Below are 56,385 nucleotides of genomic sequence, written 5' to 3'. Positions count from 1 at the left end.
GCACAGTGTTGATTTCGGCTAATATGCGGCGAGTTATGTCGAGATAGCACTATTTGTGCCGGACTGGAGGGGAACGAAGTATGTCCCAGCCCAGCAATGGTGGTAGTTGGTGGCGTCGCTTGGTCGGATGGTGGCTTCGACGGTCACTGAAGGCGAAGATCGGGATTGTCGTGGGCGTCGTTGCGCTGATCATCATCGGCAATCTGACCGAGCCGGAGGAGTCGGGCCCGGCCGCGGCCCGGCCCACGCCTGCGCCCGCGTCGCCTGCCGCGACGCATGACCCAGAACCGTCGACGAGTAAGCCGCCACGGTGCAACGGGTCCGGAGAACCGCCGGCGGCGCCGGAGGTTTCCGGCCCGGTTGAGCATGTCACGCTGGGGAAGCTGACGTGCCGGTTCGAGAGCAACGGCAAGTTAGACGAGGCCCAGGTGCCGGTGTTCATCCGTAACAAGGGCGAGAATGCAGCAGACTACGAAGTGACGGTGCATCTCCTCGACTCCTCAAACGGTGTGATCAAGACGGGTGAAGCGTCTGCGAGCATGCTGGAGCCGGGGGCAGAAGAGCAAACGAGCGCGCAGCTTGTGGGCTGGGGCGAGATCGAGACCGACGGCCGTGGCTACCGGGTACGGATCTCTGCGGTGGAACGTGAGGCGGAACAGGATCCGGAGCCGCTGCCCATCGATGACGTCAGTGATGCGATCGGCGGCAGCACAGGCAGCGATGTGGACAACGGCGACAACGGGGATATGAACGTGGGGGAAGTACACCCTGGCGGATTCTGTGGTACTCCTGGTGCGGTCGGCCGTGCGAATGGCCGAACGTACACCTGTCGGGACGGGCATTGGCGGCGCTGAACGGAACGGGCACGGCCCGATCAGGACACCCGGGCCGAACACCTCCCTAATCGAGGCCTTGCCCGATCGACTCCCGGACGGGCTGCTGATACTGGACACCCACGAACGTTGCAGGCCAGGCCGTGATCCCGGGTGCTGGTCGCGTCACAGGAGAAGATCCTGGACCGCGGCATGTACGACAACGCCACCAGCTTCGACATCAACGACCCCGACCCGACACCCCCCACCCTCCAGAAGACCCCGGTCACCACAGCGGCCTGACCGCCGCACACCACGCGGACGCCCGCCCCCCGCACCCGCGGGGCGCGGGCGTCCGCGTGTGCACCCGCGTCCCCCTGCGGCTCCTGGGCACGGCCGGTGTCGTGCGCGGTGCGCGTGGGGTTGGTCGCCCCGGAGGGGCGTGTCGGCTGATCGCGCGCGACCGGGGGGCCTGATACCCGCATGGGGCCAGACGCCACTCGGGCATCGGAGGAGGGGGTCACGTCGCCACGGGCGGCACAGGTGAGGGCTGCCGTGTGCCGGTCCGCCGGCCTGACCGGCACAGGCGCGGAGTTGATCCGCTTCGGCGAGAACGCCCTGGTTCGCCTGGCCTACGCCCAGGTTGTGTCTCGGCCGCGTCGCACGTTCCGGCGTGGTGCTCGGCGGCCTCTTCGTCGTCGCCCAGGTGATAAAGCCTCGGTCATCTCACGTCCCCTCGCGATTGACTGCCCTGGACGTCTGTCCGTCCTTGATGAGGCATGGAAAAGGCCCGCGATCCGAAAGGATCACGGGCCATTCCCTTTTTCGTCACGGGCCAGACCGAGCGGATCAAGTTGCCAGGGCCCATGTCCTCAGCCGGGCCTGCACGTCCTGGTCCGGAGGGTTTTCGTGCCCTCCGCACCAGGTGCAAGTGGTGCACGATGAGCTTGTCGTCGCTTCCCGGCCCCGCCGCTCCTTGTGAATGGTCCACCAGGTAATGGCGTAAGCAGGGCCGGACGTGATGAGCGCTACCGCGATCTCAACGATGGCCACGACCTCACCTCCAAGCTGGGTGCCCTGTGCACATCACGGTAGGTTGGAGAAGCCCCTGCGGGAAGCCCGATAGTTGCGGGCAGGAAGTTCGGTAACCGACCTGTGACGGTTTGAAGACTTGGCGAGGTCGTCAGACGAGCTCCGCGCCGACTAAAACAATCTCTGTCGAGTCGATCTGTTGTGCCCTTCTGCTGCCTCGGCCGGTGCTGTAGACCTCCACGTGGTCATGACCTCTGGCCGCGATCGTGCGGCAGGGCTGGAGGCGAGGACGTTGCCCTGTCCGGCCGCTGTTATCGCGGTGTCTTCCAGAACGATGTGCAGGTCGGTCACGAACCGGTTACCTGGTCCAGGCGCCGGTCCAGCTCGCTGTCGAGGCTCTGCTGCCCGGCCGCGGTGGGCGCGTATCCGTTCCGTGCCTTGAGCGCCTCGCGGGCCTTCTCCGCCCGTTCGGCGCGCTCGGCCGGGGTGAGCAGGCTCTCGGCGAGGCGGGCCAAGTAGGCGCGCAGGGAGATGCCTTCGGCCGCCGCGACGGCGGCGAGCCGGTCTGCCCGCACCCCGCGACCGCGGCGCGGGCGTCCGCTTATGCACCGCCGCCGGCCCCGCAGTTCGTGGGTACGGCAGGCGTCGTGCGCGGTGCGCGTGGGGTTGGTCGCCCCGCAGGCAGGCGCCGGCCCTCGCGCGTGACAAGAAGAGCTGGTGGCGGCCTGGAACAGCCGCTCTCGATCGATGGCCTCCCCGGTCACCTTCTGGCATCTGATCGAAGAGGGTGACCGCGGTCTGTTCACATGGTGAGGGCTAGCTTCCTCCCATGAGGATCCGCTGCAGTTCGGTTGCGTCTGCGGTCGTGATCTGGTCGGCGTCGGGAGGGGTGATCGCCACCGTGACGCCGAAGTCCCAAAAGTCGGTGACCCTCCAGATCTGACGATTGGCGGCGGCGTTCTGGATCGCGATCCGGCGCGCCAGGCCCGCGTCGTCGAGCCACACCTCTGCCGGCAGCTCGCGCAGGTGACGGAGTGGCCCTTCCGGTACTCCTATCCCCGCCGGCAGGAGTTCGTCCGCCGCCGCGATATCGATGGTGAGCCGATAGTGAGTGGTGAGGGCGTCACGGATGGTGTCCGTACCGGCCTCGATGATGTCTTCACCGGCACCGAACAGGGCATCCAGTGGCCAGAGCGGATTGTGGTGGCCGCGTGGGCCGTCCCGGTGACCGTCGGGGGAGGCGAACCATGAATCACCCGCACGTATCAACTCGGTCGCTCCGTCGTAGAGCATCTCGTGCGGTCTGGTGAGTGACTCTGGCGCGTTCTGCAGGTCATCCAGGACATGCGGGGGTAAGAGCAACTGGGACACCTGCGCCACGCGGGCCGTGAAATCGACCACGCCCTCACCGAGTTGCTCCCGCTCCTCGAGTGTTGGCCCACCGAGATGCAACCCATACGACAACCGCGCCGAACCGGCCGTCGAGGTACGCGCAGCAGCGGCCTGCACACGAGTAGTGACGTCCTCGGAGCTTCCTGTCATGATCCGATCTCCTCGTCACGGGTAACCCAAGCTACCCGGCTCGGAGTTCGCAGAAGAGCCTCGGCGCACGCCGGCCGTGACGCCCCTAGGTGAGCGCGCCGACCTATCCCGGCTCTCGGCGACGGCGGCGGCGTCACGCGCTCGTGGTCGCCGCAGCCGCACCCAACGCGACGCCCGGGCCGCGGCGTGGAGGCGTCTGTGTTTACGGCGAGGTGCGGGGGTTTCCCCGGTCGATGGTGAAGACCACACTGCTGCCCGACTGGAGCGGTGTCGTGAAGATGGCGTAGGCGGCGGCCTGGCGGAAGGTTGCGGGGTGGGTGCGGCCGTGCTGTGTCAGGCCGCCTGCCCCGATGCGGCTGATGCCGGCGGTCTGGGTATTGATGATCTCGGATCCGATGCCGGCGCCCACGGTGAGGCGGTACTCGGCATCGAGGATGGATCTGAACGTATAGGCTTGAACGCGGATTTCCCGGTCGGTGCCCAGGTATTTCTGGGCTGCCACGTAGAACTCGATGGAGTGCGTTCCGTGGTGGCGTTGGGAATCGAGCAACGGAAACCTGTACTCAACGGCCGGAGATTCCCTGATGACCGTCTGGCGGGGAGCTGCCAACGGGAGCTCCTCTCCGTCGACCTTCAGGCAGTCGATACGGAAGCACCGGGGATCCGACGGGTTCAGCCCTGCGTCGACCTGCCACCGGAAGATGTATCTGGGGTCATCGGTGAATGCGCTGAAGGGTTCGTCCGTGAGCGAGGAGACGCAGATCAGCCGCAGCTCTTTGGGGAGATTGGTGGTCTGGTAGGAAACGCGCATCGCCTGCACGGCAAATCCGTCCGGGCGGAGCCCGTCCAGGTGGCAGTCCCATCTGTAGCGGGCCAGGGCGCCGGCGAACAGATTCTCCCGAACCGGCTCCAGGACTTCCCGCAGTGCGTCATCGACGGCTTGTCTCACCTGGAGCGTCGTGTCGCGGATCGTGATCTGTCCGAAGATGAAGCTCACGATCGCCGCCGATGCCAGCGCGGTGCCGACCACCTCAAGTGAGGTGGTGAGCATCTCGCCGTCGGAGCGGTTCGCCGAGAAGAACAAGATGATCGCTCCGACGACGAGCACGAGCCAGTTGTACGTCAAGACCCGGCGCCGGACTTCGGCGATGACGTCCCGCTGGTCAGCCATGGAGTTGCCCGTCCCCGCCCGGTGGCCGCATGCGTGACGGAGGAGTGATTCTTCCCGGGTTCACCCAGCCTCCCGAGCCACCCGTCAACGTCAACTCAGCGTAGAGGCAGGCAGTTTGGAGCGTCCACCCGCCGTGAGTACCGCTTCGCGCTTCGCCGCCGCCGGACGTGGTGCGGGTGGGTTCTGGCAGAGTGCGGCGGTGATCGTCAGACTGGCGCAGGAGCGGGACTTCTCCGGTTTTCTCGGGCTTGCGGCCGGGGTTGAGCAGTGGTTCGGACCCATGGTCGAGGAGCCCGGGTTCCACGATGCCGTGCTGGGGCACATCCGGCGGGGGGTCGCGCTCGTCGCCGTCACCGGGGGCGGGGTGGTCGGGGGGTTGCTGTTCGGGGGTGAGGCGCCCGTTTTCCGGGTGCACTGGCTGGTGGTGTCCGCGGGGGCGCGGGGGCAGGGCGTCGGGCAGGCGCTCATGGCGGAGGCGGAGCGGCGGTTCGTACGGGGGCGGGGGGCCGGGTGTCTGGAGGTGGTGACGTTCGGGGCCGATCACCCGGGGGCCGTCGCCGGCGGGGCGCGGGTCTTCTACGAGCGGCTGGGGTTCAGGCCCGCCGAGGCGGCGCCGGACGGGCCCGAGGGGGGTTCGCGGCAGGTATTCCGGCGGACGGTGGGGGAGTGAGGGGCCGGGTTCGTACTCAGGCGGGGGTGAGTACGTGCGCCCTGGTGCGGGGTGCGAGGGGTCGTGAAGCTGGGGTGCATGCTTCGTGTGCTGCGGGTTCTGCTGGTCCGACTCCTCTCGTACGTTCTCCTGACCGGCGCCGCCGCCGGGGCCTGGGCCGCGTGGCTGGGGTGGGACCAGCGGCGCGACGAGACCGGGTATGACGACTCGCCGTACGAGGCGTGGCAGGTCGGCGGGTTGGTGCTGACGCTGCTGGTCGCCGTGGTCGTCGTCGCGTACGTACGGCACTTCGTGCCCGCCGTGCTCGGGTCCACCACCGGGATGACCTTCGCCTCGTACTACGACTGGTCGGACGACGCGAGCGGGCTCTTCGCCGTCGGGGTCGCGCTGATCCTGATGGGGACCTTCGTCGGCTCCGCCCTCGTCGCCGTCGCCGTCGGTGCCCTGCGCGGGGGGCCCGCGGAGCCGGGTGAGTGGCAGCGGGCCTTCACCGTGGTCCGCTGACGGCGGGGCCGGCACAGACGCCGACCCGGACACCGGCACAGACCCCGACCCGGACACCGACACAGACCCCGACGGCGCAAGCGGAACCGGGGTCGTCGGGTGCGGCGTCCTCTGGCGGGGTGGCCCGGCGTTCGCGAGAATGCGGCGTCCGTTGCCGCCCGGCGAGTCGTACGAAGCCGACGCGAACGTCACGGAGTCCCCCATGACGCATTCCGCACCACCGCAGCAGCACCCCCCGCCCCCTCCCCAGTCGCAGTACCTGAAGGAGATCAACTCCAGGCTCCGCCCCGGCACCGTCGTCCCCGCGCTGCTGCCGCCCACCGTCCGCGCCGACGCCCACGGAGTCCGTGAGGCGGTCGTACCGCCCGCCGCACCGCAGGCCCGGCAGGGCTCCCTCGCCGACATTCCCTTCGACAACGCCGCTCACGCCCCCGGCGACCCCGTGCTCGCCCGCCCGCGTGCCGACGGGACCTGGGAAGACGTCACCGCCGCCGAGTTCGCCGAGCACGTCCTCGCCGTCGCCAAGGGCCTCATCGTCCATGGGCTGCGCCCCGGCGACCGGATCGCGATCATGTCGCGTACGACGTACGAGTGGACGCTGCTGGACTTCGCCGCCTGGGCCGCGGGCCTGATCACCGTGCCCGTCTACCCCACGTCCTCCGCCATCCAGGCCCGCCACATCCTGCACGACTCCGGCTCGATCGCCTGCGCGGTCGAGAGCGTCGACCAGGCCCGGCTGATCAGCGGCCGGCGCCAGGACCTGCCGCACCTCGCCCACCTCTGGCAGCTCGACACCGGCATCCTCGGCCAGCTCGCCGCCGCCGGCCGGGACGTCCCCGACACCCTCGTGCGCCAGCGCCGCGCCGGCCTGGGCCCCGGCAGCGTCGCCACCGTCATCTACACCTCGGGCACCACCGGCCTGCCCAAGGGCTGCGTCCTCACCCACGGCAACTTCCTCGCCGAGGTCGACAACGCCATCGAGCTGCTCTATCCCCTCTTCACCGCCGTCATCGAAGACCCCCCGTCCACCCTCCTCTTCCTTCCCCTCTCCCACGTCCTCGGCCGTATGACCGCGATCGGCTGCCTCCGCGCCCGCGTCAAACTCGGGCACGCGCCCAGCATCAAGACCGAGGACCTGCTGCGCGACCTCGCCGGCTTTCGCCCGACGTTCTTCGTCGGCATCCCCTACGTCCTCGAAAAGGTCTACAACACCGGCCGCGCCACCGCCGAAGGCATCGGCCGCGCCGCCTCCTTCGACCGCGCCGCGAAGGTCGCCGTCCGCTACGCCGAGGCCCTGGAGGCCGAGCTGCACGGCGAGGGGCCGGGCCCCGGGGCCGGGCTGCGCGCCCTGCGCAAGCTGTACGACGCGCTCGTCTACCGCCGCATCCGGGCCGCCCTCGGCGGTCGCGTCAAGTACGCGATCTGCGGCGGCTCCCCGCTCGGCCGCCGCCTCGCCGCCTTCTACGCGGGCGCCGACGTCAAGGTCTTCGAGGGGTACGGGCTCACCGAGACCACCGCCGCCACCACCGTCACCCCGCCGCTGAAGCCCCGTTTCGGCACCGTCGGCTGGCCGCTGCCGGGCACCGGGATTCGCATCGCGCACGACGGCGAGGTGCTGGTGCGCGGCGGGAACCTCTTCTCCGGCTACTGGGACGCCGAGGCCGGCGTCACCCGGCTCGACACCGACGACGGCTGGTTCGCCACCGGCGACATCGGCGAGCTGGACGCCGACGGCTACCTGACGATCACCGGCCGCAAGAAGGACCTCATCGTCACGGCCTCCGGCAAGAACCTCGCGCCCGCGCCCCTGGAGGACCGGCTCCGGGCGCACCCGCTGATCAGCCAGTGCCTGGTCGTCGGCGACAACCGCCCGTACGTCGCGGCCCTCCTCACCCTCGACCCCGAGGGGCTGCAGCACTGGCGGATGATGCGCAAGCGCGAGTACGTACCGGCGCCGGACCTCGTGCGCGACCCGCTGCTCCGCGCGGATCTGCAGCGGGCGGTGGACTCGGCGAACGAGCTGGTCTCGCGCGCGGAGTCGATACGCCGGTTCGCGCTGCTGTCGGCGGACTTCACGGAGGAAGGCGGGTACCTGACGCCGTCGATGAAGCTGAGGCGGTCGGCGATCGTACGGGACTTCGGGCAGGTCATCGACGAGCTGTACACGGCCGAGGACTGACCGGGGGCGGGCGCCCGCCCGCCCCCGGGGAACGGGAGCGGGTACGGGCCGGGTGCCGGCGCGCGGGCCGGCACCGCGCGCTCCGGGTGCCGCCGGCCCGGGAGCCCGCCACGCAGCGGCCCGGCGTGCTACCGCCGTTCCGCTGCCGCCAGCAGCCGGCGCAGCGACGCCTTCGCCGGCGGGCCCCACGTCGCCTTGCCGCCCGCCCGGCCCTGTACGCCCGCCTCTCCGATGAGCAGCCCGGCCAGCGCCCGCACCACCGCTATGCCGCGGGCGCGGCGCAGCGTCGCCGCGTCGACGGACGGCCCGTACGCGGCGTAGAAGCGGTCTGCGGCGGCCTCGTCGGGGAGCAGGATCCACGTGGAGGCGAGGTCGAGGGCGGGGTCGCCGCGGCACAGGTCGCCGAAGTCGATGACGCCGCAGAGGGTGCCGTCGGCGGTGAGGACGTTCGCCGGGTGCAGGTCGCCGTGCAGCCACAGCGCCGGTCCCGCCCATGCCGGGGCGGCGACGGCGTCGTCCCAGACGGCCCGTACGGCATCCGCGTCGGCGACGAGCCCCAGCCCGGCCGCCTCGGCGAGCTGCTGCTCGAACCACCCGGTCGCCTCGGTCAGCGGCCCGCCGCGTCCCCGCCCGGCGGGGGCACCACCGGGGGCGGGCCGGTGCAGCGCGGTCAGGAACGCCGCCAGGGCGTCGGCCGCGGCCGGGCCGCGGGTGACCGGGGCGCGGTCGGCGGGCGTGCCGGGGACCCAGGTGGTGACGATCCAGGGGCGCCCGAAGCGCGCGGAGGGCTCGCCGAGGCGCTGCGGGACGGGCACGGGCAGCGGCAGGAGCGGGGCCAGGCCGGGGAGCCAGGTGTGCTCCTTGCGGAGCAGTTCGTCGGCGGACTCCGTCGCCCACGGGAGCCGTACGGCGAGGTCGTCGCCGAGCCGCCAGAGCTGGTTGTCCCAGCCGCGGGCGGCGAGGCCGAGGGGGCGGTCGGCGAGGTCGGGGTGCTGGTCGCGCAGCAGGTCGCGGATCAGCTCGGCGGTGATCTCGGGGTGGGCGGCGTCCGCCCCCGTCTCGTGCCCGGGCCCGGTGCCCGTCTCCGCGTCGCTCATACGGCGCCACCGTATCCGCCCCCGCCGGCACCCGGACATGAGAGAACCCCCGCCGGGAGGGCGGGGGTTCCTCAGGTCAGCCTGGGGCGTGCGTCACGACGGGGAGACGTTCGCCGCCTGCGGACCCTTCGGGCCCTGCTGCACGTCGAAGGTCACCTGCTGGTTCTCCTCGAGCGAGCGGAAGCCTTGGGCGTTGATAGCGGTGTAGTGGACGAAGACATCGGGACCGCCGCCGTCCTGGGCGATGAAGCCGAAGCCCTTTTCAGCGTTGAACCACTTGACGGTTCCGGTAGCCATGAGCCCTCCTTGGGCCAAAGGGTCGCCCTGCCCCAGAGCCTCGAAGAAGCCTGAAAACGACACATGCCCGCGGCGTCAGAATCTCCGCAGGCACGGTACTGCAAGGAAACCAAACTGCAACTTGCGCTTGAGCCTAGCACGCGCGAGCCCGCCCCGGTAGGGAAAGGATCACGCTCCGGTGAGCCCCCGCACCCGCGTGCGGTAAGGGCTGGGTCTAGCCTCGGACCCGTGACAGCACCACCTCCTGACGCGGGAGCTAGGCGCCGGCCACGAGTCGGCCACATCCAGTTCCTGAACTGCGTTCCCCTCTACTGGGGCCTCGCCCGTACGGGCAGCCTGCTCGACCTGGAGCTTTCGAAGGACACCCCGGAACGGCTCAGCGAGCAGCTCATCGACGGGGAGCTGGACATCGCCCCCGTCACCCTCGTGGAGTACCTGCGACACGCCGACGACCTCGTCGCCCTGTCCGACATCGCCGTCGGCTGCGACGGACCCGTGATGTCCTGCGTGATCGTCTCGCAGCGGCCGCTGGCGGATCTGGACCGGGAGCGCGTGGCGCTCGGTTCCACCTCCCGCACCTCCGTGCGCCTGGCCGAGCTCCTGATCGACGAGCAGTACGCCATCGCGCCCGACTACTACTCGTGCCCGCCCGATCTCTCCCTGATGATGCGCGAGGCGCAGGCCGGCGTGCTCATCGGGGACGCCGCCCTGCGCGCCTCGCTGCACGACGCCCCGCGGCTGGGGCTGCACGTCCACGACCTCGGGCAGATGTGGAAGGAGTGGACCGGGCTGCCGTTCGTCTTCGCCGTGTGGGCCGTACGCCGCGACTTCCTGGCGCGCGAGCCCGAGCTGGTGGCGAACGTGCACCGCGCGTTCCTCGACTCCCGCGACCTGTCGCTGGCGGAGGTCGACAAGGTCGCGGAGCAGGCGGCGCGGTGGGAGTCGTTCGACCCGCCGCTGCTCGAACGGTACTTCCGCACCCTGGACTTCAGGCTGGGCGACCGGCAGTTGGAGGGCATCGACGAGTTCGCCCGCCGGGCCGGCTTCCCGGACGAGGCGCGGGTGCGGCTGCTGCCGGCGGCAGGGCCGTCCCCGGCCGGGTCCGCCTAAGCTGGGGTTCGCTCCAGGGGGCGTACGAGAGAACCGCAGGCGAGGCGGGTCCGGGGGGAGTCCATGCAGCCAGTTCAGAGCGGTGATCCCGAGGCCGTCGGGCCGTACCGGGTGCTCGGCAGGCTCGGCTCCGGCGGCATGGGCCGGGTCTTCCTGGGCCGCAGCCCGGGCGGCGCCACCGTGGCCGTCAAGGTCGTCCACCCGCACTTCGCGCACGACGACGAGTTCCGCACCCGGTTCCGCCGCGAGGTCGAGGCCGCGCGCCGCGTCGGCGGCGCGTGGACCGCGCCGGTGCTCGACGCCGGTCCCGACGACGACGTGCCGTGGGTCGCCACCGGGTACGTCGCCGGGCCCAGCCTCAGCGACGCCGTGGCCGAGCACGGGCCGCTGAGCGAGGAGACCCTGCGGCCCATGGGCGCGGGGCTCGCCGAGGCGCTGGCGGCGGTGCACGGGCTCGGGCTCGTGCACCGTGACGTGAAGCCCTCCAACGTCCTGCTGACCCTCGACGGTCCCCGGCTCATCGACTTCGGTATCGCCCGCGCCACCGACGGCACTACCTCGCTGACCGCCTCCGGCGCCTCGATCGGCTCGCCCGGTTACATGTCGCCCGAGCAGATCCTCGGCCGGCCCGTCACCGGCGCCGGCGACGTCTTCAGCCTCGGCGCCGTACTCGTCTTCGCGGCCACCGGGCAGTCCCCGTTCCCCGGGGACAGCGCCCCCACGCTGCTGTACCTGGTGGTGCACGAGGAGCCGCAACTGCACGGCATGACGGGCGAGCTGCGGGATCTGGCGCTCGCGTGCCTGTCGAAGGACCCCGCGGCGCGGCCGGAGCCGGCGGAGCTGGTGCGCGGGCTGACGGCGGGCGGTGAGGCGGCGCATCTCGTACGGCCCGGATGGCTGCCGCCGCCGGTCACCGAGCAGATCAGCAGGCGCGCGGTGGAGCTGCTGGCGATGGAGGCGCAGCCGGCGGCGGGGCCGGAGCGCCGGGACGACGGGCTGCCGTCGGGGCCGGTGCCGCTGCAGCAGGCGGAGTACGGGCCGGGGGCGTTCGGGCCGCCGCCGGTGCTGGAGACACCGGCGGCGGGGACCTCGGGCATGGACGCTGCGGGCGCGCCGGGCCACCCGACGCCGCCCGGTGCCCCGACGCCGCCCGGCGGCCCGACGCCCGCCGGCGCACCTGGCGCCGGGGCCGGCGCGCTCGGGGCAGTGGCGGCGACGGCCCCGGAACGGCGCGCGGAGGTCGGCCTGCGCTCGCGCCGGTTCAGTTGCACCCTGGTGCTCTCCGTCGCCGGCGCCCTGGCGGCGCTGACGCTCGGCCTGTTCTTCGTCCCCGGCCTCCTGGACGGCGGCGGGGACAGCCCGCAGGCCGGGGACGCCACCGGCGGCGCCACCGGCGGCAGCGGCGAGGACGACTCCGGCGGCAGCGGCACCGGCGGCGACTCCGGCGCGACCACCGAGAGCCCGTCCCCGGAACCGACGGGGAAGGAGGCCGACGCGGTACCGGAGGAGTTCGTCGGCGACTGGAAGGGCGAGATCCTCCAGGACAACGGCGTGCCCAACGGTGACGTCAGTGTGGAGATCGAGGCCGGGAAGAAGGGCGAGTACGTCGCGTACTTCGACTACTCCGTCTACGACGTCGCGCACTGCTACAGCCGCGCCAAGCTCACCGCCGCGACCGGCACCACCCTCACCCTCCACGAGGTGGACGACCCGGAGCGGAAGAGCACCGAGGGCGTCTGTGCGCCCGGCACGTCGACGGTGACGCTGACCCACAAGGGCGGCGCGACCGTCGAGTACCGCTCCGACGCCGACGCCGCGGGCAACCCGCGTTCGACGCTGACGAAGGGCGGCCGTTGAGGGACCGGGCCCTCCCCCTGCGCCGGAGTCGGTGACCTGCTCCGCGTAGGCTGGGGTCCGCTCGTACGCACCACTCGCGGAAGGGGCCGGTCACCGTGACCACCGATCTGCAGGCAGTCCTGGACCGCGCCGCCGCGGGGGGCCGCGTGACCCCCGGCGAGGCCCTCGACCTGTACCGCTCCGCCCCGCTGCATGCGCTGGGCGCCGCCGCCGACGCCGTACGCCGCCGGCGCTACGCCGGGACCGAGCACATCGCGACGTACATCATCGAGCGGAACATCAACTACACCAACGTCTGCGTCACCGCCTGCAAGTTCTGCGCCTTCTACGCCCCGCCCACCGCCAAGGACAAGGGCTGGATCCGCGGCCTGGACGACATCCTGCGCCGCTGCGAGGAGACCGTGCGGCTCGGCGGCACGCAGATCATGTTCCAGGGCGGCCACCACCCCGACTTCGGCGTGGAGTACTACGAAGAGCACTTCTCCGCGATCAAGAAGGCGTACCCGCAGCTCGTCATCCACTCCCTCGGCGCCTCCGAGGTCGAGCACATGGCCCGTATCTCGGGCACCACCGCCGAGGACGCCATCCGCCGCATCCACGCCGCCGGGCTGGACTCCTTCGCGGGTGCCGGCGCCGAGCTGCTGCCGGCCCGGCCGCGGCAGGCCATCGCGCCGCTGAAGGAGAGCGGCGAGCGGTGGCTGGAGATCATGGAGACGGCGCACGGCCTGGGCGTGGAGTCGACGTCCACGATGCTGATGGGCACGGGCGAGACGAACGCGGAGCGGATCGAGCACCTGCGGATGATCCGGGACGTCCAGGACCGTACCGGCGGGTTCCGGGCGTTCATCCCGTACACCTACCAGCCGGAGAACAACAAGCTGAAGGGCCGTACCCAGGCGACCACGCTGGAGTATCTGCGGATGATCGCCATCGCGCGGATCTTCCTCGACAACGTCGCGCACATCCAGGGCTCCTGGCTGACCACCGGCAAGGACGCCGGCCAGTTGACGCTGCACTACGGCGCGGACGACCTCGGCTCGGTGATGCTGGAGGAGAACGTGGTCTCCTCCGCCGGGGCGCGGCACCGCTCGAACCTGCGCGAGATCATCGAGATGATCCGCGGCGCCGACAGGGTGCCCGCGCAGCGTGCGACCACATATGAGCATCTTGTGGTGCACGACGACCCGGCGCACGACCCCGTGGACGACCGTGTCGTCTCGCACCTGTCGTCCACCGCCATCGAGGGCGGGACGGCGCACCCGGAACTGACGCTGGTGGAGGCCGACCGGTGACGCGCGCGACCCTGGAGAAGCAGCCGCACGAGGTGGCGGCGATGTTCGACGACGTCGCCGCGAACTACGACCTCACCAACGACGTCCTCTCCCTCGGCCAGGCCCGGCTGTGGCGCAGGGCGGTCGCCCGCGCGGTCGACGCCCGGCCGGGGCAGCGGGTGCTGGACCTGGCGGCGGGTACGGGCACGTCGTCGCTGCCGTTCACGGCGGCCGGCGCGTACGTGGTGCCGTGCGACTTCTCGCTGGGGATGCTGCGCGAGGGCAAGCGGCGCCACCCGCGGCTGCCGCTGACGGCGGGGGACGCGACGCGGCTGCCGTTCGCGGACGGCGTCTTCGACGCGGTGACGATCTCCTTCGGGCTGCGCAACATCCAGCAGACGGCCGCGGCGCTGCGGGAGATGCGGCGGGTGACCCGGCCGGGCGGCCGGCTGGTGATCTGCGAGTTCTCACACCCGACGTGGGCGCCCTTCCGGACCGTCTACACGGAGTACCTGATGCGCGCGCTGCCGCCGATCGCGGAGCGGGTGAGCAGCAGCCCGGACGCGTACGTCTACCTCGCGGAGTCCATCCGCGCCTGGCCGGACCAGCCGGCCCTGGCCGGCCGGCTCGCCGCCGCGGGCTGGACCCGCCCGGCCTGGCGCAACCTCAGCGGCGGAATCGTCGCCCTCCACCGCGCATACGCACCGAGCTGAGGCTTCCGCGGGGCGGACGCGGCGGTGTCGGGGGCGGCACTTAGAATGCGGGGAACGACCCGCTTTACCTGGGAGCCGCCGTGACCGACGCCTCTGAGTCCACCCGCACCGCCGATGTGATCGTCGTCGGGGCCGGGCCGGGCGGCTCGACGACCGCGTACTACCTCGCCAAGGCCGGGCTCGACGTCCTGCTTCTGGAGAAGACCGCGTTCCCCCGCGAGAAGGTCTGCGGCGACGGGCTCACCCCGCGGGCGACGAAGCAGCTCCTCGCCATGGGCATCGACGTCTCGGAAGAGGCCGGCTGGCTGCGGAACAAGGGCCTGCGCATCATCGCCGGGGGCAACAGGCTCCAGCTCGACTGGCCGGACCTGGCCGCCTACCCGGACTACGGGCTGGTCCGCAAGCGCGACGACTTCGACCAGCAGCTCGCCCAGCAGGCCCAGAAGGCGGGCGCCCGGCTGTACGAGCGGTGCAACGTCGGACAGCCGGTCATCGACGAGCGCACGGGCCGGATCACGGGCGTCCACGCCAAGCTCGGCGAGGAGAAGACGCCCGTCACCTTCCACGCCCCGCTGGTCATCGCCGCCGACGGCAACTCCTCCCGGCTCTCCCTGGCCATGGGCCTCCACCGCAACGAGAAGCGCCCGATGGGCGTGGCCGTGCGGACGTACTTCACCTCCCCGCGGCACGAGGACGACTATCTGGAGTCCTGGCTGGAGCTGTGGGACACGCGCGGCCCGGTGGACCGCCTGCTGCCCGGGTACGGCTGGGTGTTCGGCATGGGCGACGGCACGTCCAACGTCGGCCTCGGCATCCTCAACTCCTCCGCCGCCTTCAAGGAGCTGGACTGGCGGGACGTGCTCAAGGCGTGGTGCGCCTCGATGCCGGAGGAGTGGGGCTACACCCCGGACAACATGACCGGCCCCATCCGCGGCGCCGCCCTCCCCATGGCCTTCAACCGCCAGCCGCACTACGACCGCGGCCTGCTCCTCGTCGGCGACGCCGGCGGCATGGTCAACCCGTTCAACGGCGAGGGCATCGCGTACGCGATGGAGTCCGGCCAGATCGTCGCGGACCTCGTCGTCCAGGCCCAGGGCCGCGCGACGTACGGCCAGCGCGAGCTGGCCCTCAAGCGCTACCCGAAGGTCCTCAAGGACACCTACGGCGGCTACTACCAGCTCGGCCGCGCCTTCGTCCGCCTCATCGGCAACCCGAAGGTCATGAAGCTCGCCACCGAACGCGGCCTCACCCACCCGGTCCTGATGCGCTTCACCCTCAAGCTGCTGGCGAACCTCACGGACCCCCAGGGCGGCGACGCCATGGACCGCATCATCAACGGCCTGACGAAGGTCGCCCCGCGAGCTTGAGAATGCGCGCACACGCGCAGCACCACCGCACACGAGAGCCCCCTCGCCGCTGACGGCGGGGGGGCTCTCGTGGTGCGTGGGTGTGGTGCCGAGGGTCAGAGGACCCGGGCGGCCGAGGTGGGCATGTAGTACGACATCTCCTGGATCACCACGCCCTTCGACGGGTTGGCCGCGTCCAGGTACTTGCCGTCGCCGATGTAGACGGCCACGTGGTACGCCGAGCCGGTGCCGCCCCAGAAGACCAGGTCGCCGGGCTGGACGTCGGAGACCGCGACCGGGGTGCCGACCGTGGACTGTTCCGCGGCCGTGCGGGGGAGTTCCACGCCCACGGTGCGGAAGGCGGCCTGGGTCAGGCCCGAGCAGTCGTACGACGACGGGCCGGTGGCGCCCAGCACGTACGCCTTGCCGACCTGGGCGTTGAGGAAGTCCAGCACCGTGCCGACGCTGCCCGACGCGGCCGGGGCCGCCGCGGAGGTCTCCTCGGCGGGGGCGGTCTCGGTGGTGGGGGCGGAGGAGGCGGTGGCGAGTTCCTCGCGCTCCGCCGCGCGGGCCGCGGCGCGCTCCTGGGCGCGCTTCTCGGCGGCGCGGGCCTCCGCCTTCTTCTTGGCCTTGGCGGCGGCCTTGCGGGCGTCCTCCGCGGCCTCCTGCGCGTCCGCGCGCAGTTCGAGGCGCAGGGCCGCGGTCCGGGTGGCGTCGGCGCTCTGCTCGACTCCGGTGGTGAGTGCGGTGCTCATGTCCACGGCGGGGAGTTCTGCGGTCGACTCCGTGGCCGTCGATCCGGTCGTCCTGCTGGTGTCTGCGAGGGCGGGAGCGGACGCCGCCGTCGCGACCATCGTGCCGAGGGCGCCACCGGCGACTCCGGTGCGGACGACCCACGCGGGGGCCTGCCGGCGCCGGGGCTTCCGGTGGCTGGGTATGTGCGGTTTACGGGACATGGACACCAGCGCTATCAGGGGGAAGGTCCGTGTTTCAACAGTCGTGGGATGCGCCACACTTGGCGGCCCTGCTGGCGAAATAGGTGATTTGGGCTGTCTGTTCCCGGCCCGCTTCCCGGCTCCCGCTCTCCCGCGCGTCGTTACCCGCGCGATACGCACGGGATTTGGGCCGCGCGCCGAACGTTGCCGGACGGTTATCACTTCTCCGGCCGCAAACCAAGCAAGGGCCGTTGCCGCGGAACGCCCCTGTGGTCCACATCACTCCGATTCGTTTTCGCGTCCCGCACCCCCCGCGGGGGCCTTGAGAGGGCGTGCGCAAGCGACCGGAGGCCGGAAAATCAATTGAGCGGGAGGGTGCTCGAATTTGCCTCCGGTCGCACCTCGGTGAAATCATCCGCCTCCCGAACCCCACCGCCCCCACGCCGCTGACCTGCGGCTGCCCTCCGGTGGCGGAGATCCGGTGATCGTTCCTTCGCACCGCGTGATCCCTCCGGCGGGCATTCGCCGGTCCGATCGATCACCGGGTGGTTAAGATCACAAAGCTTAGGGGACCCCCGTGTCACAGATCACAGCGCAGTGGGCATAAGATGCCCATCAGTAGGGCTTGTGAACTGCCTCACATGTGCGCGATCTTGGTGGGGCAGGAACGCGAGTCCGGTGTGGACTGGCAGGCAGTCATCGTCGACTGGAGAGGAGCGGGGCAGCGGTGAACGTATACACGCCGATCCTCGTGCTCGGGGCCATTGCGACGGCCTTCGCGGTGTTCTCCGTGGTCGCTGCGGCGCTCGTGGGCCCGAAGCGCTACAACCGGGCCAAGCTCGAGGCCTACGAGTGCGGCATCGAGCCGACACCGACGCCGCCCGGCGGGGGCCGCTTCCCGGTCAAGTACTACCTGACGGCGATGTTGTTCATCATCTTCGACATCGAGATCGTCTTCCTCTACCCCTGGGCGGTGTCCTTCGACGCCCTGGGGATCTTCGGGCTCGTGGAGATGCTGCTCTTCGTGCTCACTGTCTTCGTCGCCTACGGCTACGTGTGGCGGCGCGGTGGACTGGAATGGGACTAGGAGGCACCACGAATGGGACTTGAGGAAAAGCTCCCGAGCGGGTTCATCCTGAGCACGGTCGAGGAGGTCGCCGGACTGGCACGCAAGTCGTCGGTCTTCCCCGCGACCTTCGGCCTCGCGTGCTGCGCGTTCGAGATGATGACCGCCGGCGCCGGCCGCTACGACCTGGCACGCTTCGGCATGGAGGTCTTCCGTGGCTCGCCCCGCCAGGCCGACCTGATGATCGTCGCCGGCCGGGTGAGCCAGAAGATGGCACCGGTGCTGCGCCAGGTGTACGACCAGATGCCCAACCCCAAGTGGGTCATCTCCATGGGCGTCTGCGCCTCGTCCGGCGGCATGTTCAACAACTACGCGATCGTGCAGGGCGTCGACCACGTCGTGCCGGTCGACATCTACCTGCCCGGCTGCCCGCCGCGCCCCGAGATGCTCATGGACGCGATCCTCAAGCTCCACGCCCAGATCCGTCACGACAAGCTCGGCGTGAACCGGGAGCAGGCGGCCCGGGAGGCCGAGGAGGCCGCGATGAAGGCGCTGCCGACGATCGAGATGAAGGGTCTTCTCCGGTGAGTGAGGAGAACGCGGACGGGGTCAACCCCGACCAGGACGTGAACGCGGAGAACCTGCCGGGCAGGCGCGGCGAGCACGGCGAGACCATCCGCGTCCAGCGCGGCATGTTCGGCTCCGAGAACGGGGGCGACACCTCCGGCTACGGCGGCCTGGTGCGCAGCGTCCGGCTGCCCGGCGAGGCCGTGCGTCCGTACGGCGGCTGGTTCGACGAGGTCGCCGACGAGCTGGAGGGCGCCCTCGACGAGCAGGGGCTCCTCCCCGAGAACGCGATCGAGAAGACCGTCGTCGACCGCGGTGAGCTGACCTTCCACGTCGACCGCACACACCTGGTGCGCGTGATGCGCACCCTGCGCGACGACCCGGCCCTGCGCTTCGAGCTGTGTACCGGCGTCTCCGGCGTGCACTACCCCGGAGACAAGGGCCGCGAGCTGCACGCCGTGTACCACCTGCGCTCGCTCACCCACAGCCGGCTGCTCCGGGTCGAGGTCAGCACGCCCGACCACGACCGGCACATCCCGTCCGTCGTGGAGGTCTACCCGACGAACGACTGGCACGAGCGCGAGGTCTACGACTTCTTCGGCATCGTCTTCGACGGCCACCCGGCGCTGACCCGGATCTTCATGCCGGACGACTGGCAGGGCCATCCGCAGCGCAAGGACTACCCCCTCGGCGGCATCCCCGTCGAGTACAAGGGCGCCCAGATCCCGGCTCCCGACCAGCGGAGGTCGTACCGATGAGCACCACCCACGCGACCGGGGCGGCCCGGGAGACCACCGAAGGCACCGTCTACACCGTCACCGGCGGCGACTGGGACGAGGTCGTCGAGTCGGTGCACCGGGCCGACGACGAGCGGATCGTCGTCAACATGGGCCCGCAGCACCCCTCCACCCACGGCGTGCTGCGGCTCATCCTGGAGATCGACGGCGAGACCGTGACGGAGTGCCGCTGCGGGATCGGCTATCTGCACACCGGGATCGAGAAGAACCTCGAATACCGGACCTGGACCCAGGGCTCCACCTTCGTGACCCGCATGGACTACCTGACCTCGTTCTTCAACGAGGCCGGGTACTGCATGGCGGTGGAGAAGCTGCTCGGCATCACCGACGAGGTGCCCGACCGGGCCACCGTCATCCGGGTGCTGCTGATGGAGCTGAACCGGATCTCCTCCCACCTGGTGGCCATCGCCACCGGCGGCATGGAGCTGGGTGCCACCACGGTCATGGTCTACGGCTTCCGCGACCGCGAGATGATCCTCGACCTGTTCGAGCTGATCACCGGCCTGCGGATGAACCACGCGTTCATCCGCCCCGGCGGCCTGGCCCAGGACCTGCCCCCGGGCGCCGTCGACTCGATCCGCGAGACGATCAAGACGCTCCGCAAGAACTTCCCGGAGTACGACAAGCTGGCCACCAACAACCCGGCGTTCAAGGCCCGGATGCAGGACATCGCGCATCTGGACCTGACCGGCTGCATGTCCCTGGGCGTCACGGGCCCGGTGCTGCGCGCCACCGGGCTGCCGCACGACCTGCGCAAGACGGACCCGTACTGCGGCTACGAGACGTACGACTTCGACGTCCCCACCGCCGACACCGCCGACGCCTACGGCCGCTTCCTCATCCGGCTGGAGGAGATGCGCCAGTCGCTGCGGATCGTCGAGCAGTGCGTGGACCGGCTGGAGCCGGGCCCGGTGATGGTCGCCGACAAGAAGATCGCCTGGCCCGCGCAGCTCGCGCTGGGTCCCGACGGGCTCGGCAACTCGCTGGACCACATCAAGAACATCATGGGGACCTCGATGGAGGCCCTGATCCACCACTTCAAGCTGGTCACCGAGGGCTTCCGGGTGCCGCCCGGGCAGGCGTACGTGGCGTTGGAGTCACCCAAGGGCGAACTGGGCGTGCACGCCGTCAGCGACGGCGCCACCCGGCCGTACCGGGTGCACTTCCGTGAGCCCTCGTTCGTGAACCTGCAGGCCATCGCGGCCATGACCGAGGGAGGCCAGGTGGCCGACGTGATCGTGGCGATCGCATCCCTCGACCCCGTGCTGGGAGGCGTCGACCGATGACGACTGCGGAACCTGACCTGAGCAGCCAGGCGGCCGTACCGCTGGGCATGCCCCAGTTGCCGGCCCCCGACTACCCCGCCGAGGTGCGCGAGCGGCTGGCCGCGGACGCCCGGGAGATCATCGCCCGGTATCCGGACAGCCGTTCGGCGCTGCTGCCGATGCTGCACCTGGTGCAGTCGGAGGAGGGGCACGTCACCCGCACCGGCATGCAGTTCTGTGCCGAGATGCTGGGCCTGACCGCCGCCGAGGTGACCGCGGTCGCCACCTTCTACACCATGTACCGGCGCAAGCCCTCCGGCGACTACCAGGTCGGGGTCTGCACCAACACGCTCTGCGCGGTCATGGGCGGCGACGCCATCTTCGACGAGCTGAAGGAGCACCTGGAGGTCGGCAACCAGGAGACCACCGAGGACGGCAAGGTCACTCTGGAGCACATCGAGTGCAACGCCGCCTGCGACTTCGCCCCCGTGGTGATGGTCAACTGGGAGTTCTTCGACAACCAGACCCCCGAGTCCGCCAAGCGGCTCGTGGACGACCTGCGCGCCGGTAACGAGGTGCGTCCCACCCGCGGCGCGAAGCTGTGCACGTTCAAGGAGACCGCGCGCATCCTGGCCGGCTTCCCCGACGAGCGCCCCGGCGTCGTCGCGGAGTCCGGCGGCGCGGGCCCCGCCTCGCTCATGGGCCTGCGCATGGCCAAGGGCGAGGAGCCCGCCGCGCGCGTGGTCAGCCAGCGGGCCCACCCGCACCCGGAGAACCCGCCGCCGGACGCGCTGGAGGACCAGCCGCCCGCCGGCCACCCCAGTTCGCACGACGCGCCGCAGCAGACCTCGGCGTCCGACCCGGCGCACCCGCACACCGCGTCCGCGGATGAGCCCACCGAGGAGGAGGGCGCGTGATGACCGTCGACTCGCCGGAGAAGCTGCTGACCCCGGTGCTCTCCGCCTTCTGGGACCAGCCCGAGTCCTGGACCCTGGAGACGTACCGGCGCCACGAGGGGTACGAGGGCCTGCGCAAGGCGCTCGCGATGTCGCCGGACGACGTCATCGCGTACGTCAAGGACTCCGGCCTGCGCGGTCGCGGCGGCGCAGGCTTCCCGACCGGCATGAAGTGGCAGTTCATCCCGCAGGGCGACGGCAAGCCGCACTACCTCGTCGTCAACGCCGACGAGTCGGAGCCGGGCACCTGCAAGGACATCCCGCTGCTCTTCGCCAACCCGCACTCCCTCATCGAGGGCATCGTCATCGCCTGTTACGCGTTCCGCTCCAGCCACGCGTTCATCTACCTGCGCGGCGAGGTCGTACCGGTGCTGCGCAGGCTGCACGAAGCGGTGCGCGAGGCGTACTCCGCGGGCTTCCTCGGCAAGAACGTCCTGGGCTCCGGGCTCGACCTGGACGTCACGGTGCACGCCGGCGCCGGAGCGTACATCTGCGGTGAGGAGACCGCGCTGCTCGACTCGCTGGAGGGACGGCGCGGCCAGCCCCGGCTGCGTCCCCCCTTCCCCGCCGTCGAGGGCCTCTACGCCTGCCCCACCGTGGTGAACAACGTCGAGTCCATCGCCTCTGTTCCCGCGATCATGAACAAGGGCAAGGAGTGGTTCCGCACGATGGGCAGCGAGAAGTCCCCGGGCTTCACGCTGTACTCGCTCTCCGGCCACGTCGCCAGCCCCGGTCAGTACGAGGCGCCGCTCGGCATCACCCTGCGCCAACTGCTCGACATGGGCGGCGGCATGCGCCCCGGTCACCGGCTGAAGTTCTGGACCCCCGGCGGCTCGTCCACCCCGATGCTCACCGAGGAGCACCTGGACATCCCCCTCGACTACGAGGGCGTCGGCGGCGCCGGCTCGATGCTCGGCACCAAGGCGCTGCAGTGCTTCGACGAGACGACCTGCGTGGTACGGGCCGTCACCCGCTGGACCGAGTTCTACGAGCACGAGTCCTGCGGCAAGTGCACGCCCTGCCGCGAGGGCACGTACTGGCTCGTCCAGCTCCTCCGCGACATCGAGGCGGGCAAGGGCTCCCTGGCCGACCTGGACAAGCTCTTCGACATCGCCGACAACATCAACGGCAAGTCGTTCTGCGCCCTCGGCGACGGCGCCGCGGCGCCGATCTTCTCCTCGCTGAAGTACTTCCGCGAGGAGTACGAGCAGCACGTCACCGGCGGCGGCTGCCCGTTCGACCCGGCCAAATCCACCGCCTGGGCCGACGCCCCCGGCTCCACGACCCACCAGGAGGTGACCGCGTGACCGTCACGGAGCCGGAGAAGGCACCGGAGAAGGCTGCCGCACCGGAGAACATGGTCACGCTGACCATCGACGGCGTCGAGGTCAGCGTGCCCAAGGGCACCCTGGTCATCCGGGCCGCCGAGCAACTCGGCATCGAGGTCCCGCGGTTCTGCGACCACCCGCTGCTCGACCCGGTCGGTGCCTGCCGCCAGTGCATCGTCGAGATCGAGGGCCAGCGCAAGCCGTCGGCGTCCTGCACCATCACCTGCACCGACGGGATGGTGGTCAGGACCCAGCTCACCTCCGACGTCGCCGAGAAGTCGCAGCGCGGCGTGATGGAGCTGCTGCTCATCAACCACCCGCTGGACTGCCCGGTCTGCGACAAGGGCGGCGAGTGCCCGCTGCAGAACCAGGCGATGTCCACGGGGCAGGCCGAGAGCCGCTTCGAGGGCCAGAAGCGCACGTTCGAAAAGCCCGTGCCGATCTCGGCGCAGGTGCTCCTCGACCGCGAGCGCTGCGTGCTGTGCGCGCGCTGCACCCGGTTCTCCAACCAGGTCGCGGGCGACCCGATGATCGAGATGCTGGACCGCGGCGCGCTGCAGCAGGTCGGTACGGGCGAGGGCGTGCCCTTCGAGTCGTACTTCTCGGGCAACACCATCCAGATCTGCCCGGTCGGCGCGCTCACCTCGAAGATGTACCGCTTCCGCTCGCGCCCCTTCGACCTGGTGTCCTCGCCGTCCGTCTGCGAGCACTGCGCCGGCGGCTGCGCCACCCGCACCGACCACCGCCGCGGCAAGGTCATGCGGCGGCTCGCCGCCAACGACCCCGAGGTCAACGAGGAGTGGATGTGCGACAAGGGCCGCTTCGGCTTCCGCTACGCGCAGCTCCCCGACCGCCTCACCCACCCGCTGGTCCGCGACGAGGACGGTGAGCTGCAGCCGGCGAGCTGGCCCGAGGCGCTGCGCGCCGCGGCCGCCGGCCTGGCGGCGGCCCGCGGGCGGGCCGGGGTGCTCACCGGCGGGCGGCTGACGGTGGAGGACTCCTACGCGTACGCGAAGTTCACGCGCGTCGCGCTCGACACCAACGACATCGACTTCCGCGCCCGGGTGCACAGCGAGGAGGAGGCCGGGTTCCTGGCCGCGCAGGTCGCGGGTACCGGACGCGGTGTCACCTACGCCGCGCTGGAGAAGGCGCCCGCGGTGCTGCTCGCCGGCCTGGAGGCCGAGGAGGAGGCGCCCGGCGTCTTCCTCCGGCTGCGCAAGGCGTGGCGGAAGAAGGGCCTGAAGGTCTACGCGCTCGCGCCCTTCGCCACCCGCGGTCTGACGAAGGCCGGCGGCACGCTGCTGCCGGCCGCCCCGGGCACCGAGCCGAGCTGGCTCGACGCCCTCGGCTCCGGCGCGGGACTCGGCGAGGACGGCAAGGCCGCGTCGGACGCGCTGCGCCAGGAGGGCTCGGTGATCCTCGTCGGCGAGCGGCTGGCGGGGGTACGCGGCGCACTGTCCGCCGTGGTGCGTACCGCGGAGGCCACCGGCGCCACCCTCGCCTGGATCCCGCGCCGCGCCGGCGAGCGCGGGGCGATCGAGACGGGCGCGCTGCCCGGGATGCTGCCCGGCGGCCGGCCGGACACCGACACCGAGGCGCGCCGCGAGACCGCCGCCGCGTGGGGCCTGGCCGACCTGCCACAGGCGCCCGGCCGCGACACGGGCGCGATCCTCGACGCCGCGGCGGCGGGGGACATCGGCGCGCTGCTCGTCGGCGGCGTCGAGGTCGCCGACCTGCCGGACCCGGCGAAGGCGCGCGAGGCGCTGGACCGCGCGGAGTTCGTGGTCAGCCTGGAGCAGCGGCCCAGCGAGGTCACCGAGCGGGCCGACGTGGTCTTCCCGGTGGCCGCCGCGGCCGAGAAGCAGGGCACCTTCCTCAACTGGGAAGGCCGCGCCCGGCCGTTCGAGGCCGCGCTGAAGCCGGACCAGATGGTCCGCCGGCTCGCCCCCGCCGACCAGCGGGTGCTGCACATGCTCGCCGACGCCCTCGACGTCCACCTCGGCCTGCCCGACGCCCGTACGGCACGGGCCGAGCTGGACCGCCTCGGCGTGCGCACCGGCGGCCCGCGCCCCACGCCGCCGGACGAGCGCGCCGCGCCGCTGCCGCAGCCCGGCGCCGGCGAGGCGGTGCTCGCGGGCCACCGGCTGCTGCTCGACGAGGGCCGGCTGCAGGAGGGCGACGCCGCCCTGGCCGGCACCCGCCACGAGGCGGCGGCCCGGCTCTCGCCCGCCACCGCCCGGGCCACCGGCGTCGCCGACGGCGACCCGCTCGCCGTCACCGGTCCCGCCGGCACGGTGACGCTCCCGCTGCGGATCACCGCGGAACTGCCCGACCAGGTCGTGTGGCTGCCGCTGCAGTCGACGACCCCGGGCGTGACGGCGGCCACGGGCGCGAACCCCGGCGACCTGGTCCAGGTTTCCGCCGTATCCAAGGAGGTCGAAGCGTGACTGTGATGCGGACGCGAACCTGCGCAACGTATACGACGGAGGCACGACGGTGATCGCAAGCGCACCCGCGGCGCACGGCGCGAGCGTCCTCGCCGCGGAGGAACTCGGCTACTTCGGGGGCGACCCGTGGTGGCTGATCCTCCTCAAGGCGGTCTTCTGCTTCGCGTTCCTGGTGGTGATGGTCCTCGCGGCCATCGTCTTCGAGCGCAAGGTGCTGGGCTGGATGCAGTTGCGCATCGGCCCGAACCGGCACGGTCCCTGGGGCCTGCTGCAGTCGCTCGCCGACGGCGTGAAGCTGATGTTCAAAGAGGACATCATCCCCAAGGGCGCCGACCGGGCCGTCTACATCCTGGCGCCGCTCCTCGCGACCATTCCCGCCTTCATGGCCATCTCGGTCATCCCCTTCGGCCCGGCCGACAACCAGGTGTCGATCTTCGGGGAGCGCACCGCGCTGCAGCTCACCGACCTCCCGGTCGCCATGCTGTTCGTGCTGGCCACCGCCTCCATCGGGGCCTACGGCGTCGTCCTCGCCGGCTGGGCGTCCAACTCGACGTACCCGCTGCTCGGCGGCGTCCGCGCGACCGCCCAGGTGATCTCGTACGAGGTCGCGATGGGCCTGTCGTTCGCCGCCGTGTTCCTCTACGCCGGGTCGCTGTCGACCTCGGAGATCGTCGCGGCCCAGGACAACCGCTGGTTCGCGGTGCTGCTGCCGGTCTCGTTCCTCGTCTACCTCGTCTCGATGGTCGGCGAGGCGCACCGGCTGCCCTTCGACATGCCGGAGTCCGAGGGCGACCTGGTCTCCGGGTACTCCACCGAGTACTCGTCGATCAAGTTCGCGCTCTTCATGCTCACCGAGTACGTGCACGTGATCACGCTGTCCGCGGTGGCCGTCACGCTCTTCCTCGGCGGCTGGCGCGCGCCCGCGCCGCTCAGCACCGTGTGGGAGGGCGCCAACACCGGCTGGTGGCCGATGCTCTGGTTCTTCGGCAAGGTGCTCGCCTGCATGTTCCTCTTCATGTGGCTGCGCGCCACGCTCCCGCGGGTGCGTTACGACCAGTTCATGAAGCTGGGCTGGAAGGTCCTCATCCCGGTCTCCATGGTCTGGCTGATGCTGGTCGCCACCGTCCGGGCGCTGCGCAACGAGGACGTGGACTTCACCGAGATCGTGCTCTACATCGCCGGCGGGCTGCTGGTGATCCTGCTGCTCTCCTTCGTCGTGGACATCTTCCGCGACCGCAAGGACAAGGAGGAGGAGGCCCGCGAGGCGGCCCGGCCCAAGCCGGAGTTCGACCCGATGGCGGACGGCTACCCCGTACCGCCGCTGCCCGGTCAGACCCTCCCGCCCGTGCCCCGCCGCCCCGCGCGCCACGAGCGCGAGCTGGTGGGCACGAAGGGCCCCGGAGGCGACACTGAGGAGGCCGACAATGGCTGACGAGAAGAAGGACAAGCAGGGGTTCGTCAACCCGGTGGCCGGCTTCGGCGTGACCTTCAAGGCCATGTTCAAGAAGCGGCTGACCGAGCAGTACCCCGAGTACAAGAAGCCGACGGCGCCCCGCTTCCACGGCCGCCACCAGCTCAACCGGCACCCGGACGGGCTGGAGAAGTGCATCGGCTGCGAGCTGTGCGCCTGGGCCTGCCCGGCGGACGCGATCTACGTCGAGGGCGCGGACAACACCGACGAGGAGCGCTACTCGCCGGGGGAGCGCTACGGCCGCGTCTACCAGATCAACTACCTGCGCTGCATCCTGTGCGGGCTGTGCGTCGAGGCGTGCCCCACCCGGGCGCTGACCATGACCAACGAGTACGAACTGGCCGACAGCAGCCGCGAGTCGCTCATCTACACCAAGGACGAGCTGCTCGCCGGCCTGCGGGAGGGCATGGTCGACACGCCGCACGCCATCTACCCGGGGATGACGGAGAAGGACTACTACAGCGGTCTCGTCTCCGAGGCCGCCCCGGGTACGGAGCGCCAGGTCGCCGTCAGCAAGGGCGAGCCGGCGCCGGACCCGGAGCCGCAGTCCGAAGGAGCCCAGGCATGAACGCCCTCGCCCAGGCCGGCTACACCACGTCCACCGGGGAGGCGACCCAGTTCTGGGTGCTGGCCATCTTCGCCGTCGCCGGTGCCCTGGGCACCGTGATGATGAAGAAGTCGGTGCACTCGGCGCTCTGCCTCGCCGGGACGATGGTGATCCTGGCGATCTTCTACCTCGCCAACGGCGCGTACTTCCTCGGCGTCGTCCAGATCGTCGTCTACACCGGCGCGGTCATGATGCTCTTCCTCTTCGTGCTGATGCTCGTCGGTATCAGCGCGGCGGATTCGCTGAAGGAGACCATCAAGGGACAGCGCTGGCTGGCGATGCTCTGCGGCATCGGCTTCGGCGTGCTGCTGATGGCCGGCATCGGCAACGCGAGCCTCAGCACCTTCGAAGGGCTCGGGGACGCCAACGCCGGCGGCAACGTCGACGGCCTGGCGGCGCTGCTCTTCCACGACTACGTCTTCGCCTTCGAGCTGACCGGCGCGCTGCTGATCACCGCGGCGGTCGGGGGCATGGTCCTCACCCACCGGGAGAAGACCGAGCGCACCCTCACCCAGCGCGAGCGGGCCGAGCAGCGCGTACGCGACGGCGTCCAGGTGCCGCCGCTGCCCGCGCCCGGCGTCTACGCCCGCCACAACGCGGTGGACATCCCGGCTCTGCTGCCCGACGGCACGCCGTCCGAGCTGACCGTCAACCGCACGCTGCGCGACCGCAGCCAGATCCGCGACGTCTCCGCGCAGGCGCTGGCGGATCTCGCGGCCATAGAGCAGCGCACCGCCGACTACCAGGGCAAGGCCCTGGAACCGGACACCGGCGACGGCGACGGGAACGGCCCCGTCGGCGCGAACGCCGGTGGCAAGGCCGGAGAAGCGAACAAGGAGATGCCGTGAATCCGGTCAACTACCTGTATCTCGCCGCGCTGCTGTTCACCATCGGTGCGGCCGGGGTGGTCATCAGGCGGAACGCCATCGTGGTGTTCATGTGCATCGAGCTGATGCTGAACGCCTGCAACCTGGCGCTGATCACGTTCTCCCGGATGCACGGGAACCTCGACGGCCAGATCATCGCCTTCTTCACCATGGTCGTCGCCGCCGCGGAAGTCGTGGTCGGCCTGGCGATCATCGTGTCGTTCTACCGCTCCCGCCACTCGGCCTCGGTCGACGACGCCGCTTTGATGAAGCTGTAAGGGGACGCACCAGTGGAGTCACTCATCGGATTGCTCGTCGCGGCGCCGTTGCTCGGCGCGGCGGTGCTGCTGTGCGGCGGAAAGGTCCCACGGATCGACCGTGCCGGCCACTGGCTCGGTACGGGCCTGGCCTTCACCTCCTTCCTCCTCGGCCTGGTCCTCTTCGCCGACATGCTCGGCAAGGACGGCGAGGAGCGGGCCCTGCACAGCCACCTCTTCACCTGGATTCCGGTCGAGGGGTTCCAGGCGGACGCGGCGTTCCAGCTCGACCAGCTCTCGATGACGTTCGTGCTGCTGATCACCGGCGTCGGCTCGCTCATCCACCTGTACTCCGTGGGCTACATGGAGCACGACGAGCGCCGCCGCCGGTTCTTCGGCTATCTGAACCTCTTCCTGGCGGCGATGCTGCTGCTGGTCCTCGCGGACAACTTCCTGCTGCTGTACGTCGGCTGGGAGGGCGTCGGCCTCGCCTCGTACCTGCTGATCGGCTTCTGGCAGCACAAGCCGAGCGCGGCGACGGCGGCGAAGAAGGCGTTCATCGTCAACCGTGTCGGCGACGTCGGCCTGTCCATCGCGATCATGCTGATGTTCGTCACCTTCGGTACCTTCGCCTTCGAGCCGGTGATGAACTCGGTCGGCGAGACGAGCGAGGGCAGGCTGACGGCGATCGGCCTGATGCTGCTGCTCGCGGCGTGCGGCAAGTCGGCGCAGGTGCCGCTGCAGTCCTGGCTGGGCGACGCGATGGAGGGCCCCACGCCGGTCTCCGCGCTGATCCACGCCGCGACGATGGTGACCGCGGGCGTCTACCTGATCGTCCGTTCCGGCGCGATCTTCGACGCCGCGCCGGACGCGCAGCTCGTCGTCACGGTCGTCGGCGCGGTCACGCTGCTCTTCGGTGCGATCGTCGGTTGCGCGAAGGACGACATCAAGAAGGCGCTGGCCGGCTCGACGATGTCGCAGATCGGCTACATGATCCTGGCCGCCGGGCTCGGCCCGATCGGCTACGCCTTCGCGATCATGCACCTGGTGACCCACGGCTTCTTCAAGGCCGGGCTCTTCCTCGGTGCCGGCTCGGTCATGCACGGCATGAACGACGAGGTCGACATGCGCAAGTACGGCGGCCTCAGGAAGTACATGCCGGTCACGTTCGTCACGTTCGGCCTCGGCTATCTGGCCATCATCGGCTTCCCGGGGCTCTCCGGCTTCTTCTCCAAGGACCTCATCATCGAGGCCGCGTTCGCCAAGGGCGGCACGCAGGGCTGGCTCCTGGGCGGCGCGGCGCTGCTGGGTGCGGCGATCACCGCGTACTACATGACGCGCGTGATGCTCATGACGTTCTTCGGCGAGAAGCGCTGGGAGGCTGACGCGAACGGCGCCATGCCGCATCCGCACGAGTCGCCGAAGTCGATGACGATCCCGATGATCGTGCTGGCGATCGGCTCGGTCGGCGCGGGCGCGTTCTTCGACATCGGCGAGCGGTTCGTGCACTGGCTGGAGCCGGTCACCGGCTTCGAGCACGGGCACCTGCCGGAGGGCCTGAGCGTCGGCCTGATCACCGGCGCCACCGTCACCTGCATGGTGATCGGCGTCACGGTGGCCTGGCTGCAGTACGGCCGCCGCCCGGTCCCCGCCGCCGCACCGCGCGGCTCCCTGCTCACCCGCGCCGCCCGGCGCGACCTGCTGCAGGACGACTTCAACCACGTGGCGCTGGTCAAGCCCGGCGAGTACCTGACCCGCGGCCTGGTCTACCTGGACCACAAGCTGGTCGACGGCATCGTCAACGGAACCGCGGCGGCGTTCGGCGGGCTCTCCGCCCGGATGCGGCGGGTCCAGAACGGCTACGCCCGCAGCTACGCGGTCTCGATGTTCGGGGGCGCGGTGGTGCTCATCGCCGCCACCCTGCTGATGAGGGCGGTCTGAACCCATGGCTGATTCTTCCTTCCCGCTGCTGACGCTCACCGCGGCGGTCCCGGCCGTGGGCGCGATCGCCACCGCCGCGGTGCCCGCCGCCAAGCGCGAGCTGGCCAAGTGGCTCGCGCTGGGCGTATCGCTGGTGACGCTGGTGCTCGCCGCGGTGATCGCGGTCCGCTACGACCCGAACGGCGACCGCTTCCAGCTCACCGAGTCGCGGTCATGGATCGCCGACTTCGGGGTGAGATACGAGCTGGGGGTCGACGGCATCGCCGTCGTGCTGGTGGCGCTGACGGCGGTGCTGATTCCGTTCGTCATCCTCGCCGGCTGGCGCGACGCGGACCCCGCGGAGACGAACTCCTCGCGCTGGCGCCCCACCCAGGGCTTCTTCGCGCTGATCCTGGCCGTCGAGGCGATGGTGATCATCAGCTTCCTGGCCACGGACGTCTTCCTCTTCTACATCTTCTTCGAAGCCATGCTCATCCCGATGTACTTCCTCATCGGCGGCTTCGGGGACAAGGCGCACGAGCACGGTGAAGAGGAGGCGGCGCGGCAGCGTTCGTACGCGGCCGTGAAGTTCCTGCTCTACAACCTGGCCGGCGGCCTCATCATGCTGGCCGCGGTCATCGGGCTGTTCGTCGTCACCAACGACCAGTTGGGTGCGGGCACGTTCTCCCTGCAGGAGATCCTGCAGGCGCGCGCCGACGGCGACCTGGAGATGTCGACGAGCACCGAGCGGCTGCTCTTCCTCGGCTTCTTCTTCGCTTTCGCCGTCAAGGCGCCGCTGTGGCCGCTGCACACCTGGCTGCCCAACGCCATGGGGGAGTCGACGGCCCCGGTCGCCGTGCTCATCACCGCGGTGGTCGACAAGGTCGGCACGTTCGCCATGCTCCGCTTCTGCCTCGGGCTCTTCCCCGAGGCGAGCGACTGGGCGACGCCGGTGGTGCTGGTGCTCGCGGTGGTGAGCATCCTGTACGGCGCGCTGCTGGCGATCGGGCAGCGCGACATCAAGCGGCTGATCGCCTACGCCTCGATCTCCCACTTCGGCTTCATCGTGCTCGGCATCTTCGCGATGACCAGCCAGGGCCACACCGGGGCGACGCTGTACATGGTCAACCACGGCATCTCCACCGCCGCCCTGATGCTGGTCGCCGGATTCCTCATCTCCCGGCGCGGCTCGCGGCTCATCGCCGACTACGGCGGCGTGCAGAAGGTGGCGCCGGTGCTGGCCGGCACGTTCCTGATCGGCGGTCTGGCCACGCTGTCGCTGCCGGGGCTGGCGCCGTTCGTCAGCGAGTTCCTGGTACTGGTGGGCACGTTCAGCCGCTACCCGGCGATCGGCATCATCGCCACCGTGGGCATCGTGCTGGCCGCGATCTACGTCCTCGTGCTGTACCAGCGCACGATGACGGGGCCGGTCGCCGAGAGCGTCGCGAAACTGCCCGACCTGCGGATGCGCGAGATGCTGGTGGTCGCGCCGCTGATCGCGCTGCTCATCGGCCTCGGCGTGTATCCGAAGCCGCTCACCGAGATCGTCAACCCGGCCGTCGAGCACACCATGTCCGACGTGCAGAAGTCCGACCCGGAGCCCGATGTGAACCCTGTGGAGGCCGCGCATGAGTAGGGGTGTCCACAGCCTGTGGATGGCGCAGGACGGTATCGACAAGATCGAGGCGCCGCACATCGAGTACGAGCTGCTGGCGCCCACGCTGATCGTGATCGGCGCGGCCGTGGTGGGCGTCGCCATCGAGGCGTTCGTCCCCCGCCGGCACCGTTACGTCGCACAGGTCGGGCTCGCGGTGCTCGCGATGGCCGGCGCGTTCGGCGCCGTCATCGCCCTGGCCGCCACCGGCCACGGCACCGACGAGGCGCAGACCGCCGCGATGGGCGCGCTGGCCGTCGACGGCCCGGCGCTCTTCCTGCAAGGCGTCATTCTGCTGGTCGGCGTGCTCGGGGTGTTCACCTTCGCCGAGCGCCGGCTGGACCCGGTCGCGCACGGCAAGCAGGTCGACTCCTTCGCCGCGGAGGCCGCGGCCGTGCCCGGCGGCAAGGCGGAGCAGGCCGCGGTGAAGGCGGGGTTCACCACCACCGAGGTGTTCCCGCTGCTGATGTTCGCGACCGGCGGCATGCTGATCTTCCCCGCCGCGAACGACCTGCTGACGCTCTTCATCGCGCTGGAGGTCTTCTCCCTGCCGCTGTACCTGCTCTGCGCCGTCGCCCGCCGCAAGCGGCTGATGTCGCAGGAGGCGGCGGTGAAGTACTTCCTGCTGGGCGCCTTCTCGTCGGCGTTCCTGCTCTTCGGTATCGCGCTGCTGTACGGCTACGCGGGCAGCGTGCGGTACGCCGAGATCGCCGACGTCATCGCGGGCCACCCGCAGAAGATGACCCCGGCGCTCGCCGACACCATGGGCAACGACGCGCTGCTGCTCATCGGCGGCGCGATGGTCCTGCTCGGCCTGCTCTTCAAGGTCGGCGCCGTGCCGTTCCACATGTGGACCCCGGACGTCTACCAGGGCGCCCCCACGCCCGTCACCGGGTACATGGCCGCGGCCACCAAGGTCGCCGCGTTCGGCGCGCTGCTGCGGCTGCTGTACGTCGTGCTGCCGGGCATGAAGTGGGACTGGCGGCCGGTGATGTGGGGCGTGGCGATCGTCACGATGGTCATCGGCGCGATCCTCGCCGTCACCCAGACCGACGTGAAGCGGCTGCTGGCGTACTCCTCGATCGCGCACGCCGGGTTCATCCTGGCGGGCGTCACGGCGGCCAACGAGGACGGCATCTCCTCGGTGCTCTTCTACCTGGCCGCGTACGCCTTCGTGACGCTCGGCGCGTTCGCCGTCGTCACGCTGGTACGGGACGCGGGCGGCGAGGCGACCCACCTGTCGAAGTGGGCGGGGCTCGGCCGGCGTTCACCGCTGGTCGCGGCGGTCTTCGCGGTGTTCCTGCTGGCGATGGCGGGCATCCCGCTGACCAGCGGCTTCGCCGGGAAGTTCGCGGTGTTCAAGGCGGCGGCGGACGGCGGCGCGACGCCCCTGGTCGTCGTCGGCGTCATCGCCTCGGCCATCGCCGCGTTCTTCTACGTGCGCGTCATCGTGCTGATGTTCTTCAGCGAGCCGCGGCCGGAGGGCCCGGCGGTGACCGTGCCGAGCGCGTTCACCGTCAGCGCCATCGCCGTCGGCCTGGCCGCGACCCTGGTGCTGGGCGTGGCGCCGCAGTACTTCCTGGATCTGGCCGGGAACGCGGGGGTGTTCGTCCGCTGAACGGGGAGGGTCTGGGGGCGCCGCCCCCAGACCCCCGTCGCCGTCCGCCGGGGCTACGGGGTCCAGCCGGCCGGCTGCACCTGGCCGTGGACCCCGCCGAGGGCGATCCGCACCCCGTGCGGGCCGGGGGCCCAGCCGTCGATCTCGACGACGTCACCGTCGGCCAGCCACGGGCCCTCGCCCTTCGTCAGCTCCAGCAGCGAGCCCACCTGATCGGGTTCCGGGCCGCTGACGGTGCCGGAGGCGTAGAGGTCGCCGGTGCGCACGGAGGCGCCGTTGACGGTCATGTGCGCCAACTGCTGCGCGGCGGTCCAGTACATCGAGGCGAACGGCGGGCGGGAGACCGTTTCCCCGTTGATCCGTACCTCCAGGTGCAGGTCGTAGCCGTCGCCGTCGTCGCCGGTGTCGTCGAGGTAGGGCAGCAGCGGGTGCGTACGCTCCGGCGGGGCGACGCGGGCGGTTTCCAGGGCGTCGAGGGGGGTGATCCACGTGCCGACGGACGTGGCGAAGGACTTCGCCTGGTGCGGGCCGAGAGGGCGCTGCTCCCAGGGCTGGACGTCGCGCGCGGACCAGTCGTTGACCAGGCAGACGCCGAAGACGTGGTCGCGGAAGGCGGTACGGGGCACGGGCGTGCCCATCCGCGACGGTACGCCGACGACGAAGCCCACTTCGGCCTCGATGTCGAGGCGGACGCTCGGTCCGAACACCGGGCCGGCCGGCGCGGGGTCGCCGGCGGGCCTGCGCTGGCCCGCGGGGCGTACGACGGGGGTGCCGGCCGGGACGACCGTGCCGGAGCGGCCGTGGTAGCCGATGGGCAGGTGCTTCCAGTTGGGCGTCAGCGCCTCCTCGCCGGGGCGGAAGATCCGGCCGACGTTGGCGGCGTGGTGCTCGCTGGAGTAGAAGTCGACGTAGTCGCCGACCTCGAACGGCATGCGCAGCGCGACGAGGTCGAGTGCGTGCAGGTGGGGCTCGACGGCGGCGCGGTGCGCCGGGTCGGTCAGCCAGGAGGTCACCTCGGCCCGGACCGCCTGCCACACCGGCCGGCCCGCGGCCATCAGCGGCGCCAGTGTCGGGGCGGCGTACAGCGCGGTGTGCGGGGAGCCGAGGGCCGCCGCGACGGCGGCGGTGTCCAGTACGGATGCGCCGTAGCGCACGCCGACGCGGGGGTCTGTGCCGGCGGGCGCGGAGAAGACACCGTACGGAAGGTTGTGCGGCCCGAAGGGATCGCCTTCAGACACGTCGAGCGGGCTGTGCTCGGACATCGAGGAGTCCTGCCTCATCGTGGTCGGCGGGCTGGGGACCTCAGGTTACGACCCCCAGGTCGGCCTAGGGGAAGCCGCCCGACGTGATCGTCGCGTGACCGGCTACGCTGCGACGGTGGTGCATGGTGGTGCTAACGACACATCGACAATCTGTTCCACGTGAACGTCTGCAGACAGGAGGAGCCCTCGTGACCGTGGTCGCGCCCTTGGGGCTCAGCGTTCAGGACCGTGCCTTGGAAGCCGATGTCGAGGCCGGACTGGCGGCCGTCGAAGAGGGGCTTCTGGAGGCCACGAAGAGCGATGTGCCGTTCATCACCGAGGCCGCGCGGCACCTCGTGCGCGCCGGCGGCAAGAGATTCCGCCCCCTGCTGGTCATGCTCGCCGCGCAGTTCGGCGACCCGTACGCGCCGGGCGTCGCGCCCTCGGGCGTCGTCGTCGAGCTGACGCACCTGGCCACGCTCTACCACGACGACGTGATGGACGAGGCGGCCGTACGCCGGGGGGTGCCCAGCGCCAACAGCCGCTGGGCCAACTCCGTCGCCGTCCTCACGGGCGACTTCCTCTTCGCACGTGCCTCGCGGCTCCTCGCCGACCTGGGCCCGGAGATGGTCCGTATCCAGGCCCAGGCGTTCGAGCGGCTGGTCACCGGGCAGATCCTGGAGACCGCGGGGCCGGCCGAGGGCCGTGACCCGGTCGACCACTACCTGGACGTGCTCGCCGGCAAGACCGGCTCGCTCATCGCCGTCTCCGGCCGCTTCGGCGCACTGCAGGCGGGCGCGGACGAGTCGGTGGTGGAGGTGCTCACCCAGTACGGTGAGCGCATCGGCATCGCCTTCCAGCTCGCGGACGACCTTCTCGACATCACCAGCGACGGCACCGAGTCCGGGAAGACCCCGGGCACGGACCTGCGCGAGGGCGTCGCGACGCTGCCGGTGCTGCACCTGCGCGCCGCCGCCCGGCGCCATCGCAGGCCGGCGGACCTGGAGCTGGCCGCGCTGCTCGCCGGGGACCTGACGGACGAGGCGCTGCACGCGGAGGCCCTGGCCCGGCTGCGGGTCCACCCGGCGGTGGAGCAGGCCAGGCGGGACACCGTGCGGTACGCGGCGGAGGCGCGGGCGATCCTCACGGCGCTGCCGGCCTGCCCGGCCCGCGCGGCACTGGAGGGGCTCTGCGACGCCGTGGTGGACCGCGCGGGGTAGCGGAGTCCACGTCTCCGCCCCGGGGACGGCCGGCCGACAGATGGCCCGTACACCTATCAGGGTGAGTCCCCCCTCGGGGCTGATGCCGTCATACGACAGGAGTAATCCAAGCTGCACCCACGGGCTGACGCCCCGGGCCGTCTGATTTGTTGTGATGGGTGGGAAGCCGTGACGCAGCGAATGAATTTCCGCGAATCACCGCGGAGACGGAGGTACTTCCCATGGCACTGATCCCACCGGAGCGACCTGCCGACGAGGCGGAGGACCGCGCCGCGGACCTCGCCGCGGCGCGGCGCAGAAAGGCCGTGCGCTACGGGGTGCCCCTGGGCATCGCGGGAATCGCCGCCGCCACCATCGGCCTGGTGCCCGCGCTCGCCCAGGACGACGGGCCGAGCACGGACGACGTGACGGCGAAGGAGCTGATCGCCAAGGCGCTGGCGTCGGAGGTCGAGTCGGTCGACGGCACGGTGAAGGTCAGCACGGATCTGGGGCTGCCGTCGCTCCCCTTCGGCGGCGGTGGCGCGGACCTCTCGCGGCTGCTCGCCGGCGAGACCAAGCTGCACGTCGCGGCGGACGGCCCGGAGAAGCAGCGGGTCACGCTCACCGGCTCCGACGGGGGCCACACGGTGGTGCACAACGGCAAGGACGTGTGGACCTTCGGCGGTGACTCGGACGAGGTCCACCACTCCACGGTCCCGGCGGACGGCGGGAAGAAGGCCGCGGAGCACGACGGCTTCGCCCTCCCGAAGGACCTGGAGGACGCCACCCCGCAGGAGCTGGCGGAGCGGCTGCTGAAGGCCGCGGCCGGAACCACGGACGTGACGGTCGGCGGCACGGCGCAGGTGGCCGGGCAGGACGCGTACGAGCTGCGGCTGACGCCGAAGCAGGACGAGTCGACGGTCCGGGACGTCACCATCGCGGTGGACGCCGACAACGGCGTGCCGCTGCGGGTGACGCTGACGGCGGACGACGGCAAGGCGGTCGTGGACGTCGGCTTCACGAAGGTCGACTTCAACGAGCCGGCCGCGGATCTGTTCGCGCCCCCGGCGGGCGCCGAGGTGACGGAGAGGGACCTCGGCGAGCACTCCGGCGAGGGCTTCGGCGGCTTCGGGGAGGACCTCGGCAAGGGCTTCGGCGGCGACTGGGCCGGCGGCGACTGGGCCGAGGGCGGCCTGTCCTCCGGCCTGGAGGACGTCACGATCCACGGCGAGGGCTGGGGCTCGATCGCCGAGGTCTCCGTGCCCGGCGGCGTGCTGGGCGAGGACGGGGTCGGGGCCGCACTCGACTTCTTCACGGACAAGTCGGACTCCGGCCGGGTCTTCGAGAGCCGGCTGGTCAACGTGCTGATCACCGACGACAAGGTCTACGTCGGCGCCGTCAGCCCGGAGGCCCTGGAGGCCGCCGCGGACTGACCGCGCCACCGCCCGAAGGCCGCCGCGCGCCTGCTCAGGCGAGCGGCGGCCTTCGGCGTGTTCCCGCGCCCGCGTCAGTGCACACAGAACTCGTTGCCCTCCGGGTCGGTCATGACCGTCCACTCCCCGCCCTGCTCCTTGACGTGCCGGACGATGACGGCGCCCAGCTCCGCCAGCCGGGCCGTCTCCTCCTCGCGCCGCCCGGACTCGGGGTGGAGGTCGAGGTGCAGGCGGTTCTTGGCCGTGGGCTTGCGCTCGGGGACCTGGTTGAAGAGCAGCCGCCGGCCGAGCCCGGCTCCCGAGGCGGGGTCGTACGGGTCGTCGGGGTGGCGGACGGCGGCGGCGGTGCGCCAGGCGCGGCGGTCGCGGTGGCGGGTGAGCACGTCCTCGGTGAGGGCGCCGGCGGTGAGGAGCTGCTCGATGAGCGGGCTGTTGTCCTCCACCTCGTACCCGAGGGCGGCGGCCCAGAAGTCGGCCTGGGCGTGCGGGTCGGAGGCGTCGATGACCACTTTCCAGTGCGTGGGAGCCATGTACTGGTTATACTGGTTACATGGTGGACGAGGCAAGCTCCCGCGCCCCGGGCGTCGCGATGCGCCCCCCGGACGGCCAGGTCTTCCACTTCGACCCCGGTGCGCTGTGCCTGGAGTTGCTGACCACGGGCGGCCCGGGCGTCTTCGCGCGGTACGAAGTGCTGCACACCCCCGCGGACGTCGTCGCCTGGGCGGCGGCCAGCAGGCTGCGCCCGGCCCCGGAACTGTCGGTCACCGACGCCGGCGTCGCGGAGGTGCGCCACCTGCGCGACGCCCTCTTCCGCCTCACCCGAGCCCGCGCCCACGCCGGCCCCCTCCCCGCGGCGGACCTCACCACCCTCAACACCGCCGCCGCCGAACCTCCCCTGGCCCCCCGCCTCACCCCCGACGGCACCCCGTCCTGGTCCCCGGGCCCGGCGACGACGGCCCACCTGCTCTCGACCGTCGCCCGCGACGCGGTCGACCTGTTCTCCGGCCCGTACGCCCACCGCATCCGCGAGTGCGCGGGCGAGCGCTGCCACCTCCTCTTCGCGGACACCTCGCGCCCGGGCCGCCGCCGCTGGTGTTCCATGGAGAGGTGCGGCAACCGCCACAAGGTCCGCACCCTCAGAGCCCGCCGCGAAGCGGACCACCCCTGAAAGGCCGGACATGAAGCGACTCCTCGCAAGGGCCTGGAAGCTCGTGCGCGGTTCCGTGCAGTGGCGCATTCTCTGGTTCACACAGGCCAAGTTCATGATCGGCGTGACGGGCGTGGTGCGGAACGAGCAGGGGCAGGTGCTGCTGCTCAAGCACCGGATGTGGCCCGACGCCCGGCCGTGGGGGCTGCCGACCGGCTTCGCGGTCAAGGGCGAGGAGTTCCCGCAGACCGTCGTCCGGGAGGTCCGGGAGGAGACCGGCCTCGACGTCGTGCCGGGCCGGCTGGTGCGGGTGACCAGCGGCTACCGGCTCCGCGCCGAAGTCGCGTACGAGGCGCGGCACGTGGGCGGAACGCTCAGGCTCGACCACTTCGAGATCCTGGCGGCGGAATGGTTCAGCCCGGACGCGCTCCCGGAGGGGCTGCAGGAGTCCCACCTCCGGCTGATCAGAGAGGGCGCGCCGACCTGACGGCTCAGCCCCAGGTGAGGGGGTCGAGGTGGAGGTAGAAGCGGAGGCGGCCGGGATCGGGGGCGACCCCGTAGTGCTCGGCGAACTCCGCGTCCCGGGCTCGGGCTTCGGCTTCAGTCGGCCACGTTTCCCGGGAGTTGGCCAGGAGCAGCGCCAGGTCCGTGTGGCGGTCGGCGAGTCCGAGGCGGCCCAGGTCGACGAAGCCCGACACGTCCAGGGTGTCCGGGTCGAGCACGATGTTCGGCAGGGTGAGGTCGCCGTGGCAGACCACCGTGTCGTCGGCGGCCTGCTTCCGGCGCCGGGACACCTGCGGTTCGAGGCGGGCCAGCAACTCCGCCGCGGGGGTGTGCTGCTGCTCCTCGGGGAGGAACTCGGGGTGCACCGCGCCGCGGGCGACGACGTCGCGGGCGACGCCCATCACGTCGTCCAGGTCCCTGCGGTACGGGCAGCGGGTGGCGGGGAGTGCGTGGAGGGCGCGTACGGCCTCGGCGATGCGGATCCAGCAGGCCCGCAGGTCGTCGGCCGGCAGCCGGTCCGCGGGAACGCCGGGGACGGCCGCGGTGACCAGACGGGCCCCGGTGCCGTCGGAGTGCCAGTCGAGGACCCGGGGCCCCTTCACGCCCTGGCCGGCCAGCCACGCGACGCGGTCCCGCTCGGCGGCGAGCGCGGCGGCGCCGGCGGGGTCCGTCGCGGGCACGTGCTTGGCGTAGCGGGCGCCGTCCGCGCTGCGGAAGACGGCCGCCCCCGACTCGCCTGTGGTGACCGGAATCCAGTCGTCGTGCGTCATGCCTTGCGGTCCATTCGGTAGTGCAGAACGAGGAAGGGGGTGCCGGCCGCGGTGCCCACGGCCACCGGGCCCGCGCCCGTCAGCCGGGTGCCCGCCCGGCCCGCGGCGGCGGCCAGCGCTCCGCTCATGGCGATGCGCTGCCACAGCGCCGGGATCTCGCCCGGCCGCTGCCGCATCCGGGCGACCGCCTCGGCCGCCCCGAGCCCGACCGCCCCGGCCGCGGCCCCCGCGACGGCCGCACACGCGCCCCGCCCGCCGGCGAGCGCGGCCCCGGCGACCGCGCCGATGCCCCCGGCGGTCCCCACCTGCGCCGCCACCTGCGACGTGTCCACCCGATCACACCCCATCCCGGCACCCTACGTGCGGCCTGCCGGCCGGCCTCTCCCGTTCCGGCGGGGCGGGATCGGACGGGCTGTCCGAACCGCCCGCCGCGTCAGGCGCGCCGCGCCGGGTCCGCCGTCGCGCCCGTGCCGGGCGCGCCACGCACCGGATCTGCCGCCTCCGCCCCCGCGGCGGCAGCCGCCTCCGCCGCGGCCCGGCGCAGCTCCAGCCGGCCGCGATGCGCCGTGCGCAGCGCGTCGTAGGTGAGCAGGGCCAGCGCCAGCCACACCAGCAGGAAGCCCGCCCAGCGCTCCGCCGGCATCGACTCGCGGAAGTACAGCACTCCCAGCGCGAACTGCAGGGTCGGCGCCAGGTACTGCATCAGCCCGATCGTCGACAGCGGCAGCCGCACCGCCGCCGCGCCGAAGCAGATCAGCGGGAACGCGGTGATCACCCCGCAGCTCGCGAGAAGCAGCGCGTGGCCCAGGCCCTCGGTGTGGAGCGTCGCGTCCCCGCGGGCCCCGAGCACCAGCAGGAACACCAGCGCCGGCAGGAACTGCACCGTCGTCTCCGCGGCGAAGGACTCGATGCCCTCCAGCCCGATCCGCTTCTTGATCAGCCCGTACGTCCCGAACGAGAACGCCAGCACCAGCGCGATCCACGGCAGCCGCCCGTAGCCCACCGTGAGGACGACCACCGCCGCCGCGCCCACCCCGACCGCGGCCCACTGCAGCGGGCGCAGCCGCTCCCGCAGCAGCAGCACGCCGAAGGCGATGCTGACCAGCGGGTTGATGAAGTAGCCGAGGGCCGCCTCGACGACGTGGCCGGAGTTGACGGACCAGATGTAGACGAACCAGTTGACCGTGATCGTCGCCGCCGCCCCCGTGACCAGCCCCAGCCGGCGCGGCTCGCGCAGCAGCGGCCGGATCCAGGACCAGCGGCGCAGCACCAGCAGGAGGAGCACGCACGCGGCCAGCGACCACACCATCCGGTTGGCCAGGATCTCCGCGGGGCTCGCGGGCTCCAGCAGCGGCCAGAACAGCGGGATGACGCCCCAACTGCCGTACGCGGCGAAGCCGTAGAGGAGCCCGAGCCGGGCCTCGCCCGCCGCGCGCGTCGGAGCTTCACCTGGTGACCCCACGGCCCCTCCCCTTCCGCGGCCCGCACGGCTCGCGCCGTGACGACGGTAGCGGGCGGGAGAGCCCATTGTCATATCTGTATCAGCATTTGGGTCCTTACGGTCACGGCGCCGCGGACCCCGCCGCGGACCCCGCCGCAAGTCCTGCCGCGACCGCCTCCGCCAGCGGCGTCGCCGGCCGGCCGATGAGCCGGGCCAGCTCGCCCGGGGTCCCGGCGAGCAGCCCGCGGGACACCGCCGCGTCCGCGTCGACCAGCACGTCGGCCATCGGCTCGGGCAGCCCTGCGCCGAGGAGCGCCTGCCGGTGCGCGGCGGGCGGCAGGTCGCGGTACTCGACGGGCGTGCCGGACTGCCGGGCGACCTCGGCGGCGTACTCCGGCATGCTCCACGCCGTATCGCCGCTCAGCTCGTACGCCCGGCCCGCGTGCCCCTCGCCGGTCAGCACCGCGACCGCCGCGGCGGCGTAGTCGGCGCGGGCGGCGGAGGCGATCCGCCCGGCGCCCGCGCCGCCGGTGACCGCGCCGCTTTCGAGGACCGGGGCGAGGTGCTCGGTGTAGTTCTCGTGGTACCAGCCGTTGCGCAGGAAGACGTACGGCAGGCCGGAGCCGCGGATGAACTGCTCGGTGGCCTTGTGCTCGTCCGCCAGCAGGAAGTCCGCCTTCGGCCCGCCCAGGATGCCGGTGTACGCGAGCAGCGCCACGCCCGCCGCCGCGGCGGCGTCGACGACCGCCCGGTGCTGTGGCACCCGCCGCCCGACCTCGCTGCCCGAGACGAACAGCACCCGCTCGCCCGCGCGGAAGGCGTCCGCGAGCGTGGCGGGCTCGTCGTAGTCGGCGACCCGCACCTCCACCCCGCGCGCCGCGAGGTCCGCGGCCCTGTCCCGGGTGCGTACGACGGCGGCCACCCGCTGCGCGGGGACCTGCTCCAGCAGGGCCGCGACGACGAGGCGGCCGAGGTGTCCGGTGGCTCCGGTGACGGTGATCTTCATGTCCGCCACCGTAGGCTGCATACTTACGAGAAGAAAGTACCCACTTCAACGTAAGGTACTGGTGTGGAGGTAAGCATGCAGGCAGGCATGGAGGCGGCGGACGCGGCCCCTCGTCTGCGGGGTTTTCCGGACGTCATCACGGCCGACTGCCCCGCGCGGAACATCATGGAGCACGTCGTCAGCCGCTGGGGCGTGCTGGTGCTGCTCGCGCTGCTGGAGGGGACGATGCGGTTCAGCGCGCTGCGGCGGCGGATCGGCGGGGTGAGCGAGAAGATGCTCGCGCAGACCCTGCAGACCCTGGAGCGCGACGGCCTGGTGCTGCGCGAGGCCAAGCCCGTCATCCCGCCGCACGTGGAGTACTCGCTGACCCCGCTCGGCGAGCAGGCGGCCCTGCTGGTACGGCCGTTGGCGGTCTGGGCGAACGACAGCGTGCCGGCGGTGACGGCGGCACGGGAGGGGTACGACGAGGCCCGGGCCTGAGGGAACAGGCCCGGGCCCGGGTCGTCGGAGCCGGCGCGCCCCGGACGGACGCCCGCCGGCGCGGGGTCGGCTACCGGCTCAGCCGAGCACCGTCCACGTGTCGCCCCCGGCGAGCAGCCCCGCCAGGTCGCCCTTGCCCTTGCGCTGCACCGCCTCGTCGAGCTGCTCGGCCATCTCCGTGTCGTACACCTGCCGGTTCACGTCCCGCAGGACGCCGATCGGCGTGTGGTGCAGCGTGTTGGGATCGGCCAGCCGGGAGAGCGCGAACGCCGTCGTCGGGGTGGCGGCGTGCGCGTCGTGGACGAGGACGTCCGCCTCGTTCTCCGGGGTCACCTCCACGATCTCCAGGTCGCCCGTGGCCGGGTTGCGCACGACGCCCTTGTGGTCGTCGGCGCCGAAGCGGATCGGCTGCCCGTGCTGGAGCCGGATCACCGCCTCCTGGGCCTGCTGGCGGTCCTTCAGCACCTCGAAGGCGTTGTCGTTGAAGATGTTGCAGTTCTGGTAGATCTCGATCAGCGCCGTGCCCGGATGGGCCGCCGCCGCGCGCAGCGTCTCGGTGAGGTGCTTGCGGTCCGAGTCGACCGTGCGGGCGACGAACGACGCCTCCGCGCCCAGCGCCACGGAGATCGGGTTGAACGGCGCGTCCAGCGAGCCCATCGGCGTGGACTTGGTGACCTTGCCCACCTCGGAGGTCGGCGAGTACTGCCCCTTGGTCAGCCCGTAGATCCGGTTGTTGAAGAGCAGGATCTTGAGGTTGACGTTGCGGCGGAGCGCGTGGATCAGGTGGTTGCCGCCGATGGACAGCGCGTCGCCGTCGCCGGTGACGACCCACACGGACAGGTCGCGCCGGGTGCCGGCCAGGCCGGTGGCGATGGCCGGGGCGCGGCCGTGGATGGAGTGCATCCCGTAGGTGTTCATGTAGTACGGGAAGCGGGACGAGCAGCCGATGCCGGAGATGAAGACGATGTTCTCCTTGGCCAGGCCCAGCTCCGGCATGAACCCCTGGACGGCGGCGAGGACGGCGTAGTCCCCGCAACCGGGGCACCAGCGCACCTCCTGGTCCGTCTTGAAGTCCTTCATGGACTGCTTGGCGTCGGCCTTGGGGATCAGCGAGAGGGCGTCGATCGCCGGTCCCTCGGCGGTCGTCTCAGCCATTGTCGATGGCCTCCTTGAGGGCGGTGGCGAGCTGCTCGGCCTTGAACGGCATGCCGTTGACCTGGTTGTAGGAGAAGGCGTCCACGAGGTACCTGGCGCGGATCAGGGTCGCGAGCTGCCCGAGGTTCATCTCGGGGACGACGACCTTGTCGTACGCGGCCAGCACCTCGCCGAGGTTGGCCGGGAACGGGTTGAGGTTGCGCAGGTGCGCCTGGGCGATGGGGTCGCCGGCGCGGCGCACGCGGCGTACGGCGGCGGTGATCGGCCCGTACGTCGAGCCCCAGCCCAGCACCAGCGTGCGCGCCGTGCCGTCCGGGTCGTCGACCTCGATGTCGGGCACCTCGATGCCGTCGACCTTCGCCTGGCGGGTGCGCACCATGAGGTCGTGGTTGGACGGCGAGTACGAGATGTTGCCGGAGCCGTCCTCCTTCTCGATGCCGCCGATGCGGTGCTCCAGGCCCGGGGTACCGGGGATCGCCCAGGGGCGGGCGAGGGTCTGCGGGTCGCGTTTGTACGGCCAGAAGACCTCGGTGCCGTCGTCCAGGGTGTGGTTCGGCTTGCCGGCGAACTGCACCCGCAGGTCCGGCAGCTCGTCGACCTCCGGGATGCGCCAGGGCTCGGAGCCGTTGGCGAGGTAGCCGTCGGAGAGCAGCATCACCGGCGTGCGGTACGTCAGCGCGATACGGGCCGCGTCCAGCGCCGCCGTGAAGCAGTCGGACGGCGTGGCCGGCGCGACGATCGGCACCGGCGCCTCGCCGTTGCGCCCGTACATCGCCTGCAGCAGGTCCGCCTGCTCGGTCTTGGTGGGCAGCCCGGTCGAGGGGCCGCCGCGCTGGATGTCCACGATCAGCAGCGGCAGCTCCAGCGACACCGCCAGGCCCACGGTCTCGGCCTTCAGCGCCACGCCGGGGCCGGAGGTCGTCGTCACGCCCAGCGCGCCGCCGAAGGCCGCGCCGAGCGCGGCGCCGATGCCGGCGATCTCGTCCTCGGCCTGGAAGGTGCGTACGCCGAAGTTCTTGTGCCGGCTCAGCTCGTGCAGGATGTCGGAGGCCGGCGTGATCGGGTACGAGCCGAGGAACAGCGGCAGGTCCGCCTGCTGCCCCGCGGCGATCAGGCCGTACGCGAGCGCCAGGTTCCCGGAGATCGAGCGGTACGTGCCGGGGGGGAAGGCGGACTGGGCCGGGGACACCTCGTAGGAGACGGCGAAGTCCTCGGTCGTCTCGCCGAAGTTCCACCCCGCCCGGAAGGCGGAGATGTTCGCCTCGGCGATGTCTGGCTTCTTGGCGAACTTCGTCCGCAGGAACTCCACCGTGCCCTCGGTCGGGCGGTGGTACATCCAGCTCAGCAGGCCGAGGGCGAACATGTTCTTGGAGCGCCCGGCGTCCTTGCGGGACAGCCCGAACTCCTTCAGGGCCTCGACCGTCAGCGTGGTCAGCGGCACCTCGTGCACGCTGTAGCCGTCGAGGGAGCCGTCCTCCAGAGGGCTCGCCTCGTACCCCACCTTGGCCATGGCGCGCTTGGTGAACTCGTCGGTGTTGATGATCACCTCGGCGCCGCGCGGGACGTCGCCGATGTTCGCCTTCAGGGCGGCCGGGTTCATGGCGACCAGCACGTTGGGCGCGTCGCCCGGGGTGAGGATGTCGTGGTCGGCGAAGTGCACCTGGAAACTGGAGACCCCCGGCAGCGTGCCTGCGGGGGCGCGGATCTCGGCGGGGAAGTTCGGGAGCGTCGACAGGTCGTTGCCGAACGACGCCGTCTCCGAGGTGAAGCGGTCCCCGGTCAGCTGCATCCCGTCTCCGGAGTCACCGGCGAACCGGATGATCACCCGGTCCAGGCGCTTGACCTCTTTGCTGTTGACCTCGCTGGTCACCTTCGTGGACCTCCCTCGCGGCGGCCGTTCGGGAACGGGATTCCGGCCACCTGACCCAGCGACCATCGTACGTCGGTTAGGCATGCCTTCCTGGGTCTGTCCGCAAACTGGACAGTGGTGAGACGGCAGGGTATATCCGCTTTTGTCGCCATCTAGCGCCCTGTCAGGCTCCTCCGCCGGTGTGACAATCCCTTGTCACCGGAGGCCGGGTTGCCAGCTCAGGGCGCGGTCAGGAGTTGAGATAGGTGAGGACCGCGAGCACCCGGCGGTGATCTCCCTCACTCGGCGCCAGTCCGAGTTTCATGAAGATGTTGCTCACGTGCTTCTCCACCGCGCCGTCGCTCACGACGAGCTGCCCGGCGATCGCCGAGTTCGTCCGCCCCTCGGCCATCAGGCCCAGCACCTCGCGCTCCCGGGGGGTCAGCCCGGCGAGCACGTCCTGCTTGCGGCTGCGGCCCAGCAACTGGGCGACGACCTCCGGGTCGAGCGCCGTGCCGCCCTCGGCCACGCGCACGACGGCGTCCACGAATTCGCGGACCTCCGCGACCCGGTCCTTCAGCAGATATCCGACCCCGCGGCTGGAGCCGGCGATCAGCTCGGTGGCGTACTGCTCCTCGACGTACTGCGAGAGCACCAGCACACCGACGTCCGGGTGGTCGCGCCGCAGTTCCACGGCGGCGCGGACCCCTTCGTCGGTGTGCGTCGGCGGCATGCGTACGTCGGCGACGACGACGTCGGGCGCGCGCCCCTCGGCGGCCAGCTCCCCGACCGTCTTGACCAGCGCCACCCCGTCGCCCACCCCGGCGACGACCTCGTGACCCCGGTCGGTGAGCAGCCGGGTGAGCCCCTCCCGCAGCAGCACCGAATCCTCGGCGATGACCACCCGCACGCTGTCCTCCACCGTTGCCTGCCCCCCATACGAAGATGTGTCGGCCTCCAGCATCCCAGGATTCCCCGCGAGGCGAGGCGCCGGAAGCGGATGGCGGCAGGTAAGGGGCGGGAAACGCCGCGGCCGGGGGTGCTCACGCCCGCCAGGGAAGCTCCGCCGTGACCACCGTCGGGCCGCCGGGCGGCGAGTCGACGACCAGCAGCCCGTCCACCGACCCCAGCCGCTCCGCCAGCCCCGTGAGCCCGGAGCCCGCGTCCAGCCGCGCACCGCCGTTGCCGTCGTCCGTCACCTGGATCATCAGCCGGCCGTCCGCGCGCCACAGGTCCACCATGGCCCGGCTCGCACCGCTGTGCTTGCTGATGTTCTGCAGCAGCTCGGAGGTCGTGTAGTACGCGATGCCCTCGATCGACTGCGCCGGCCGCTCCAGCAGGTCCACCGTCACCGACACGGGCACCGTGCAGCGGGCGGCGACCGCGGAGAGCGCGGGGCCGAGGCCGCGGTCGGTGAGGATCGCCGGGTGGATGCCGCGGGCGAGGTCGCGCAGCTCCTGGAGGGCGAGTTTGACCTCGCCGTGGGCCTCGCCGACCATCTCGGCCGCGGCCTCCGGGTCCTCCAGCAGTTTCTCCTTCGCCAGGCCGAGGTCCATGGCCAGCGCGACGAGGCGGGCCTGGGCGCCGTCGTGCAGGTCGCGCTCGATGCGCCGCAGGTCCGCCGCCGACGTGTCCACCACGACCGCGCGGTCGGTCTCCAGCTCCTGCACCCTGGTCGCCAGCTTCGACGGGCCCAGCAGCCCGACGACCATCGCCCGGTCCACGTACGACAGGCTGCGCACCACCCACGGCGAGGCCAGCAGGAACACCGCGCCCACGCCGACCGCGAAGAGCTGCTCCAGCGGCGAGTCCAGGTACCAGCCCTCTCCCTCGGCGTTCCCGTACACCTGCAGCCCGTCCTGGCCCCAGTGCGCCGGGAAGACCCACTGCCACAGCGGGTACGTGACCATCGACCAGCTCCAGAACATCATGGCCAGGGAGATCGAGAACGAGCACACGGCCCAGAACATGTGCAGCAGCCCGTAGAGCATCGTCCGCCACGACTCACCGCTGCGGAACAGCGACCCGACCCAGCCCATGAACCCCGACGCCCGCCGGTGCAGCGGCTCCGGATCCTCCACGTGCACGCCGAGGAGCAGCCGCGCGCGGGTCCGCTCGAAGTAGCCCATGCCGCGACAGCCGGCCAGCATCGCGGCGAGCACGGGGACGCCGAGGAAGGTGATCAGCAGGCCGACGCCCAGCGACAGCAACGTGATCGTGTAGACGAAGAACACGATCGACACCGGCAGGCTGAGCAGGTGGTAGAGGAATTCGCGCCAGACGCGTGCCTCGAAGGGCGCGCGCAGGGCGAGAGGAAGCCGCGGGCGGCGGGCCTCGGGGGCGTACGCGGTGCTGTCCATCGTCGAAAGTCCTTCTGCCGGAGCGCTGGTGACGAATCTGTCGAGCTTGTGCCTCCAGCCTCCCCGGCGGGGGCGCCGCGGGCCATGGAGCAGGTCGGTCTGTCGGTACGGGGGAAAACCCCACCCCCGCCCGGTGGGGCTACGCGCGCGCCTGCGCCGCCGGCTCGCGGTTGCGCCAGGGGAGTTCGGCGGTGACGACCGTGGGTCCACCGGGCGGCGAGTCGACGACCAGCAGCCCGTCCACCGAGCCCAGCCGGTCCGCCAGCCCCGAGAGCCCCGTGCCGCCGTCCAGCCGGGCGCCGCCCTTCCCGTCGTCGGTGACCTGGAGCATGATGCGCCCCTCGGCCCGCCACACGTCGGCGCTCGCGGTCTTCGCGCCGCTGTGCTTGCTGATGTTCTGCAGCAGCTCGGAGACCGTGTAGTACGCGATGCCCTCGATGGCCTGCGCCGGGCGTTCCCTGAGATCGACGGTGACCGCGACGGGCACCGTGCAGCGGGCGGCGACCGCGGAGAGCGCGGGGCCGAGGCCGCGGTCGGTGAGGATCGCCGGGTGGATGCCGCGGGCGAGGTCGCGCAGCTCCTGGAGGGCGAGTTTGACCTCGCCGTGGGCCTCGCCGACCATCTCGGCCGCGGCTTCCGGGTCCTCCAGCAGTTTCTCCTTCGCCAGGCCGAGGTCCATGGCCAGCGCGACGAGGCGGGCCTGTGCGCCGTCGTGCAGGTCGCGCTCGATGCGCCGCAGGTCCGCCGCCGACGTGTCCACCACGACCGCGCGGCCCTCCTCCAGCTCCTTGATCCGCCGCTCCAGCGGATCCGACGGCGCCAGCAGCCCGCGCACCATCGCCCGGTCCCCGTCCGCCAGCCCACGCGCCAGCCACGGCAGCAGCGGCCACAGCACGAACAGCGACACGATCACCACGGCGAACGTGAGGATCCCCCACGGCAGCCGGATCACGCTGTACAGCGTCGTCCGCCAGCCCACCGGGTCCTTCAGCGTCGCCCACAGCCACGGCAGAAAGCCGCCGTAGGTGCTGCGCCGGATCGGCGTCGGCGCGTCGACGTGCACCCCGAGCAGCGCCCGCGCCCGCGCGCGCTCCCACGACCCGAGCAGGCGGGCCCCGGCAAGGCCCCCGGCCAGCAGCGGCAGGCCGATGACGGTGATCGAGAGCAACGCGCCGGCGTACAGCCAGATCGAGACGTAGGTGAAGGCGAAGAGCGCCATGGGGAGGTTCACCAGCAGATGCACGACCTCAAGCCAGGTCGTGCCGCTGAGCGGCGGGCGCGGCGGGGGCAGCGGCTCGCCGCCGCGCGGCTTGGCCAGCGGCTCCGTGCCAAGGCGGCTGTGCGTCATTCTCCCAGGGTGCCGCGCCGGGGCACGGAGGCGCCATGGGGGGTGTACCGGGGAACGCACGGGGGTTAACCCCACCCTTTACGGAGAAGTCTCCGTTTCGCCCCCCGGGGTGCGGGTCCGGTGGGGCGGGTGCGGCCTCCGCGGCGGCTGCGGCGCGAAGGAAGTGGCGTACACGAGAGGGGCACAGCCCGCGGGGCAGGGCCTACACTCCTTGCCCGTACAGGTCGATGTCTGACCGAATGAGCACGGTCATCCAGCCACAGCAGTCAGGGAGCGAAGCGGACGTGCCGGACATTGTCGCCGCCGACGCCGTCGCCGCCGGGTACTTCGACGGCTACGGGGTGGTCGGCCTCGTCGCCGTGCTGGGCCTGCTCTTCGTCGTGGTCGCCTTCGGCGCCGCCCGGCTGCTGCGGCCCGCGGTGCCGACACCGGAGAAGCTGCTGACGTACGAGTGCGGGGTGGACCCGGTCGGGGAGGGCTGGGCGCACACCCAGGTCCGTTACTACGTGTACGCCTTCCTGTACGTGATCTTCGCGGTCGACGTCGTCTTCCTCTTCCCCTGGGCGACCGTCTTCGCGGCGCCGGGGTACGGGGCCGTGACGCTCGTGGAGATGTTCCTCTTCCTCGGCTTCCTCGCCGTGGGCCTTCTGTACGCCTGGAAGAAGGGCGTCCTGGAATGGACGTGAACCCCGCCGCCGCCCCCGCGCAGAGCGTGGGCCTCCTCCAACGGCTGGCACCCCAGCCGATGAAGGTCGTGCTCAACTGGGGCCGCCGCTACAGCCTGTGGGTCTTCAACTTCGGCCTCGCCTGCTGCGCGATCGAGTTCATCGCCGCGTCGATGGCCCGGCACGACTTCATCCGCCTCGGCGTCATCCCGCTCGCGCCGGGCCCGCGGCAGGCGGACCTGATGGTGGTGTCCGGCACGGTCACGGACAAGATGGCGCCGTCGGTGAAGCGGCTCTACGAGCAGATGCCCGAGCCGAAGTACGTGATCTCCTTCGGCGCGTGCTCCAACTGCGGCGGGCCCTACTGGGACTCGTACGCGGTGACGAAGGGCGTGGACCAGATCATCCCCGTGGACGTGTACGTGCCGGGCTGCCCCCCGCGGCCGGAGGCGCTGCTGCAGGGAATCCTCAAGCTCCAGGAGAAGATCGCGCGGGAATCGCTTCAGGAGCGGTACGGAAACGAGGCCGCCGGATCCCGGGCGCCGGTGGGGGCGCTGACGAGCGGGCTGGTGAAGCCGCCGGAGGGCGGCTGATGACGGAGCAGGGGGAGGGCTGGCTCCCACGGCCGGCGGCGGACCTGTTCGGCGGGGAAGCGGTGGCGAAGGAGGCGTACGACGTCCTGACGGTGGACGTACCCGCCGCATCCTGGACCACGGCGCTGCGGACCGCCCGCGACGAGCTGGGCTGCACGTTCTTCGACTGGCTCAGCGCCGTCGACGAACCGGCCGAGGGCTTCCGCATCGCCGCCCACGTCGTCGCGGTCGGCACCCCGCCGCGGCGGCTGCTGCTCCGCACGACGGTGCCGCACGCCGCCCCGGAGCTTCCGACGGCGACGGACGTCTACGCGGGGGCGGCGTGGCACGAGCGGGAGACGCACGAGATGTTCGGCGTCGCCTTCCCCGGCCACCCCTACCTGGCGCGGCTGCTGCTGCCGGAGGAGTTCGAGGGCCACCCGCTGCGCAAGGACTTCGTCCTGGCGGCGAGGGTGGCGAAGGCATGGCCCGGCGCCAAGGAACCGGGCGAATCCCACGCGGGCGGCCCGAAGCGCCGCCAGATGCAGCCCCCGGGCGTCCCGGACCCCAACGACTGGGGCCCCCTGAAGGGCACCCTCCCCCCGGCCCCCACCCGCGCCACCCGCCGCGGCACCCCACCCCGCCGCCCCCGCGCGGCGGACCCGGGCTCCGCCTCGGAGGCGGCGCCCACCGAAGGCGGTCCACGAGGCGACACCGGCGCCCGCCCGCCCCGCGGCGCGCGGCGCACGCGCTCGGCGGGCGAGGGCTCGGCATCGCAGCGCCCCGCCGGCGCACCGGCGCCGGTGGACGAGGCTTCCGCGGCCGGACAGACCGGCACACAGAACGGCGGCCGTACCTCCGGTGATGCCGCGGGCGCGGCGCCCGGCGATGCGGGGGCCGGTCGTCGGCCCCGGGGCGCGCGGCGTTCGCGTTCGGCGAGCGAGGGTTCGGCGTCCCAGCGGGCCGCCGATGGTGCGTCGGTGCCGGAGGGCGAGGGTTCCGTGGCCGGGCGGGCCGAGGCGCAGGAGGGTGGCCGTACGGACGGCGGGGCCGCCGCCGCGGAAGCGGCGCCCGGCGGCGCCGAGCCGGGAACGGCGGGTACGGCCCCCGGCGAAGCCGGGGCCCGTCGCCCGCCTCGCGGTGCACGGCGCGCGCGCTCCGCAAGCGAGGGTTCCGCCTCGCAGCGGGCCGCCGGCGGCGGGCCCGCCGCGGCAGGGGGGCGGCGGCCCCGTACGAGCACGCCCGACGCCCCCTGGCAACGCCCCCGGTCCGACGACGAGCCGACCCCGCCCCAGAACCCGGCCCCGGACCGGGACACCCCGCCCGCCGCAGGCGAGCAGCGGGCTCCCGCGCCAGGCGAACCCGAAGAGCCGGCGCCGGAAGGATCCGCCCCGCCCGCCGCGGGCGAAGACGCCGGTGAGGGCCGAGGCGGTGAAGCGCCGTGAACGACGTGGTGGAGGTTCTGCTCACCCTTCTCGCCGTGCTGGTCGTCTTTCTGCTCTTTCCCCTCGTCGTCGGGCAGACCGAGCACAAGGTCATGGCCCACATGCAGGGCCGCGTAGGCCCCATGTACGCCGGCGGCTTCCACGGCTGGGCCCAACTCGTCGCCGACGGCGTCAAGTTCGTGCAGAAGGAGGACGTCGTCCCCGCCGGTGCCGACCGGCGGGTCTTCCAGCTCGCCCCCGTCGTCGCCCTTCTGCCGTATCTCCTCGTTCTCGTCGCCATCCCCTTCGCCCCCGACGGCGGCGTCGGGGAGGCCCTGGACGCCGGGATCTTCTTCGTGCTGGCCGTCATGGGCGTCGGCGTGCTCGGGTCCCTCATGGGCGGCTGGGCGTCCGCGAACAAGTACTCGCTGCTCGGCGGCCTCCGTACCGCCGCCCAGCTCCTCGCCTACGAGCTGCCCATGCTGCTCGCCGCCGCCTCCGTCGCCATGGCCGCCGGCACGGTCTCGCTCGTCGGGATCGTCGACGGATTCGAGTGGTGGTGGCTGCCGTGGCAGCTCGTCGGCGGGGTGGTGTTCTTCACCGCCGGCCTCGCGGAGCTGCAGCGTCCGCCGTTCGACGCCCCCGTCGCCGACTCGGAGATCATCTTCGGCGCGTACACCGAGTACTCCGGCCTGCGCTTCGCGCTGTTCCTGCTCGCCGAGTACGCCGGCATCGTCGTCCTCAGCGGGCTGACCGCCGTGCTCTTCCTCGGCGGCTGGCACGGCCCGTACGCCGACGGGCTCGGCTGGCTGTGGACGCTGCTGAAGACCGGCGTCCTCGCGTTCGCCGTGATCTGGCTGCGCGTCTCGTACCCGCGGCTGCGCGAGGACCAGATCCAGCGCTTCGCCTGGACGACCCTCATCCCGCTCGCACTCGCGCAGATCGCGCTGACCGGCATCGTGAAAGTGGTGATCTGACGGTGAAGGGGCTCGCCAAGGGGCTCGCGGTCACCCTGCGCACGATGACGCGGCGTTCGCACACCGCGCACTACCCCGACGACCTGCCCGCGCTGCCGCCGCGCAGCCGCGGCGTCATCGCGCTCTTCGAGGAGAACTGCACGGTCTGCATGCTGTGCGCCCGCGAGTGCCCGGACTGGTGCATCTACATCGACTCGCACAAGGAGACGGTGCCGCCCGCCGCCCCCGGCGGGCGCGAGCGCAGTCGCAACGTGCTCGACCGTTTCGCGATCGACTTCGCGCTGTGCATGTACTGCGGGATCTGCATCGAAGTCTGTCCGTTCGACGCGCTTTTCTGGTCGCCGGAGTTCGAGTACGCGGAGACCGACATCCACGAGCTGACCCACGAGAGGGAGCGGCTGCGCGACTGGATGTGGACGGTGCCCGTCCCGCCGGCGCCGGACCCGGCGGGGGAGGAGCCGAAGGAGCTGGGCGCGGCGCGCAGGGCCGCGGAGAAGGCGGAAGCGGCGCGCGCACGTGAGGCGGCGGAGCCACCGGCGGGGGAGGGCGACGCATGATCCTCGCCGCCGAGTCCCACGGCTTCCTGTCGCCCACCGGGGTCGAGATCGTCTTCCTTCTCACCGGCCTGGTGACCCTCGGCGCCGCCGTGATCACCGTGACCACCCGGCAGTTGGTGCACGCCGCGCTGTGGCTGGTGGTCGCGCTCGGCGGGCTGGCGGTGGAGTACCTGCTGCTGACGGCCGAGTTCGTGGCCTGGGTGCAGGTGCTGATCTACGTGGGTTCCGTGGTGGTGCTGCTGCTCTTCGGGCTGATGCTGACCCGCGCGCCGATAGGCCGCTCGCCGGACGCCGACTCGGGCAACCGGTGGGTGGCGCTGGCCGTGGCGGGGGCGGCGGCGGTGCTGCTGGTGACGCTGGTCGTGGACGCGTTCCGTACGGCGTGGATCGACCTGGACGAGCCCAAGGGCACGACCGATCTGCTGGGGGAGAGCGTCTTCCGGCACTGGGTGCTGCCGTTCGAGGCGCTGTCGGTACTGCTGCTGGCGGCCCTGGTGGGTGCGATCGTGCTCTCCCGGAAGAGCGGCGGGTCCGCAAACGAGAGCCCCGCCGAGGCCGCCGATGCCGCCGATGCCGCCGACACCAGCGGGGAGGGCTGATGCATCTCGCGTATCCGGCGGTGCTGGCGGTGCTGCTGTTCTGCGTGGGCCTCTACGGCGTGCTGGCGCGGCGCAACGCGATCCTGGTGCTGATGTCCGTCGAGCTGATGCTCAACGCCGTCAACCTCAACCTCGTCACCTTCGACGTCTGGCTCCGTGACACGCTACGCGCCGGGCAGTCGTTCACACTGTTCATCATCGCCGTGGCCGCCGCCGAGATCGGCATCGGGCTGGCCATCGTGCTGATGGTGTACCGCAACCGGGGCACCTCCGCCGTCGACCGCCTCCGCGACCTTGCGGACGCGGACACGGACCCGGACGAGGGCGGGACCGGAGCGGGAGCAGAGCCCGACACCGGCGCCGGGGACGAGCAGGGGACCGCGTCGAAGAAGGCCGAGGCCACCGCGTGACCACCACCACCCTCGCCGCACTCGTCCCCCTGCTGCCCTTCCTCGCCGCCGTCGCCACCCTGCTCCTCGGCCGCCGCTCGCCCGGCATGGTGCAGCCGCTGGCCGTGCTGCCGACGGTGACGGCCGCCGTGCTCGCCGCCGTCGTCGCGGCCCGGCAGGGCGGCGACGAGCCGGTGACGGCCGCCACCGAGCTGACCCCGACCGGCTCCGTGCCCGTCGACCTGGCGCTGCACCTCGACGGCATGGCGGTGCTGGTCGCCGTACTCGTCGGCGTCGTCGCCTCGTGCGTGCAGATCTACTCCACCGGCTATCTGCGCGACGACCGGCGCTACGCCTCGTACGCCGCCCTGGTCTCCCTCTTCACCGCCGCGATGTTCCTCGTCGTCTACTCCGGCGACCTGATGGTGCTGATGGTCGGCTGGGAGGTCATGGGCATCTGCTCGTACTTCCTCGTCGGCCACTACTGGGAGACGGAGGTCGCACGGGCCGCCTCGCTGAAGGCGTTCCTGGTCACCAAGCTGGGCGACGTCCCCTTTCTCATCGGCGTCTTCGCGCTCGCCTCCGAGGCCGGCACGTTCCGCATCGACGGCATCCTGACCGCGGCCGTCTCCGGCGACGGCCTGGCCCACCCCACGCTCCTCGCGCTGCTGCTGCTCGCCGGGGTCGCCGGCAAGTCCGCGCAGTTCCCGCTGCACACCTGGCTGCCCGACGCGATGGCCGGCCCCACGCCGGTCTCCGCGCTGATCCACGCGGCGACGATGGTCGCGGCCGGCGTGTACGTCGTCGCCCGGCTGCTGCCCGTCTTCGCCGCGTCGGCCGCCGCGCTGGTGGTGCTCGCGGTCATGGCCGCCGTCACCATGGCCGGCTCGGCGCTGGCCGCGCTCGCCCAGGACGACATCAAACGCGTGCTCGCCTACTCGACGGTCGGGCAACTCGGCTACATGACCGGCGCGCTGGCCGTCGGCTCCCGGGACGCCGCCGTCTTCCACCTCCTCTCGCACGGCGCCTTCAAGGCGCTGCTCTTCCTCGCCGCCGGCGTCGTCATCCACGCCGCCGGCACCAACTCGCTGGCCGCGATGGCCCGGATGGGCGGCCTGCGCGAGCGCGTGCCGGACGCCTACTGGACGATGACCGCCGCCCTCCTCGCCCTCGCCGCCCTCCCGCCCTTCTCCGGCTTCTTCTCCAAGGAAGCCGTCCTCGGCGCCGCGGAACACGCCGTGACGGGCGACGCGGAGGGCGTCCCCGCCGCCGCGGCCTGGACCGTGCTGGTCGCCGGGCTGGCCGCCGCGCTGCTCACCGCCGCGTACGCCGCGCGGCTGTGGCTGCTCGCCTTCCACGGCCGCGGTGAACCCGCTCCCGGCCACGGCCGGCAGCCGGTGGTGATGAACGCCGTGCTGTGGCTGCTGCTCGTGCCCACCGTCGCCTTCGGGCTGACCGCCTGGACGCTGCCCGACTGGCTCGGCGACCACTCCCTCACGCCGACGCTCGCCACCGCCGTCCTCGGCACCGGGCTGGCGCTCGTCGGCATGATGGCGACGTACGCGGCGTGGAAGCAGACCGCGGGGCTCGCCGCCCGCGTCCCCGCCGGCGCGGTCGCCGCCCACCCCGAGGCCGAGCCCGCCCTCACCGAGGCCGAGGCGGAGGCCACGCACGACGCGGTGTACGGCAGCCCGTCGGACGTGGGCGCCGCCGCGTCGGGCGCCGCCCCCGACGGCACCTCCACGGACCCCGGCCGGATCCTCCTCGGCCCCGCCCTCTACCGGCACGCCGGCAGCGGCTTCCACCTCGACGCCCTGTACGCCGCGCTCTTCGTCCGCCCGGTACGGGCCGCGGCCCGCCTGGTCCGCTTCCTGGACCGGGAGGTCGTCGACACGTACGTACGCGGCGCGGGCG

The 56,385-nt window shown here is 71.8% G+C and carries 54 protein-coding genes (1 of these 54 only partly in view); 37 read left to right on the top strand and 17 right to left on the bottom strand.

The window, feature by feature from the left end; genetic code table 11:
• Positions 1–80 precede the first annotated feature (80 nt).
• Together I003_RS35950 and I003_RS36780 are read left to right on the top strand one after the other, a co-directional pair.
• Positions 81–854, top strand: a complete 774-nt coding sequence (locus I003_RS35950) for a hypothetical protein (RefSeq protein WP_158688948.1) — start codon at positions 81–83, stop codon at positions 852–854.
• Positions 855–986: 132 nt separating this feature from the next.
• On the top strand, positions 987–1,115 hold the full coding sequence (locus tag I003_RS36780; protein ID WP_486584140.1) for a hypothetical protein: 129 nt from the start codon (positions 987–989) through the stop codon (positions 1,113–1,115).
• Between the two features lie 1,076 nt (positions 1,116–2,191).
• Here I003_RS36780 and I003_RS0108625 read toward each other — a convergent pair.
• The 3 genes from I003_RS0108625 to I003_RS0108615 all read right to left on the bottom strand — a co-directional run bounded on the left by I003_RS0108625 (position 2,192) and on the right by I003_RS0108615 (position 4,557).
• Positions 2,192–2,419, bottom strand: a complete 228-nt coding sequence (locus I003_RS0108625; RefSeq protein ID WP_027771160.1) for a hypothetical protein — start codon at positions 2,417–2,419, stop codon at positions 2,192–2,194.
• Positions 2,420–2,660: 241 nt separating this feature from the next.
• Positions 2,661–3,386 (bottom strand): hypothetical protein, encoded by a 726-nt coding sequence (locus tag I003_RS0108620; protein WP_158688947.1) that lies wholly within the window; start codon positions 3,384–3,386, stop codon positions 2,661–2,663.
• A gap of 202 nt (positions 3,387–3,588) precedes the next feature.
• Positions 3,589–4,557 carry a hypothetical protein gene (locus I003_RS0108615; RefSeq protein ID WP_027771158.1) on the bottom strand — a complete coding sequence of 323 codons (969 nt, stop codon included), beginning with the start codon at positions 4,555–4,557 and terminating at the stop codon, positions 3,589–3,591.
• Positions 4,558–4,756: 199 nt separating this feature from the next.
• On the opposite strand from I003_RS0108615, the gene I003_RS0108610 reads away from it, so the two are divergent.
• From I003_RS0108610 to I003_RS0108600, 3 genes are all read left to right on the top strand, one after another.
• Positions 4,757–5,227: a GNAT family N-acetyltransferase gene (locus tag I003_RS0108610; RefSeq protein ID WP_027771157.1), complete on the top strand. Its 471-nt coding sequence runs from the start codon at positions 4,757–4,759 to the stop codon at positions 5,225–5,227.
• 78 nt (positions 5,228–5,305) lie between these two features.
• Complete coding sequence (locus I003_RS0108605) at positions 5,306–5,731, top strand: hypothetical protein (RefSeq protein ID WP_027771156.1); 426 nt, start codon at positions 5,306–5,308, stop codon at positions 5,729–5,731.
• Positions 5,732–5,933: 202 nt separating this feature from the next.
• Positions 5,934–7,910: an AMP-dependent synthetase/ligase gene (locus I003_RS0108600; protein WP_078563839.1), complete on the top strand. Its 1,977-nt coding sequence runs from the start codon at positions 5,934–5,936 to the stop codon at positions 7,908–7,910.
• A 128-nt stretch (positions 7,911–8,038) separates the two neighbouring features.
• Here I003_RS0108600 and I003_RS0108595 read toward each other — a convergent pair whose 3' ends face one another.
• Together I003_RS0108595 and I003_RS0108590 are read right to left on the bottom strand one after the other, a co-directional pair.
• A complete protein-coding gene (locus I003_RS0108595) occupies positions 8,039–9,007 on the bottom strand; it encodes a phosphotransferase (RefSeq protein ID WP_078563825.1) in 969 nt (322 codons plus the stop codon).
• A gap of 93 nt (positions 9,008–9,100) precedes the next feature.
• Complete coding sequence (locus tag I003_RS0108590) at positions 9,101–9,304, bottom strand: cold-shock protein (RefSeq protein ID WP_018840208.1); 204 nt, start codon at positions 9,302–9,304, stop codon at positions 9,101–9,103.
• A gap of 228 nt (positions 9,305–9,532) precedes the next feature.
• On the opposite strand from I003_RS0108590, the gene I003_RS0108585 reads away from it, so the two are divergent.
• The 5 genes from I003_RS0108585 (at position 9,533) to I003_RS0108565 (ending at position 15,622) form a co-directional block, all read left to right on the top strand.
• Positions 9,533–10,414 (top strand): menaquinone biosynthesis protein, encoded by an 882-nt coding sequence (locus I003_RS0108585; protein ID WP_027771153.1) that lies wholly within the window; start codon positions 9,533–9,535, stop codon positions 10,412–10,414.
• Positions 10,415–10,477: 63 nt separating this feature from the next.
• On the top strand, positions 10,478–12,271 hold the full coding sequence (locus I003_RS0108580; RefSeq protein WP_027771152.1) for a protein kinase domain-containing protein: 1,794 nt from the start codon (positions 10,478–10,480) through the stop codon (positions 12,269–12,271).
• A 95-nt stretch (positions 12,272–12,366) separates the two neighbouring features.
• Positions 12,367–13,563 (top strand): cyclic dehypoxanthinyl futalosine synthase, encoded by a 1,197-nt coding sequence (gene mqnC, locus I003_RS0108575; RefSeq protein ID WP_027771151.1) that lies wholly within the window; start codon positions 12,367–12,369, stop codon positions 13,561–13,563.
• Entirely contained in the window at positions 13,560–14,255 is a 696-nt protein-coding gene (locus I003_RS0108570; RefSeq protein WP_027771150.1) for a demethylmenaquinone methyltransferase, read from the top strand. The genes mqnC and I003_RS0108570 overlap by 4 nt, the downstream gene beginning before the upstream one ends.
• Before the next feature lie 80 nt (positions 14,256–14,335).
• Positions 14,336–15,622 (top strand): geranylgeranyl reductase family protein, encoded by a 1,287-nt coding sequence (locus I003_RS0108565; protein ID WP_027771149.1) that lies wholly within the window; start codon positions 14,336–14,338, stop codon positions 15,620–15,622.
• A gap of 95 nt (positions 15,623–15,717) precedes the next feature.
• On the opposite strand, the gene I003_RS0108560 is transcribed toward I003_RS0108565, so the two are convergent.
• The gene (locus tag I003_RS0108560) at positions 15,718–16,455 is read right to left on the bottom strand and encodes a C40 family peptidase (RefSeq protein WP_078563823.1); all 738 of its coding nucleotides are present in this window, start codon (positions 16,453–16,455) and stop codon (positions 15,718–15,720) included.
• A gap of 808 nt (positions 16,456–17,263) precedes the next feature.
• On the opposite strand from I003_RS0108560, the gene I003_RS0108555 reads away from it, so the two are divergent.
• The 14 genes from I003_RS0108555 to nuoN are packed head-to-tail and all read left to right on the top strand — an operon-like array spanning position 17,264 to position 33,355.
• Positions 17,264–17,623, top strand: coding sequence for an NADH-quinone oxidoreductase subunit A (locus tag I003_RS0108555; RefSeq protein WP_027771147.1), 360 nt, complete (start codon positions 17,264–17,266; stop codon positions 17,621–17,623).
• Positions 17,624–17,635: 12 nt separating this feature from the next.
• Positions 17,636–18,190, top strand: a complete 555-nt coding sequence (locus I003_RS0108550; RefSeq protein ID WP_027771146.1) for a NuoB/complex I 20 kDa subunit family protein — start codon at positions 17,636–17,638, stop codon at positions 18,188–18,190.
• A complete protein-coding gene (locus I003_RS0108545) occupies positions 18,187–18,927 on the top strand; it encodes an NADH-quinone oxidoreductase subunit C (RefSeq protein ID WP_027771145.1) in 741 nt (246 codons plus the stop codon). The genes I003_RS0108550 and I003_RS0108545 overlap by 4 nt, the downstream gene beginning before the upstream one ends.
• A complete protein-coding gene (locus I003_RS0108540) occupies positions 18,924–20,252 on the top strand; it encodes an NADH-quinone oxidoreductase subunit D (RefSeq protein ID WP_027771144.1) in 1,329 nt (442 codons plus the stop codon). The genes I003_RS0108545 and I003_RS0108540 overlap by 4 nt, the downstream gene beginning before the upstream one ends.
• Positions 20,249–21,148, top strand: a complete 900-nt coding sequence (nuoE, locus tag I003_RS0108535; protein ID WP_051368144.1) for an NADH-quinone oxidoreductase subunit NuoE — start codon at positions 20,249–20,251, stop codon at positions 21,146–21,148. Before I003_RS0108540 ends, nuoE begins: the two co-directional genes overlap by 4 nt.
• Positions 21,148–22,494: an NADH-quinone oxidoreductase subunit NuoF gene (gene nuoF / locus I003_RS0108530; protein WP_027771142.1), complete on the top strand. Its 1,347-nt coding sequence runs from the start codon at positions 21,148–21,150 to the stop codon at positions 22,492–22,494. The genes nuoE and nuoF overlap by 1 nt, the downstream gene beginning before the upstream one ends.
• Positions 22,491–24,962 (top strand): NADH-quinone oxidoreductase subunit G, encoded by a 2,472-nt coding sequence (locus I003_RS0108525; RefSeq protein ID WP_027771141.1) that lies wholly within the window; start codon positions 22,491–22,493, stop codon positions 24,960–24,962. Before nuoF ends, I003_RS0108525 begins: the two co-directional genes overlap by 4 nt.
• Before the next feature lie 49 nt (positions 24,963–25,011).
• Positions 25,012–26,394, top strand: a complete 1,383-nt coding sequence (gene nuoH, locus I003_RS0108520) for an NADH-quinone oxidoreductase subunit NuoH (protein ID WP_051368143.1) — start codon at positions 25,012–25,014, stop codon at positions 26,392–26,394.
• Complete coding sequence (nuoI, locus tag I003_RS0108515) at positions 26,387–27,001, top strand: NADH-quinone oxidoreductase subunit NuoI (RefSeq protein ID WP_027771139.1); 615 nt, start codon at positions 26,387–26,389, stop codon at positions 26,999–27,001. Before nuoH ends, nuoI begins: the two co-directional genes overlap by 8 nt.
• Positions 26,998–27,888, top strand: coding sequence for an NADH-quinone oxidoreductase subunit J (locus tag I003_RS0108510; protein WP_027771138.1), 891 nt, complete (start codon positions 26,998–27,000; stop codon positions 27,886–27,888). Before nuoI ends, I003_RS0108510 begins: the two co-directional genes overlap by 4 nt.
• Positions 27,885–28,184 (top strand): NADH-quinone oxidoreductase subunit NuoK, encoded by a 300-nt coding sequence (gene nuoK / locus I003_RS0108505; protein ID WP_027771137.1) that lies wholly within the window; start codon positions 27,885–27,887, stop codon positions 28,182–28,184. Before I003_RS0108510 ends, nuoK (I003_RS0108505) begins: the two co-directional genes overlap by 4 nt.
• Before the next feature lie 12 nt (positions 28,185–28,196).
• Positions 28,197–30,104, top strand: coding sequence for an NADH-quinone oxidoreductase subunit L (gene nuoL / locus I003_RS0108500; protein WP_027771136.1), 1,908 nt, complete (start codon positions 28,197–28,199; stop codon positions 30,102–30,104).
• Between the two features lie 4 nt (positions 30,105–30,108).
• Positions 30,109–31,719 carry an NADH-quinone oxidoreductase subunit M gene (locus tag I003_RS0108495; protein ID WP_027771135.1) on the top strand — a complete coding sequence of 537 codons (1,611 nt, stop codon included), beginning with the start codon at positions 30,109–30,111 and terminating at the stop codon, positions 31,717–31,719.
• A complete protein-coding gene (gene nuoN, locus I003_RS0108490) occupies positions 31,712–33,355 on the top strand; it encodes an NADH-quinone oxidoreductase subunit NuoN (RefSeq protein ID WP_027771134.1) in 1,644 nt (547 codons plus the stop codon). The genes I003_RS0108495 and nuoN overlap by 8 nt, the downstream gene beginning before the upstream one ends.
• Before the next feature lie 53 nt (positions 33,356–33,408).
• Here the strand turns inward: nuoN and I003_RS0108485 are convergent, their stop codons facing one another.
• Positions 33,409–34,617 (bottom strand): fumarylacetoacetate hydrolase family protein, encoded by a 1,209-nt coding sequence (locus I003_RS0108485; RefSeq protein WP_027771133.1) that lies wholly within the window; start codon positions 34,615–34,617, stop codon positions 33,409–33,411.
• Between the two features lie 188 nt (positions 34,618–34,805).
• Between I003_RS0108485 and I003_RS0108480 the strand changes: the two genes are divergently transcribed.
• Both I003_RS0108480 and I003_RS0108475 read left to right on the top strand, forming a co-directional pair.
• Complete coding sequence (locus I003_RS0108480; RefSeq protein ID WP_027771132.1) at positions 34,806–35,816, top strand: polyprenyl synthetase family protein; 1,011 nt, start codon at positions 34,806–34,808, stop codon at positions 35,814–35,816.
• A 221-nt stretch (positions 35,817–36,037) separates the two neighbouring features.
• Positions 36,038–37,228, top strand: a complete 1,191-nt coding sequence (locus I003_RS0108475) for a sigma-E factor regulatory protein RseB domain-containing protein (protein WP_027771131.1) — start codon at positions 36,038–36,040, stop codon at positions 37,226–37,228.
• Between the two features lie 74 nt (positions 37,229–37,302).
• On the opposite strand, the gene I003_RS0108470 is transcribed toward I003_RS0108475, so the two are convergent.
• The gene (locus I003_RS0108470; protein WP_027771130.1) at positions 37,303–37,758 is read right to left on the bottom strand and encodes a VOC family protein; all 456 of its coding nucleotides are present in this window, start codon (positions 37,756–37,758) and stop codon (positions 37,303–37,305) included.
• A gap of 20 nt (positions 37,759–37,778) precedes the next feature.
• Here I003_RS0108470 and I003_RS0108465 point away from each other — a divergent pair, with 20 nt between their 5' ends.
• A complete protein-coding gene (locus I003_RS0108465) occupies positions 37,779–38,396 on the top strand; it encodes an ABATE domain-containing protein (protein WP_027771129.1) in 618 nt (205 codons plus the stop codon).
• Between the two features lie 10 nt (positions 38,397–38,406).
• Positions 38,407–38,862: an NUDIX domain-containing protein gene (locus tag I003_RS0108460; protein ID WP_027771128.1), complete on the top strand. Its 456-nt coding sequence runs from the start codon at positions 38,407–38,409 to the stop codon at positions 38,860–38,862.
• Between the two features lie 4 nt (positions 38,863–38,866).
• On the opposite strand, the gene I003_RS0108455 is transcribed toward I003_RS0108460, so the two are convergent.
• The 4 genes from I003_RS0108455 to I003_RS0108440 form a co-directional block, all read right to left on the bottom strand.
• Positions 38,867–39,649, bottom strand: coding sequence for an APH(3'') family aminoglycoside O-phosphotransferase (locus I003_RS0108455; protein WP_027771127.1), 783 nt, complete (start codon positions 39,647–39,649; stop codon positions 38,867–38,869).
• Positions 39,646–39,996, bottom strand: coding sequence for a hypothetical protein (locus I003_RS0108450; RefSeq protein ID WP_486584139.1), 351 nt, complete (start codon positions 39,994–39,996; stop codon positions 39,646–39,648). Before I003_RS0108450 ends, I003_RS0108455 begins: the two co-directional genes overlap by 4 nt.
• Before the next feature lie 86 nt (positions 39,997–40,082).
• Positions 40,083–41,111, bottom strand: a complete 1,029-nt coding sequence (rarD, locus tag I003_RS0108445) for an EamA family transporter RarD (RefSeq protein WP_027771125.1) — start codon at positions 41,109–41,111, stop codon at positions 40,083–40,085.
• Positions 41,112–41,211: 100 nt separating this feature from the next.
• Entirely contained in the window at positions 41,212–42,096 is an 885-nt protein-coding gene (locus I003_RS0108440; RefSeq protein WP_027771124.1) for an NmrA family NAD(P)-binding protein, read from the bottom strand.
• Between the two features lie 75 nt (positions 42,097–42,171).
• Between I003_RS0108440 and I003_RS0108435 the strand changes: the two genes are divergently transcribed.
• Positions 42,172–42,576 carry a winged helix-turn-helix transcriptional regulator gene (locus tag I003_RS0108435; RefSeq protein WP_027771123.1) on the top strand — a complete coding sequence of 135 codons (405 nt, stop codon included), beginning with the start codon at positions 42,172–42,174 and terminating at the stop codon, positions 42,574–42,576.
• 78 nt (positions 42,577–42,654) lie between these two features.
• Here the strand turns inward: I003_RS0108435 and I003_RS0108430 are convergent, their stop codons facing one another.
• The 5 genes from I003_RS0108430 to I003_RS0108410 form a co-directional block, all read right to left on the bottom strand.
• On the bottom strand, positions 42,655–43,731 hold the full coding sequence (locus I003_RS0108430) for a 2-oxoacid:ferredoxin oxidoreductase subunit beta (protein ID WP_027771122.1): 1,077 nt from the start codon (positions 43,729–43,731) through the stop codon (positions 42,655–42,657).
• Positions 43,724–45,601, bottom strand: coding sequence for a 2-oxoacid:acceptor oxidoreductase subunit alpha (locus I003_RS0108425; RefSeq protein ID WP_027771121.1), 1,878 nt, complete (start codon positions 45,599–45,601; stop codon positions 43,724–43,726). The genes I003_RS0108430 and I003_RS0108425 overlap by 8 nt, the downstream gene beginning before the upstream one ends.
• Before the next feature lie 229 nt (positions 45,602–45,830).
• Positions 45,831–46,490, bottom strand: coding sequence for a response regulator transcription factor (locus tag I003_RS0108420; RefSeq protein ID WP_027771120.1), 660 nt, complete (start codon positions 46,488–46,490; stop codon positions 45,831–45,833).
• A gap of 133 nt (positions 46,491–46,623) precedes the next feature.
• Complete coding sequence (locus tag I003_RS0108415) at positions 46,624–47,940, bottom strand: sensor histidine kinase (protein ID WP_027771119.1); 1,317 nt, start codon at positions 47,938–47,940, stop codon at positions 46,624–46,626.
• Between the two features lie 139 nt (positions 47,941–48,079).
• On the bottom strand, positions 48,080–49,288 hold the full coding sequence (locus I003_RS0108410) for a sensor domain-containing protein (RefSeq protein WP_027771118.1): 1,209 nt from the start codon (positions 49,286–49,288) through the stop codon (positions 48,080–48,082).
• A gap of 284 nt (positions 49,289–49,572) precedes the next feature.
• On the opposite strand from I003_RS0108410, the gene I003_RS0108405 reads away from it, so the two are divergent.
• The 8 genes in view from I003_RS0108405 to I003_RS0108370 are tightly spaced (at most 44 nt apart) and all read left to right on the top strand, a layout consistent with a single transcriptional unit that may run on beyond the window.
• Complete coding sequence (locus I003_RS0108405; RefSeq protein WP_027771117.1) at positions 49,573–49,974, top strand: NADH-quinone oxidoreductase subunit A; 402 nt, start codon at positions 49,573–49,575, stop codon at positions 49,972–49,974.
• Entirely contained in the window at positions 49,965–50,546 is a 582-nt protein-coding gene (locus I003_RS0108400; protein ID WP_027771116.1) for a NuoB/complex I 20 kDa subunit family protein, read from the top strand. The genes I003_RS0108405 and I003_RS0108400 overlap by 10 nt, the downstream gene beginning before the upstream one ends.
• Positions 50,546–51,970 carry an NADH-quinone oxidoreductase subunit C gene (locus I003_RS31735; RefSeq protein ID WP_051368142.1) on the top strand — a complete coding sequence of 475 codons (1,425 nt, stop codon included), beginning with the start codon at positions 50,546–50,548 and terminating at the stop codon, positions 51,968–51,970. Before I003_RS0108400 ends, I003_RS31735 begins: the two co-directional genes overlap by 1 nt.
• A complete protein-coding gene (locus tag I003_RS0108390; RefSeq protein ID WP_027771115.1) occupies positions 51,967–52,926 on the top strand; it encodes a complex I subunit 1 family protein in 960 nt (319 codons plus the stop codon). Before I003_RS31735 ends, I003_RS0108390 begins: the two co-directional genes overlap by 4 nt.
• Positions 52,927–52,970: 44 nt before the next feature.
• Entirely contained in the window at positions 52,971–53,483 is a 513-nt protein-coding gene (locus I003_RS0108385; RefSeq protein WP_199784254.1) for a 4Fe-4S binding protein, read from the top strand.
• The gene (locus I003_RS0108380; protein ID WP_027771113.1) at positions 53,480–54,082 is read left to right on the top strand and encodes an NADH-quinone oxidoreductase subunit J; all 603 of its coding nucleotides are present in this window, start codon (positions 53,480–53,482) and stop codon (positions 54,080–54,082) included. The genes I003_RS0108385 and I003_RS0108380 overlap by 4 nt, the downstream gene beginning before the upstream one ends.
• Positions 54,082–54,492, top strand: a complete 411-nt coding sequence (gene nuoK, locus I003_RS0108375; RefSeq protein WP_027771112.1) for an NADH-quinone oxidoreductase subunit NuoK — start codon at positions 54,082–54,084, stop codon at positions 54,490–54,492. The genes I003_RS0108380 and nuoK (I003_RS0108375) overlap by 1 nt, the downstream gene beginning before the upstream one ends.
• Positions 54,489–56,385: the 5' portion of an NADH-quinone oxidoreductase subunit L gene (locus I003_RS0108370; protein ID WP_027771111.1), read on the top strand. It continues 140 nt past the right edge of the window; the window shows 1,897 of its 2,037 coding nt (coding positions 1–1,897); it begins with the start codon at positions 54,489–54,491; its stop codon lies off the right edge, out of view. The genes nuoK (I003_RS0108375) and I003_RS0108370 overlap by 4 nt, the downstream gene beginning before the upstream one ends.

It is taken from the genome of Streptomyces sp. CNQ329, from assembly GCF_000482585.1.
Note: the sequence above shows the minus strand (reverse complement) of the source record. Positions and strands in the feature narration are given on the sequence as shown.

Excerpts from the sequence above, each read along its gene's own strand:
- I003_RS0108590 (WP_018840208.1), bottom strand. The coding sequence starts at position 9,304 with ATGGCTACCGGAACCGTCAAGTGGTTCAACGCTGAAAAGGGCTTCGGC.
- I003_RS0108485 (WP_027771133.1), bottom strand. The coding sequence starts at position 34,617 with ATGTCCGAGCACAGCCCGCTCGACGTGTCTGAAGGCGATCCCTTCGGG.
- I003_RS0108540 (WP_027771144.1), top strand. The coding sequence starts at position 18,924 with ATGAGCACCACCCACGCGACCGGGGCGGCCCGGGAGACCACCGAAGGC.
- I003_RS0108380 (WP_027771113.1), top strand. The coding sequence starts at position 53,480 with ATGATCCTCGCCGCCGAGTCCCACGGCTTCCTGTCGCCCACCGGGGTC.
- I003_RS35950 (WP_158688948.1), top strand. The coding sequence starts at position 81 with ATGTCCCAGCCCAGCAATGGTGGTAGTTGGTGGCGTCGCTTGGTCGGA.
- I003_RS0108560 (WP_078563823.1), bottom strand. The coding sequence starts at position 16,455 with ATGGTCGCGACGGCGGCGTCCGCTCCCGCCCTCGCAGACACCAGCAGG.
- I003_RS0108550 (WP_027771146.1), top strand. The coding sequence starts at position 17,636 with ATGGGACTTGAGGAAAAGCTCCCGAGCGGGTTCATCCTGAGCACGGTC.
- I003_RS0108400 (WP_027771116.1), top strand. The coding sequence starts at position 49,965 with ATGGACGTGAACCCCGCCGCCGCCCCCGCGCAGAGCGTGGGCCTCCTC.
- I003_RS0108470 (WP_027771130.1), bottom strand. The coding sequence starts at position 37,758 with ATGGCTCCCACGCACTGGAAAGTGGTCATCGACGCCTCCGACCCGCAC.
- I003_RS0108605 (WP_027771156.1), top strand. The coding sequence starts at position 5,306 with ATGCTTCGTGTGCTGCGGGTTCTGCTGGTCCGACTCCTCTCGTACGTT.
- I003_RS0108495 (WP_027771135.1), top strand. The coding sequence starts at position 30,109 with ATGGCTGATTCTTCCTTCCCGCTGCTGACGCTCACCGCGGCGGTCCCG.
- nuoI (WP_027771139.1), top strand. The coding sequence starts at position 26,387 with ATGGCTGACGAGAAGAAGGACAAGCAGGGGTTCGTCAACCCGGTGGCC.
- I003_RS0108430 (WP_027771122.1), bottom strand. The coding sequence starts at position 43,731 with ATGGCTGAGACGACCGCCGAGGGACCGGCGATCGACGCCCTCTCGCTG.
- I003_RS0108465 (WP_027771129.1), top strand. The coding sequence starts at position 37,779 with ATGGTGGACGAGGCAAGCTCCCGCGCCCCGGGCGTCGCGATGCGCCCC.
- nuoN (WP_027771134.1), top strand. The coding sequence starts at position 31,712 with ATGAGTAGGGGTGTCCACAGCCTGTGGATGGCGCAGGACGGTATCGAC.
- I003_RS0108620 (WP_158688947.1), bottom strand. The coding sequence starts at position 3,386 with ATGACAGGAAGCTCCGAGGACGTCACTACTCGTGTGCAGGCCGCTGCT.
- I003_RS0108595 (WP_078563825.1), bottom strand. The coding sequence starts at position 9,007 with ATGAGCGACGCGGAGACGGGCACCGGGCCCGGGCACGAGACGGGGGCG.
- I003_RS0108450 (WP_486584139.1), bottom strand. The coding sequence starts at position 39,996 with ATGGGGTGTGATCGGGTGGACACGTCGCAGGTGGCGGCGCAGGTGGGG.
- I003_RS0108460 (WP_027771128.1), top strand. The coding sequence starts at position 38,407 with ATGAAGCGACTCCTCGCAAGGGCCTGGAAGCTCGTGCGCGGTTCCGTG.
- I003_RS0108410 (WP_027771118.1), bottom strand. The coding sequence starts at position 49,288 with ATGACGCACAGCCGCCTTGGCACGGAGCCGCTGGCCAAGCCGCGCGGC.
- I003_RS0108385 (WP_199784254.1), top strand. The coding sequence starts at position 52,971 with ATGACGCGGCGTTCGCACACCGCGCACTACCCCGACGACCTGCCCGCG.
- I003_RS0108600 (WP_078563839.1), top strand. The coding sequence starts at position 5,934 with ATGACGCATTCCGCACCACCGCAGCAGCACCCCCCGCCCCCTCCCCAG.
- I003_RS0108435 (WP_027771123.1), top strand. The coding sequence starts at position 42,172 with ATGCAGGCAGGCATGGAGGCGGCGGACGCGGCCCCTCGTCTGCGGGGT.
- nuoE (WP_051368144.1), top strand. The coding sequence starts at position 20,249 with ATGACGACTGCGGAACCTGACCTGAGCAGCCAGGCGGCCGTACCGCTG.
- I003_RS0108455 (WP_027771127.1), bottom strand. The coding sequence starts at position 39,649 with ATGACGCACGACGACTGGATTCCGGTCACCACAGGCGAGTCGGGGGCG.
- I003_RS0108615 (WP_027771158.1), bottom strand. The coding sequence starts at position 4,557 with ATGGCTGACCAGCGGGACGTCATCGCCGAAGTCCGGCGCCGGGTCTTG.
- I003_RS0108475 (WP_027771131.1), top strand. The coding sequence starts at position 36,038 with ATGGCACTGATCCCACCGGAGCGACCTGCCGACGAGGCGGAGGACCGC.
- I003_RS0108580 (WP_027771152.1), top strand. The coding sequence starts at position 10,478 with ATGCAGCCAGTTCAGAGCGGTGATCCCGAGGCCGTCGGGCCGTACCGG.
- I003_RS0108510 (WP_027771138.1), top strand. The coding sequence starts at position 26,998 with ATGAACGCCCTCGCCCAGGCCGGCTACACCACGTCCACCGGGGAGGCG.
- I003_RS0108415 (WP_027771119.1), bottom strand. The coding sequence starts at position 47,940 with ATGGACAGCACCGCGTACGCCCCCGAGGCCCGCCGCCCGCGGCTTCCT.
- nuoF (WP_027771142.1), top strand. The coding sequence starts at position 21,148 with ATGACCGTCGACTCGCCGGAGAAGCTGCTGACCCCGGTGCTCTCCGCC.
- I003_RS31735 (WP_051368142.1), top strand. The coding sequence starts at position 50,546 with ATGACGGAGCAGGGGGAGGGCTGGCTCCCACGGCCGGCGGCGGACCTG.
- nuoK (WP_027771112.1), top strand. The coding sequence starts at position 54,082 with ATGCATCTCGCGTATCCGGCGGTGCTGGCGGTGCTGCTGTTCTGCGTG.
- I003_RS0108440 (WP_027771124.1), bottom strand. The coding sequence starts at position 42,096 with ATGAAGATCACCGTCACCGGAGCCACCGGACACCTCGGCCGCCTCGTC.